Below are 57,671 nucleotides of genomic sequence, written 5' to 3'. Positions count from 1 at the left end.
AACATCGCCGAGAAGATGATCGCGGTCGCCCGCCGATGGTTCTTCCACTCCGAGTAGTCCGCGACGTCGGCGATCATCGCCCACAGCAACGGGATGGTGATGCCATAGCAGAAGCCATGCAGCATGAAGGCAGCGAAGGCCACCGCCACGCCCGTGGGTGGAAACAGGTAGAAGGCAAGCAGGAACAGGGTCGAGACAAACAGGGCGCCACCGAAGACGTCGCGCTTGCCGAAGCGATCCGCCAGCCGTCGTGATGCGCCGATGCCCAGGATCATGCAGAGGATGCCGCACGCGTTGAACAGGCTGAACGCCGAGGTGGCCGCGTCCTTCGGCCAGGTGAACGCCGCGAAGCCGGCGCTGGCCAGGGCAGCATTCAAGGCGCTGATCAGGCCGTTGAAGCCTGAGCCGTCCAGGAAGCCGGCCAGCGCGGCTTCACTCATGTAGTACTGGAAGTAATAGATGTAGGTGCCGCCCTTCAGGGCCAGGTTGATGAATACCAGCACGGTCAGGGCCAGCATCACCTGCCACGGGCGGTTGTGCAGCAGGTCCGACAGGTCCTGCAGTACGCCCCCGGTCTGCTCGCGCGTCGGCACGATGCGTTCGCGAGTGGTGGCGAACGTGATCAGGAAGAACACCGTCCCGATGATGGCGAATGCGGTCATGACCTGCTCGAAGCCGCGCACCTGGTCGCCATCGCCCAGGATCAGCACCAGCGGCATCAGCAGCACCTGGATGATGAACTGCGCGACCATCACAGCCACGAAGCGGTAGGCCGAGAGGCTGTTGCGCTGGGCCATGCTGCCGGTCAGCACGCCGCTCAGCGCCGAGTACGGCAGGTTGTTCGCGGCGTAGACGCAGACCAGCAGCGCGTAGGTGGCCAGTGCATAGATCACTTTTCCGCGCTCGCCCAGGTCCGGGGTGCTGAACGCCAGCAGCGACAGCACGCCGAACGGAATGGCTGTCCACAGGATCCATGGGCGGAAGCGGCCCCAGCGTGTGGATGTGCGGTCCGCCGCGATGCCGATCAACGGCGTGAACACGAACGCACCCAGCAGGCCCACCACGAAGATGATCGTGGCCGCGGTGGCAGCCGGCAGGCGGTAGACGTCGGTGTAGAAGAACGCCAGGTAGGTGATCAGGGTCTGGAAGATCAGGTTGGCGGCGAGATCGCCCAGGCTGTAGCCGAGCTTCTCGCGTACCGATAGCGCGTGTTCAGTGCTTGCCATGCAGCGGACGTCCTTGAAAAGGAATCTGGTCGAAGCGGAATCGATGCCGGCGGGGATGATCAGTCAAGCGCGGGCACCACGGTGAACCTGCCCTGCGCACGTATATCGGCACTGGACGCCCCCACCCTGACCTCATAGGCACCGGGCTGCACCGCGTACGCCGCGCGCGCTTCGTCATAGTGGCGCAGGGCCTGCGCCGCCTCCAGGGTGAACGTCACCGTGCGGCGTTCGCCCGGGGCCAGCTGGACGCGCTGGAAGCCACGCAGTTCCTGCACGGCGTCGCCGCTGCCAGCGTGCTCGCGCCGCACGTACAGCTGCACCACTTCGTCACCGCTGCGGGTGCCCGCGTTGGTCACATCCAGCGCCACGCCCAGGCGGCCGTCGGCGCGGAGGCTGTCTGCATCGAGGCGAAGCGTTCCATAGTCGAATCGGGTATACGACAGACCGTGACCGAACGGATACAGCGGCGTGCCGCGGAAGTAGCGATAGGTGCGGCCCTCCATGGCGTAGTCGTCGAATGCCGGCATCGCTTCGCCGGCCTTGTAGAACATGACCGGCAAACGGCCGGCGGGATTGACGTCGCCAAACAGCGCCTGACCGACTGCGGTGCCGCCGCGTTGCCCGGGGTACCAGCTCATCAGGATCGCTGGCAGATGCGCCTGCGCCCAGTCCACGGCGATGGCCGAGCCACCGGTAAGCACCATCACCACCGGCTTGCCGGTGCCGTGCAGGGCCTCCAGCAGGGTGCGCTGCGGCGCGGGCAGCCGCAGGTCGGTACGGTCGCCACCGGCAAAGCCCGGGTAGTTGACCGTCATCTCTTCGCCTTCGACATCGCCGGTGAGTCCACCAACGAACACCACCACATCGGCATCGCGTGCGGCATCGAGCGCTTCATCGAACGGTGCCTTGGCGCCGGGCATGCGCCAGCCCAGGCGCACGCCGGCATCGCGCTGGTCGTCGTAGTACTCCAGCTTCAGCTCATAAGCACGCCCGGCCTGCAGGTCGAGTTCGACACCCTCGGCATGCAGGCGATCCGTGTTCACCCAGTGATCGATCACGCGCTTGCCGTCCAGATACAGGCGGTAGCCATCATCGCCGGCCACCTCCAGCCGGTAGCGACCGGACACGGGGGGCAGCAGCTGGCCGCTCCAGCGGATGCTGAAGCGGTCGTTGGGAATCCCCTGCCCCGGTGCCGCTTCGCCGCGTGCCAGCAGGTTGTCGGTCGGCGAGCCGCGGTCCCAGCGGAAGCCGATCTGCGCGTCGGTACGCACCAGGGCCGGAGTGCCGGACAGGTCGGGCGTGCGGAAGTACTCACCGCGCAGGCCGCGCTCGGGCGACTCCGCCGAGGGCCGCAGGTAGGTCGGCTCGATCAGCGGTGTGGCGCCGGGATCGTCGCGGCCCTCCACCAGGTCGACGCCGCGGGCATAACGCACTTCAACGCCCTTGGCCGCCTCGCGTACGCCCTGCAGGATCGTCACCGGCGCCGCCGGTGTGCCGAAGTAGTTGCCGAGCAGTGCCATGGTGTCGTCGGCAGTGGGTCCGACCACGGCAATGCGCTTGATGTCGCGCGACAGTGGAAGGATGCCGTCGTTCTTCAGCAGCACCAGCGATGCCTGCGCGGCCTTGAGGGCCAGCGCATCATGGGCCGGCGCCTGGTTCACCGAGGCCGGAATGCGCGCCCAGCGCACCCGCTCCGGCGGATCGAACATGCCCAGGCGCATCCGTGCGGTGAACAGGCGGGTCACCGCATCGTCGATCTCCGCCTCGCTGATCAGCCCTTGGCGCACTGCGGCAGGCAACGTTGCGTACTCCTGGCCGCATTCCAGCTCGGTGCCGTTCCTCACCGCCAGCGCCGCAGCGGCTTCGCGCGTGGTGACGATACGGTGGTGCTTCCAGATATCGACGATGGCCCAGCAGTCCGAGACCACGTAGCCCTTGAAACCCCAGTCGCGTCGAAGCACATCGTGCAGCAGGAAACGGCTGGCACTGGCGGACTCGCCGTACACGCGGTTGTAGGCGCCCATGACCGCATCCACTTCGCCCTCCTTCACCAGCGCCTCGAACGCCGGCAGGTAGGTGTCATACAGGTCGCGCCGGCTGGGCCGTGCATCGAAGTGATGGCGGTCGGCCTCCGGTCCGCTGTGCACGGCCAGATGCTTGGCGGTGGCGTCCAGCTTGCGGTAGACGGGGTCGTCGCCCTGCAGGCCGCGTACGAAGGCCACGCCCATGCGCGCGGTGAGGTAGGGATCCTCGCCGTAGGTCTCCTGTCCGCGCCCCCAGCGCGGGTCGCGGAAGATGTTGACGTTCGGCGACCAGAAGGTCAGGCCCTGGTAACGGCCATGCGCGCCTTCGCGGAGGAACTGGTGGTGCTTTGCGCGGGCCTCGTCGCTGATGGTCGTGGCCACCTGCCCCATCAACGGTACATCGAAGGTCGCGGCCAGGCCGATTGCCTGCGGAAACACCGTGGCCTGCCCTGCCCGTGCGACGCCGTGCAGTCCCTCGTTCCACCAGTCGTAGGCGGGTACCCCCAGCCGTTCGATCGCCGGCGCGGCGTTCTGCATCTGCGCGGCCTTCTCTTCCAGCGTCATCTGCGCGACGAGTGCCGCGGCCCGTTGCTCGAAGCTGGCCGAAACGTCCAGCCAGGGCCGCGGCGCAGCCGCGGACGCGGCGGCCGCCACACAGGTCAGTACGAACAGGGCGATCCCACCGCGCCAGGTATGGCGGCGGGCCTTGGACGAAATCGACAGCCTCATTTGCTTCTCCCGTTGCGCTCGTCGCGCGCGAAAGGACCCAGCAGTGCGCCCACGAAGCCGCCTGCCCGGTCCGTACTCAGGACGGTGCCGTCCACCTCGCCTGCGAGCAGTTGCCAGCCCTGCCCATCGCCAGTGTCGAACGAGAACGCATAGTTGCCCTCGTTGCCGGCAATCTTCAGGCGCAGTGCTGCAGGCACCGGTACTTCACGGCTGGCCAGCGTCCGCGTGCTGCGGCCACCGTCGCGCGCTTCGAGGAAGAGCGAGAGGCGCCCCCCGCCAAGGTCCCGAACGCCAAGGAAGTACCAGTACGCCTCGCTCTGGAACGCCGCCAGACCGGCGGCAACTCCGGAAGCTGGCGGGGTCATCGCGGTGCTCGCCTCGAAGCGCAGATGCTGCTGGCGCCGGCCGAGAAACGCCGGATTGCGCAGCGTGTCCAGATCCTCGGCGAGCGGGTGCACGGCCAGCATGCCGGGGCGCTTGTGCAGGTCTGCCCAGGCATGCCTGGGCACGCGCACGCGCAGCCACTGGCGATCGAGCGCTGGGCCATCAAAATTGTCGCGCGCTACGAAATTGCCGGTCGACGGGGCCTGGGATGCCTCGCCCTGCATCCATGACGGCGCCTTGGCCACGTAGGGAATGGCCTGGTCGGTCGGCAGGATCTGCGGCCAGCCATCCTGCCAGCGCACCGGCAACAGGTAGGTCTCGCGCCCGGTGTTGTAGTGGCGCTTCTGATAGTTGCGGCTGGCCAGGAACACCGCCCACCACGAGCCATCCGGGCCTTCGACCAGGTCGGCGTGGCCGGCATTGGTGATCGGAAGCGGACGGTCGTCCGGGAGTTCGCGCTGGGTCAGGATCGGATTGCCCGCATAGGGAACGTAGGGCCCCCACACCGCGCGGCTGCGCAGCACCACCTGCGAGTGCTGCGGCCCGGTGCCTCCTTCAGCGTCAGACAGGTAATACCATCCCTCCCGCTTGTAGATGTGCGGTCCCTCGATCCAGATCGGATTCTTCGCCGGCTCCACGCCTCCATCAACCAGTACCCGGCGGGGCCCGACCGGCTTGAACGCCGCCAGATCGATCTGCTGCATCCAGATGGCGCGGTGCCCGTCATAGCGCGGCGGACCGGGCGGTGCATCGTTGTTGATCAGGTACACCTTGCCGTCGTCATCAAAAAACAGTGATGGATCGATGCCATCGATGCCGGGCAGCCAGTGCGGATCGGACCACGGCCCGGCCGGGTCGCGCGCGGTGGCGATGAAGTTGCCACCGCTGTCGGTCGCGGTGGTGACGACGTAGAAGGTGCCGTCATGGTATTCGATGGTGGGCGCGAAGATGCCGCGCGAGACGCTCAGTCCGTCGAAATCCAGCTGCGTGGGGCGGTCAATCACATTGCCGATCTGCTTCCAGTGCACCAGGTCGCCACTTTCGAACACCGGAATGCCCGGGAAGTAGGTGAAGCTGGAATTGACCAGATAGAACCGGCCGTTCGCGCGCACGATGCTGGGATCGGCATGGAAGCCGGCCAGGACGGGATTGCGGTAGTGGCCGGCCGGCAGCGGCACTTCAAACGCCTGGTCATCGCCGCGGTACTCGAACCAGTCGAAGTACACCGGCGGCGCGTCCGGCGGCGCGCTGGACCGGGCGGCTGCGGCCGACAGCAGGAACAACGCCCCCAGCAGGCGGCGCGCCATCGACCTCAGGCCGGCCCTGTCGGGGGCCAGAGGGAACTTCGTGGACAGCGTCATCATCGTCGGGCCTCGGCTTCGGCAATGGGAAGTTCGAACGGGCCGGCCGGTGCCCCGCTGCGATCGCGCAGCGTGCACACCGGGCCATCGGCCCAGCAGTAGCGGACGTGCGTTGCGTGCGTCGATCGTGGGCCGCGCAGCAGGATCCGGCGCCCATCCAGTTCGGCGTCGCCGTAGTCGCAGTGGCCGGTATCACCCCTGGTCTCGCACAGTTCAAAGCCAATCGGTCGCAGCGCACCGGTTGCGGTGAGCGCGCCTTCGACATCCTCGAACGCGATTGACACGCCCGCGGGCGTCCGCACGGCCGTGACCGCCCGCGGACCTGACGGTGCCAGATCCTGCTCGCCGTACACCACGTGGCGGGCCACGCGCGCCAGGCGGCGCCCGAGCTCCTGCTTGTTCGGCGGGTGGATGTCGTAGGCATCGCCGATGTCGATGGCAATGGCGAGTCCGCTCCGCTCATCCTCGGCGGCGACGCGTCGCTGCGCCTCGCGCACCTGCGCCCAACCGCTGTCGGCAGGCGCAACCGGCGGCTGGCCATGGTTGGCCAGCTGCACGAGCAGCAGTGGCGTGCGTGCACCGAACTGACGCCGCCAATCGTCGCGCAGCGCACGCAACCGCGCCGCGTATGCCGCGCCATCACCGGTGTTCGATTCACCCTGGTACCACAGCATGCCGCGCAGCCCGAAACCGCCGAGCGGTGCGATCATTCCGTTGTACAGCGTCGACAGCCCGGTGGCCGCCTGCCAAGGGGCAAATGGCGGCGCCTGTTGGCCCGGCGCAACCCGATACATCCACGGTCCCTGCAGTGGCACCCGCTCGCCGGTATCGAACTGCAGGCCGTGTGCCGTTGAAGGACCGGCCAGGCCGCCTTCGCCGTAGGTGTCCAGCACGTTGACCGCAATGCTGTTGGATCCTGCCTTCAGCAGGCCATGTGGCAACGGGTAGCGCCTCTCGCCGGCGCCGTACTGGCTGCCGACGGCGACCCCGTTCACCCAGGTCACGTCCACCTCGTCGGCCGATGCCAGCTCCAGGGTCGCGCCGCGTGCGGCCTGTTCAGCGCTCAGCATCACCTGCGTGCGATACCAGACCATGCCGTTGTAGTCGGCAAGTGCGGGCTCGTTCCACCGCTCCCATGCGCCCAGTGTGGCCGGTGCGCGGGACCATCCGCGGTCATCGGCATCCGCGCGCCATGGTGCGTCACCTGACAGTGCGCCCTCGCGTGAGGCCCACCAGTGCTGCCAGTAGCGACCCCAGCGTGCATGTGCCTCCTGCGGGTCGTGGGCAGACTGAGCAAGGATGTCCAGGGGCTCGTCCATGCCGCCCTGCCCGCGCAGCGCGCCCGCGCTGGTCCAGGCCTCGATCCGGGACCCACCCCACGCCGCCTGGATCAAGCCCATCGGCACGGCAGCCGTGCGCTGCAGCTCGCGCGCGAAATAGAAACAGGCTGCGGAGAAGTCGCGCACCCTGTCGGGGGTTGCCGTTGTCCATGCAGGGTCGCCCTTGAAGCTCTCCTGTGCCTGCGCGGCCCCCTCCTGCGGCACGGTGAACAGCCGGATCCGTGGCATCGTGGCTGCGGCAATCTCGCTGGCTGCGTTGAGCGAGCGCCACACCGGCAGTTCCATGTTCGACTGGCCCGAGCACAGCCACACGTCGCCGACCAGCACGTCGCGCGCCGTTTGCCGGCGCGTTCCGTCGTTTACCTCCAGCGTGTAGGGACCGCCAGCGGCGACCGGGTACAGCATCGCCTGCCAGCGGCCTGCGGCGTCCGCCCGGCTGCTCACCGCCTGCCCCGCAAACGTCACGGAAACCGGCTGCCCAGGGCTTGCGTGTCCCCAGACGGCAATGGGCCGGTCACGCTGCAGGACGGCGTGATCCCTGAACAGCGGATGCAGCAGTCCCGTCGTCTCCCGCGCCGCGGCCGGCATCGCCACTACTGCCGCAGCCATCATCAACAGCACACACCCGACCGCTCCGAACCTGCTCATCGGCCATCCCCCGGTGCGAACGGAAACTGCAATGCCTGGTAGTACGACAATGGCTGCGGCGGTGGCCGTTCGCCGGCGGGCAATGGCCGTCCGCTGAGCGACTGGAAGTACGCCACGCTGGCGTCACGCCACCATTGCGCTTCGTCGTGCTGGATCTGCAGGAACGCAGCAACGTGCCGATGCCGCTGCGGATCGATCCGGTCGCTCAGGCCGGCCCAGGTGTCCTGCATCGACCGCACCTGGCGCACACCCCGCGAATAGCGCCCGACCAGCTCATCCCAGAGCGTCCTGCCCGAGCGCATGCGGTGATCCCACGGCACATGATGGAACCACAGCAGCAGCGACTCGGGCACCCGCTCGGGGTCGCCATAGACCTCGGCGACCTGCGGGGCGTACTGGCCCACGGCGTTGCTTCCGCCGGCGCTGCGGTCAAAACCGATGCCCTGGCTGTCTGCGCGGTGGTAGTACACCGACGTCCAGTCCGCACGCGGGCCTCCGTCCACCCAAGGGCCGGGGCCGTAGTGATGGCCGCGTGCCATCAGGTGGTGCAGGCCCAGCGGCGTCATGTAGTCCACTGCCGCCTCGCGCGAGTCCATCATCATCCGCACGATCGGGCCGGTCACCTGCGGGTCGGGCGAGAACGTCAACGCTGCCCAGTCTTCGGCAATCGCGCGCGCGGATTCCTGCGGGTTCCAGGCCAGTCGGCCGAAGGCGTACCAGTTGGCCTGATCGAAGTGCGAGCCACTCCAGGTGCGGTCCACGCCGATGTTGGCGACGCCGGCGATACCGGTCAGCGCATGACCCTCCAGCGAGCCATCGACGACGCGGGAGACCGTGGAGCCTTCGCCGCGTGCATGGGTGTCGGCCTGCAGCACTTCCTCGTAGAGCGTTCCCAGGTAGACCAGGTGCGTCGCAAAACCCAGGTATTCCTTGGTGATCTGCAGTTCCATCATCAGCGGCGTGCGCGGCATCGCGCCGAACAAGGGGTGGAACGGCTCGCGCGGCTGGAAGTCGATGGCGCCGTTCTTCACCTGCACGATCACGTTGGGGCGGAAGGCGCCGTCCAGCCCGACAAACTCGCTGTATGCCTGCTTGGCGCGATCTTCGGGAACCTCGTGCGAGTACACGAAGGCCCGCCACATCACCACACCGTTGTAGGGCGCCAGCGCGTCGGCCAGCAGGTTGGCGCCCTCGGCATGGGAACGACCGTAATCCTGCGGGCCGGGTTGCCCTTCGGAGTTCGCCTTGACCAGGAAGCCGCCGAAATCCGGAATGCGCGCATGGATCTCATCGACCTTGTCGCGCCACCAGCGCCGCACGCCGGGATCCAACGGGTCAGCCGTCGCCAGGCCGCCGAGCTCGATGGGCGCACTGAAGCGTGCGCTCAGGTAGACCCGGATGCCATAGGGGCGGAACAGGTCGGCCAGCGCGGCGGCTTTGGCCAGATAGGCCGGCGACAGGCTCAGCGCACTGGCGTTGACGTTGTTGAGGACGGTGCCGTTGATGCCGAGCGAGGCGTTGGCACGGGCGTAGTCGGTGTAGCGCGGGTCACGCCACTGCGGCAACGTCTGCCAGTCCCAGAGGGAGCTGCCTGCATAGCCACGCTCGACGTAACGATCCAGGTTGTCCCAATGGTCGAGCACACGCAGTGCGACCCGCGGCGACTCCCGCACGTCCAGCCCCTGCAGCGGCATGCCACGCTGCAACAGGCGCAGCAGATGGAACGTGCCATACAGCACGCCGACATCCCGGCGTGCCGCCACCAGCAGTACATCGCGCCCCTCGATCCGGACCCGCCGGATCAGGAAGCCCTCGTCGCCCAGCGAGGCAACCTCGTTGCCGAACGCGGCGACCAGCGCCGAAGACTGCGGCGTACCCAGCACCAGGGCATGGTCAGTACTGATTGCCGTTCGCATTGGCGGCGCCGTTCCCAGCAATCCAGGGAGGCTGCGCGCAAGCTCGTCGCGGGTAGCGCGCTGCATCGGCGTGCAATCCGGGGCCACCACTTCGGCCAATTGCCGCCGGTAATCGGCAGCGACCGTTGCGGCAACCGGCTGGTAGCGCATCCACAGCCCGTAGCCATCCTCCGCCCGCGCCACGCCAGCACAGGCCAGCAGCACGACCACGGCCCACAGGCGCGTGCCGACAGCACGCAACAAGGGCGTTAACATGCGCCTTTGTAGACTACGTCCGGGCCCGGGGCAGCGCATCATCGTCCTTCGCACCCCCGCGGCAGCGCCACCAAGAACAAAGGGATCGTGCATTGGACAAGCCGAAGAAATCGGTTCGCCGCAGAACCGCAGGCGTGACGATCGACGAGGTTGCGGCCCTTGCCGGCGTTTCGCCGATGACCGTGTCGCGGGTGATCAACCAGGGCAAGGTGCGCGACGTCACCCGCGAGCGCGTGCTGCGCGCCGTGCGTGAGCTGGGCTATACGCCCAATCTTGCCGCCAGTTCGCTGGCCGCCGCACAGCACACGCGCATTGCGCTGATCTACACCAACCCCAGCGGCGCCTACCTGCGCGAACTGCTGGTGGGCCTGCTGCGCGTCGCCTCCAGTTCCGCCATCCAGCTGGTCATCGACTACTGGGACAACCTGGATGCCGAATCCGAACGTAGGGCGGCGCGCGCGCTCGCCGGACGCGTCGACGGGGTGATCCTGCCGCCGCCGCTGTGCGAATCGCAGGCCGCCGTAAGCGAACTGGTCAAGGCTGGCATTCCGGTGGTGGCCATCGCATCGGGGCGCCTGAGCGAGGCCCTGTCCTGCGTCCGCATCGACGATTTCAGTGCGGGCAGGGAAATGACCGAGCACCTGCTCCGGCAGGGACACACCCGCATCGGCTTCATCCGTGGGCGCGATGACCTGAGCGCCAGTGCGCTCCGCTACGACGGCTTCGTCACCGCCCTGCGCGAGGCCGGGCTTGCGGTGGAGCCTGGCCTGGTCCAACACGGTGACTACACCTACCGGTCCGGCCTGGCTGCCGCCGAAAAGCTGTTGTCCCAACGCCGCCCACCGACCGCGATTTTCGCCAGCAACGACGACATGGGCGCCGCCGCCATCTCCGTCGCGCACCGACGCGGGCTGGAAGTGCCGCGCGACCTGTCGGTCGTGGGTTTCGATGACACCTCGGCCGCCACCACCGTGTGGCCGGAACTGACCACGATCCACCAGCCCATCGCCTCGATGGCCAACGCGGCCGTCGACATCCTGCTGCGCACCATCCGCCGTCCGGCGGCGGACGCAACGGTGCTGCGCGATCATGTGATGCCGCATCGGCTGATCGCACGCGATTCGGTCGCCGCGCCGCCCCGGCGGCGGTAGCGCAGGCATCATGCTCCGCATCCGAGGGTGACCTCGGCTTCGTTCAGCGCACCCAGCGCGACGCGTGACACGGAGATCGTCATCGCATCGCCCGTCACCACCGACCACGGTCGGTCGATCGCGTCCAGCTTGGCGCCCGCCTTGGCCAGGCACTTCAGCGGCACGCCAACACGCTTCCACTGGCCTTGTGGAAGCGCCGCCAACGCCGGCCCGATGGCGACGCGCGCCGAGCAGCCCGCACTGCAGCCCACCGACAGCCACGCCTCACCCTTCGGGGCTGCGTCCACCCGCAGCGTGGTCAGCAGCATCAGGTCGCCGTTCGATTCACGCCGCAGGTCCAACGCCGTGTGCGACTGCAGTGCCGCGGCGGCTTCGCCATTGCCCGACCAGGCCAGGCGTCGCCCATCCTCCTGCGCCAGATGATCCACGCCGGTGATCTTCAGCCGATCATCGGGCAATGCGTCCGGCACGCGGGTCACGGTCAGGCCCTGGCCAGCAGCATCCTCGATCCGCAGCGCCATGCCAGGACCCGCGTCACCGCGCGCGAAGAACACGCCCGTCGCGCCCTCGTTGCCGGTCACGCCCGATGCCTCCGGCAGCGCGGCCAGGTCGCCGTTGTCGGCGTAGGTCAGGCCGAAGCCGAACGCAAACAATGGATCGTAGTCCTTCTGGCCCACGTTGTTGGCGTACTGGGTGGCAGTGCGCGGCCAGCTGAAACTGAGCTTGCCCTTGAAATCGTACTGCACGCGGCCATCGCTTCCGCGCAGCAGCACATCGGCAATCCCGGCGCCTTCCGAACCCGGCAGCCACGCAGCCACGAAAGCATCGGCGGCATTGATTTCCCGGTTCACCCAGAGCGGCCGCCCGCTCAGGAAAACCGCAACAACCGGTATGCCGTCGGCCTTGAGCCGCTTGAGCAGCGCCAGGTCCGTTTCGTTGCCGGGCTTGTAGGCCAGCGTCGGCCGGTCTCCCTGGAACTCGGCATAGGGGTCTTCGCCAAACACCACCACCGCCACATCGGGCTTCACTGCATAGCGACCGTCAACGGCAAGCACGGCTTCACCACCGGCCGCGCTGGCCTGGCGCGCGATGCCCTCGTAGATCGTGTCCGCATTGGGGAAGTCCCTGCGGCTGGTGCCGGTGCCCTGCCAGTTGAGCGTCCAGCCGCCCGCCTGCTTGCCGACATCGTTGGCACCGTCGCCGGCCACGAGGATCCGCTGCTTCGGAGACAGCGGCAGGAGGTGGTCCTGGTTTTTCAACAGGACCAGCGATTCGCGCACGGCCTGCCGGGCGACCGCGCGATGTTCCGGCGCGCCGATCAGTGCGAACTGCCCGCCGACGGCCCGCGTGGATGGCCTGCCGGCCTCGAACAGCCCAAGGCGGAACTTGACCCGCAGGATCCGGCGCACCGCATCGTCCAGGCGTTGCGGCGTGATCCGCCCATCCTTCACCGCAGCCAGCGTCGTGTCGTAGAAACCCTTCCAGCTGTCCGAGGCCATCGCCATGTCCAGGCCCGCGATGATGGTGGCCGGGCAGTCTGTGGTGGTGCAGCCCTTGACCTGTCCATGACCATTCCAGTCACCCACCACGAAGCCACCGAAGTTCATGCGGCCCTTGAGTACATCGGTAAGGTAGTGCCGGTGCCCATGCATCTTTTCACCGTTGACGCTGTTGAACGACGCCATCGCGGTCTGCGCGCCGGCGGCGATTGCCGGCGGATATCCGGCGGCGTGGATGCGCACCAGATCTGACTCGCTGATGCGGGTGTCGCCTTGGTCCTTGCCGTCAGTGGTGCCACCGTCGCCGAGGAAATGCTTCACCGAGGCGATCACATGGCGGCCATCGAGGAACTCCGGGGTTCCCACCCTGCCCTGCAGCCCCTCCACCATGGCGGCGGCATAGCTGGCCACCACGTCCGGCGATTCGGAGTAGCCTTCGTAGGTGCGTCCCCAGCGATCATCCTGGGGTACGGCAACGGTCGGCGCGAACGTCCATTCCATGCCGGTGACACGGGTCTCCAGCGCGGTGATGCCACCGATCTGCCGCAGCAGCGCCGGATTGCGCGTGGCGCCCAGCCCGATGTTGTGCGGGAACAACGTGGCGCCAATGATGTTGCTCTGCCCGTGCACGGCATCGATGCCGAACAGCAGCGGAATGGCCTTGCCGCCTTTCGAGGTGTCCATCGAGGCGTCGTAGAAGGCGTCGGCCAGCGCCAGCCATTCGGCCGGCGACGCGTCATAGCGGCCACCGGGATCGGAGTTGCCCCCGGCCAGGATCGAGCCGAGCCGGTAGCGGCGCACGTCGTCGGGGGTGACGCTGGCGATGTCGCCCTGCACCAGCTGGCCGACCTTTTCCTCCACCGTCATGCCGGCCATCAGGTCGGTGATGCGCTTCTCCAGTGCCGGATCCGCGGCCAGCGGCCAGGCGACCTTCGGCCAGGGATCATTGTCGGTAGCTGCGGCGGCGGCAGCCCGGTCCTGGCCGCGGCAGCCGAGCAATCCCAGCATCAGTGCGGCGACCAACGCGCCGCTGCGGATTACCAAGGCCTGCGATGTCATGGCGCTCATCCTTCCATCTGCTCCAGTTCCTTGCCCTTGGTCTCGTGCACATGCCGGACCACGAAAATCACCGAGATCACGGCAGCCACCAGGTAGATGCCGTAGGTGGCTGCCAGCCCTGCCGCGGCCAGCAGCATCGGGAACGTCACCGTGACCACGAAGTTGGAGGTCCATTGCGCTGCGCCAGCGACCGCAAGTGCGGAACCGCGGATCTGGTTCGGGAACATCTCGCCCAGCATCACCCACATCACCGGCCCCCAGGACAGATTGAAGAACACCACGTAGGCATTGGCCGCCACCAGCGCCAGCGTGCCCATGCGACCGGGCAGCTGCAGGTGCCCGTCCGCCAGCGAACCGCTGGCAAAGGCCACCACCACCAGTGCAAGCGACAGCGACATCCCTGCCGAGCCGAACCACAGCAGGGGCTTGCGGCCGATCCGGTCAATCAGCAGTACCGTGACAACGCAGGCACCGATGCTCAGCGCGCCGGACAGCACGTTGATCAGCAGCGCGTCGTTTTCGGAAAAGCCGACCGCCTGCCACAGCACGGCGCCGTAATAGAACACCACGTTGATGCCGACCAACTGCTGGAAGCAGGCCAGCCCGACGCCGACCCAGACAATCGGGCGGATCCGCCCTGTCGCCCGGCTCTTCAGGTCGGACAGTCGAGGGCGATGATGGTCGTTGGACAACGAGGCATCGATCTCCTCGAGCGTGGCGCGGGCCTTGTCGCTGCCCAGCAGCCGGGTCAGCACCCGCAGTGCATCGTCCTTGCGCCGCTTCACCACCAGGTAGCGCGGGCTCTCAGGAATGGTCAGCAACAGCAGCAGGAACAGCAGCGATGGCGCGGCCTGCATCCAGAACATCCAGCGCCAGGCGGCCTGCCCGCCCCACAGCGGTTCGGTCGACGCGCCCGCTGCGGCCGCCAGCAGGTAGTTGGACAGGAAGGCAGCGGTGAGGCCGGTGATGATCGCGATCTGCTGCACGGTAGCCAGGCGGCCGCGATAGCGGGCCGGAGCGACCTCGGCAATGTAGGCCGGCGAGATCACGCTGGCCGCGCCGACCGCGAATCCACCCACCACCCGCGCGACAATGAACCAGCCCGACGACACCGCCGCCCCGGCACCGAGTGCCGACAGCAGGAACATCACTGCCGACAGGATCAGCACGTTGCGACGGCCCAAGCGGTCGGCCAGCCGGCCTGCACTGAACGCGCCCACCGCACAGCCCAGCAGCATCGACGCGATCTCGAACCCCTGCATCCACTCACCGGACCGGAACGCCTGGTGCAGGCCATCCTGGGTACCGTTGATCACGCCGCTGTCGAAGCCGAACAGAAAACCGCCAATCGTCGCCACCACACTGATCAGTACGATCAGCCGCGTGTTCTCACCACTGCCCGCTGCCTGGTTCATCCCCATCCCCTTGAGTGCACCGTTGCGCCCTTCGCCTGCCGCGCTCAGCGCAGCAGGTATTGGTTGAGCAGGTTTTCGTAACGCTCCTGCTTGCCGCTGGCCTGGCGCGGTTCGCCGAGCCGGGAGGCCAGTGCCGCCAGGTCCGGCAGGCTGAGCGTGCCGCGCTCGAACTCCTGGCCGGCGCCACTGTCGAAACTTGCGTAGCGCTCCTTGCGCCATTGCTCCCAAGGAGACTCGGTCAGCAGTGCATGGGCAACCTCCAGGCCGCGTGCGAACGCGTCCATGCCACCAATGTGGGCAATGAACAGATCCTCCAGGTCGGTCGACTCACGGCGCACCTTCGCATCGAAGTTCAACCCGCCCTCCAGCCCGCCCTGGCGCAGCACGACCAGCATCGCGCCCACGGTGTCGTACAGATCGCTGGGGAACTGGTCGGTGTCCCAGCCGTTCTGCGCGTTGCCGCGGTTGGCATCGATGCTGCCGAGCAGGCCATGATCGGACGCGACCTGCAGGTCGTGCTCGAAGGTATGGCCGGACAATGTGGCGTGGTTGGCCTCGATGTTGAGCTTGAAGTCCTTGTCCAGCCCATGCTCCTTCAGGAAACCCACCACCGTGGCACTGTCGAAGTCGTACTGGTGCTTCATCGGCTCCATCGGCTTGGGCTCGATCAGGAAGTTGCCCTTCAGGCCGATGCTGCGGCCATAGTCGCGGGCCATGGTCAGGAAGCGTGCGAAGTGCTCGATCTCGCGCTTCATCTGCGTATTGGCCAGCGACGCATAGCCCTCGCGCCCGCCCCAGAACACGTAGTGCTCGCCACCGAGTTCGACCGTGGCCTCCAGGGCGGCCTTGACCTGCACCGCGGCGCGGGCCACCACGGCGAAATCGGGATTGGTCGATGCACCGTTCATGTAGCGCGGGTGCGAGAACAGGTTCGCCGTGCCCCACAGCAGCTTGACGCCGGTGGCCTCCTGGCGCGCCTTGGCCAGGCCCACCATGTGCGTGAGGTTCTTCTGGTACTGGCCGATATCATCGGCATCCGGCGCCAGGTCGATATCGTGGAAGCACCAGTACGGCACGCCCAGCTTGATGAAGAACTCGAACGCCGCGTCCACCTTTGCTTCGGCCGTGGCCAGCGGCGAGCCCGCCTCCCACGGGAACTGCCGGGTACCCGGGCCGAACGGATCGTGCCCGGCATTGCAGAAGGTATGCCAGTAGCACACGGCAAAGCGCAGATGCTCCTGCATGGTCTTGCCACCGATGACCCGGTTTGCATCGTAGACCTTGAAGGCAAGCGGATTGTCCGAGCCCTTGCCCTCGAACGGAATGCGGCCGATGCCGGGGAAGTATTCCTTGGCGCCGATGAAGGGCTGCGTGCTCATGGTGCGTGCTCCTGTCGTTGTACGGGGTGGCGTGGAGGAGCCATCAGCCGCGCTGCAGCGGCGTGATGGCATCAAGATGACTGAGGAAGCGTGCGTAGGCCCGTGCATAGGCATCGCTGCGGTCCGGATCCGGGCGCGCGGAGAGCGTGGGATCGACGGTGACGTGCCGTGCGGTGATGTCGCTGATCGAAGTGGCGTTGCCCTGCGCCCTGGCGAGCGACCACAGCGCCTGTAGCGCCGCTCCAAACGCCGCGCCTTCGGCCTGCACCGGGACCTCCACGGGCAGGCCGAACACATCGGCCACCAGTTGACGCCAGGCAGCGCTGTTGCTGCCACCGCCGGTGAGCACGATGCGATCAAACTGCATGCCCGCGCGGACGAAGGCGTCGTAGCCGTACCTCAGGCTGTAGGTCGCGCCCTCCATGGCGGCGCGGTAGAGGTGCGCCGGAGTGAAGTTGGCGGTGTCCAGGCCGGCCAGCACACCCTTGCCGAGCGGCAGGTCCGGCGTACGCTCGCCATTGAGGAAGGGCAGCATCACCAGCCCGCCTGCTCCCGGTGGCGTCGCGCGCAGGTGCGCATCGCCGTCGCGAGTGCTGAAGCCGAAGGCACGGGCCACCTGTTCGGTCGCCACGGTGCAGTTCATGGTGCAGATCAGCGGCAGCCATCCTCCCGTGGACGAGCAGAACGCGGCCCAGGCGCCGTTCGCGTCGATCACCGGCGCGCTGGAATAGGCAAACAGCGTTCCAGACGTTCCCAGGCTCATCGCCAGGCGGCCTTCGGTGACGCAGCCAGTGCCGATCGCGGCCATCATGTTGTCGCCGCCGCCAACGGCCACCTTCACCGCCGCTGCAAGCCCGAGCGCGGCCGCGGCCTTCGGCGCGATATCAAACAGGGCGTCGGGTGCGGCGATCGGCGGCAGGCAGGCGGCAAGATCACGATCAGGATCGGTGGCGCGCAGCAGTTCCTGCGACCAGGTGCGTGTGCGCACGTCCAGCCAGCCGGTTCCGGACGCATCGCCAAGCTCGCAGAACCGCTGCCCGGTCAACACGAAATTCAGGTAGTCGTGTGGCAGCAGGATGGTCGCCAGCCGCGCATAGGCGTCGGCACGGTGGATCCGGGTCCAGGGCAGCTTGGACGCTGTGTAGCCGGCCAGGATCGGGTTGCCCGCCAGCGCGATGGTCCGTTGGAATCCGCCCACGGCGTCCATGATCTGGATGCATTCGGCCGAGGTGCTGGTGTCGCACCACAGCTTGGCCGGCGCCAGTACCTCGCCAGCATCATCAACCGGCACGAACCCATGCTGCTGCCCCGATACCGCCAGTGCGACGATGCGAGCGCGCAGCGAGGGGTCGATCCTGGCAAAGCAGTCGCGCAGGGCCGACACCCAGTCGGGAGGCGCCTGTTCACGGCTGCCGTCGGCACCGCTGTCCAGCGTGAGCGGCGCGCTGGTGACGGCGGCCACCGCTTGCGCCTGCGGGTCGTAGACCAGCACCTTCAGGCTCTGCGTCCCTGCATCGATCCCTGCAACCAGACCCATCGAAACCGCCTCCGATCAACAAAAAGGTAGCGCTAACATTCCGTGGACTCAAAAAGGGGGCGTGCTGTCCGGCCCCCTCGTTGCCACCGCATGCGTCATCGCCTGCGGTGTTCCCGCACTGTAACCAGCTGCAGCAGAAAAAGCGTGCTGCAACGCAAAACCCTGCTATGCGTTTGCTGCCGTCGAACGCCACACGTCAACGCCGGACCTGCAGTACTGCGCGATGAACTCCGCCTGGGTCGGCATCCGCGCCGCGGCGTGATGCACGGGCTGTTGGATGCCCTTCAACAGGGTGCGCAGATCGGCGTCACTCACCGCCCGCGCCAGCGGATGCGGCGGGCCTGGCGGAATGCCCTGCCCGAGCAGCACGCTGGTCCAGGACTCGATGCGGAACAGCTCGCCGGGGTCCTGCCAGGCGTGCGCACGCTCGCGCCACGCCTGCAACCGCTGCTGCAGCGATCCGGGCACGCTCATCTCGCGACACGCCTTCCACATCGGTTCGGTGCGCTGCGTTGCGTGATAGTGCAGGATGATGAAGTCGCGCACGTGCTCCATTTCCTGGTGGCTGACATCGTTGTACAACTGCACCAGCGACGCACGGATGCCGTCGAACGGGAACAACTGGATCAGGCGCACCACCGCGCTGATCGTCAGATGGATGCTGGTCGACTCCAGCGGTTCGATGAAACCGCTGGCCAGCCCGAGCGACACCACGTTGCTGTTCCAGGCCTTCAGCCGGCGCCCGCTGCGGAACGGCACGTTCCATGGGTCGCGCAAAGGTGGAGCCCCTGCATCGCGCAGCAGTTTCGCGGCGGCCTCGTCATCAGACAGATGGCGGCTGTCATACACCAGCCCACAGCCAACGCGGTGCTGCAGCGCGATGTGCCAGCGCCACCCCGCCTCGTGGGCGATCGCCCGGGTATAGGGCACCGGCGGCGCCACCGCTTCGGTCTGCACCGCCACGGCCCGGTCGCACGGAAGCCATTCGTGCCAGTCCTCGTAGCCGGTGCCCAGCGCCTGCTCGATCAGCAGGCCACGGAACCCCGTGCAGTCGATGAACAGATCGCCCTCGATCACCTGGCCGTCGTCCAGTACCAGCGCCTGAACCGAGCCGTCGTGCGCGTGCTGCCTGACCTGGGCGATCCTGCCTTCGATCCGGCGCAGGCCGTTGGCCTCGGCCCTGCGGCGCAGGAACCGCGCATACAGGCTGGCATCGAAGTGATACGCATAGCTGGCCTGCGGCTGGGTGTGCAGCGAGAAGCGGTCGCCGCGCGACGCGATGCTCTCCAGGCAGAAGTCGCCCAGGTCCGAGGGCATGCCGCGGCGCAGGCTGTCCAGCCAGAAGTGATGGAAGGGAGCCGCCCAGGTGCCATGGCCGATGGTGCCGAACGGATGGAAGAAGCGATCCCCCGGCAGCCGCCAGTTCTCGAACGAGATCGACAGCTTGAAGGTGCCGGCCACCGCGCGCAGGAACTCCTGCTCGTCAATCTGCAGGAAGCGATGAAAGGTGCGGATCGGCGGCACGGTGGACTCACCGACGCCGACCGTGCCGATCTGCTCGGACTCGACCAGCGTGATCTGCAGCTGGTCACGGAACTGATGCGCCAGCGCGCAGCCGGCCAGCCATCCCGCTGTACCGCCACCGGCAATGACCACCTTGCGGATGCGCCCTGCAGGCGTGCTCTCGGTATCCAACGCGGTGCCCTCTCTCAACGGTTGAGCCTGCCCAGCAGCATCGCGCGCATGCGGCGGGCGCGCTGCTCGTCGAACGGTGCCAGATCTCCGCGCGCGGGGTCAGGCAGGTGCTGCCCCGCGCGCTCGCCGGGGCCGAATACGTAGTAACGGAAGAGCCCTTCCCAGGCCTGCTTCTCACGCGCTGGCAGGTCGCGCACGGACCACATCGCGTGCTGCAGCGCCGCCAGCGGCGACCCCAGCCAGGCCGGCGAGCTTCGCCACCAGTAGTTCACCAGCACGTTGAACGGCTCCAGGCTGCGTACATGGTGCCACCACATGCTGGGAATGAAGATCGCATCGCCGGGTCCAAGTACCGCGCTGCGTGCATGTGCCAGTGCCTCGCGGAAACGTGGATGCCGATCGAAGTCGGGGCGCTCGAAGTCCACCACGCTGACCACCTGTCCGCCCGGCGTGGGATCGAGCGGGCCCGGATAGAGGTTGTCGATCTGGGCGGGCGGGAACAGCGTGAACTCGCGCTGCCCCACCGCGCAGCAGGCGAGGTTGTCGGGTGTGTCGAAATGGCACGAGGCCGTCACCCGGTTGCCGATCCAGATGCTGGCGGTGGCGTCGATGCCCTGCTTCGCCAGCCCGGCGTCGTTGGCCTGCGCGAATGCCGGCAGCAGTGCACGCTCGATCGGCAGCGAGGCCACGTAATAGGTTGGCGGCCGAGGCGCATGCAGCGTCGTGGCGATCTCTTCCAGCACCTGGGCCAGACCGCCACGCCGCACTTCGAAGTTCAGCCGGGTGAAGTCCGCGCTGTAGAACGGGCGGCCCGCGATCTCGGGACCGCCGAACGAGTACTGGATGGGCGCACCCGCATCGACGCTGCACAGGTACACCATCGCGTCGTGCACGCCGCCCAGTCCGGCCTGGACCAGTGGCCAACCGCTGGCGATGCCGCGCAGTACGACCGGCTCACCGGCGTCCACCAGGTCAGCCAATGGCAACGCGGCAGGATCGATGCCTTCCAGGATCCGCATCGGCAGGCTGGCGTGCACCGGTCAGTTCCTGACCGCCTGCGCGGTGCCGTCCTGGACGCGGAGGCGGCGCTGCTTCTCGGCGATCAGGCGGCGCATGTTATGCAGCGAGGCTAGCATCAGGTACGCACCTTCCAGGTAACCTGCGCGGTTCAACGCAGCCAGGCGCGAACTGTCCAGCGCCGCCAGGCGCTCGCGGTCGACGCCGTGCAATCCGCTCACGCTCACCCGGTGATGCGACGCGAGCTGCACATCAAGCGTGACCGGCTGGATGAGCCCGCAGTCGTCGAGCATCGCGAACATTGCGGCCGCGTACGCGCTGCCCTCGTGGATGCCGCGCAGCACGCCGGCGATGTGGTCCAGGTAGGGCGTGTTGCCGCCCTGCGGCAGGAACACCGGCTCACCGGCGCCGGCGGTGACGCGCGGATGGTCCAGGTCCACGTGCATCACCGCATCCTGGGTGAGCAGGCCATCCACGTAGTGCTCCTGGAACCCGATCAGGAACGGCCCTTTGGCGGCCGCACCAGGCAGGTAGGAGGCATTCCAGCGCCCGTCCTGCAGGAACAGGTTCTCGTGTTGTTCGAAACCCAGCAGGGCCACGGACTGCCACGCTTCTGACCCGGTTTCCCTGCGCAGGAAGATCGGATACTCACGCTGCAGTTCAGCGAACTCGCTGGGATAGGCCGGCACCATGCCCACCGCATCGCCGAACTGCGGCCCGAATCCGGTGGCGACCGTCAGGTCCCGATGCGCGATGTTGTTGAGCATTTCGTAGCGGGCCATCAGGGTATCCAGTCCAATGCGGGTTGCTGGCCGGCAGGGTAGCGCAGGCGCGACAGGTGCGGCGACACCGTCCCGGCACGGCACCGCTGGCGGGCAGCGGTGCCGTGCCGGACGCATCGGCAACCAGGTTCAGAACTTGTAGCGGACGCCCAGCATGTAGCGCGGGCTCTGGTCTGCCAGCTTGACGATCATCTGCGACGTGCGCGAGCGCCACCGCACATCCTCACCGGTCAGGTTGATCGCCTCCAGGCTGAAGGACCAGTGGTCATCGAGCGCGTAGTTGACGCTGAGATCCCACTGCTCGTACGGCTCCACATAGTACGGATTGCGGCTGGAGCCCTGGTTGGCCAGGATCAGGTACTGATCGCGCCAGTTCCATGCCAGTCGCACCGACCATCCGTACTTCTCGTACATCAGCATGGCGTTGGCGGTGTCGCTCAGGCCGGTGAGCGAGAATTGGTCGATACCCGGATCGCCGCCGTTGTTGTAGCCGACATCACCTTTCACCACCGTGTAGTTGGCCAGTACGCCGAACCCGGTGTCACCGAAGAAGTACTGCCCGCCCAGCTCCCAGCCGTGCAACTTGGACTTGTTCTGGTTGATCGGGCGATTGACGTTGAACTGGTACAGCGGATCGTTGGCCTGCCCATACAGATCGTAGGCCGCTTCGGTAGCCAGAACCTGCGCATCGGTTCCGTTGTAGGCGCCCAGGCCAGCAGGATTGTTGCGCAGCAACGCCAGTGCGGTGAACAGCGAGGTGTCGTTGGCCGAGCAGGCGGCCGCATTGGCCGGCCCGACCTGGGCGACGCAGGCGCCGCTGGTCAGGAAGTCCAACGCCGCCCGTGCATCCGGCCCGGAGGTGGGGTCGGTGAGGCCGTACAGGCTTTCCTGGACGACGGTGTTGCCGATGAAGTTGCTGACCGACTTGTTCCAGTAGGTCAATGACACATAGCTGGCATCGGCGAAGTACCACTCCAGCCCCAGGTCGAGGTTGTCCGATTCCAGCGGCTTCAGGCTCGGGTTCTGGGAATTGCCGCTGGCGCGCGAGGAGGGATCGATCAGCACCGAGCCGAACGGCTGCTGGGCCCCGGGTCCCGCATAGAGATTGCCGTACGGCGCGCGGGCGATGCTCTTGCCGAACGAAACGCGTCCCTTCAGCTCCTCGGTGAGGTCGATGCTGAAATCAAGGTTGGGCAGGATGTAGCTGTACCGCGCCTTCTCCGTGAAGGGCTGCTGCTCATCGGACAGCACGATGCGGAAATCGTTGTTGGCCTGCCACTCGATGGATTCGGGAACGGCAATGACCGAGGTCGACACCACGTCGGTGGTTTCATAGCGCACGCCCAGGCGGGTGTTGGTGCGCATGCCGCCCAGCTCCCCGTCCAGTTCCACCTGGAAGTACGCCGCCTTGGTCTTCTCTTCCACGAAGTTGTCGGCCGCGCGTTGCGGGTTCACGCCCAGGCCGACGCCGTACTCGCCCGATGCCCATTGCGCGAGCTGTCCGGCATTGCCGCGCCAGGCCGGCCAGCTGTTGGCACTGTAGTCGTCGAACAGGCCCACGATGCTGACCGGCTGCAGCAGGTCCATCAGGCCCGCGGCGGTATCCCGGTCCACGTTGGCCACGCCCCAGTCACCCAGGGTGGAGTAGGCCTCGGCGGCCTGGATGCGGTGGGTGGTGGACTTGTTGGTGTCCACGCCGAACTGGAAGCGGCCGTGGTCGAAGTTCCATTCGCCATCGACGCGCGCCTGCTTGATCTCGCTGATCTGGGTCTGCGCGTTGACGCGCAGCACCTGCGTGCCAACCTCGCCTTCCTGGAAGCCCGGGTTGACCACGCCATTGGTCCCGGCGACCGCATCGGCGGTGCTGGGATACCAGACCTGGGTGCCAACCGGCAGGCCATTGTTGAAGTTCAATTCCTGCACCCAGGAGCCGCCACAATGCGGGCCACGGGTGCAGTTGTTGGTGCCGGCGATGCTCATGAAGATCGAACCACCGCCGGTCAGCGGATCATTCGGGCGGCTCTCGTTCTTCGAGTTGTGCGCATCGAAGCTGAGCTTGAAGCGGTCGCTGACATTCCAGACGGCGTTGAAGCCCAGCGAGCCCAGCTTGTACTCCTGCATGCTGCGCTGCTGTTCCAGGCCGAAATCCTTGGTGCCGGCGATTTCACGGATGTAGACCGGCGTCGCGACGGCGCCACTGGTGTCGAACTCGACGTTGGTGTAGTTGCTGTTCTGCAGCCACATGCCCTGCTCACCACGATTCTCGGTGATTTCGTTGGTCGAGTAGGTGTAATCCACGGTCAGGGTCAGGCTGTCCGTCGGTGCGAACTGCAGCACGGCCTGGCCGTTGACGCGTTCGCGTTCGAATTCGGAGAACGCGTAGCGCAGGTCGTTGGGCCGCGCGTAAAGCTGGCCGACGGCCGGGGCATTGACCACGGTCGGGTTGCCCGGCATCGACCCTGTCCACGGCTGCACGTTCCAGTAGTTCTCCGTGGCCTGCACCGAGCCACCCTTGCGCTTCTGCTGGCTCGCGCTGAGGCTGACGCCAAAGGTCTTTTCCGGATTGCTGTAGCTGAAGATGCCCGACAGCTCCGGTGTCAGGTCATTATCGAACGGCTGGCTCTGGTCGGAGACCAGCTTCGCCCCGGCGTTGGCCACGATGCCGGCGTGATCGAGCGGGCGCGAGGTCAGGATATTGATCGTCGCGCCGATGCCACCGCTGGGCACCTGTGCCTGGCTGGTCTTGTAGACCTCGATGCCATTGATGGCCTCGGCGGCCAGCTGCGCGAAATTGAAGGCGCGGGTGCCGCCGTCGACACCGCCGATGGCGACCTGTCCAGAGGCACCGAATGCATCGGCACCCGGCATCTGCCGACCGTTGAGCGTGACCATGTTGAACTGGGGGCCGAAGCCACGCGCGGTCACCTGCGCACCCTCGCCGTCACGGCGCTCGATGGAGATGCCGGTGATGCGCTGCAACGATTCGGCAAGATTGGTATCGGGGAACTTGCCGATGTCCTCGGCGCTGATGGCGTCGACCACGCCCGCCGAGTCGCGCTTGATGTCCATGGCCTGGCTCAGGCTGTTGCGTATGCCCGTGACCTGCACTGCATCGAGCTGGGTGGGCTGCGACTGGCTCTGCGGCTGCTGCCCGGTCGCCGGTGCTGCGTCCTGCGCAAAGGCAGGATTGATGACCAGGGCGCCACCCACGAAGGTGAACATGGCCCGGGACCGGAACTTCGCCAATGCGCGGCTCATGAGCCGGACCTCGGGGCCAGGGTGCCGCGGAAACTGCAAGTGCTCATGAAAGTCCCCTCTGACATACGATCGAATGGATGTACCGCCCCCTCCCAGGGGCACGCACGGGCGTGGCCCGCATTCCAAACCGAACAGCACGGGTGCTCGGGCACACCGCGACTTACACTTGCTTTTCAAGCCTGCCAGGACAAACACGCGGCAAAGAAGGCAGCCCCTGGACCTTGGATCCCCGTCCGACTGGTAGCGCTACCATCGCGTTGCAGCGGAGAGTAATCACCCCGGTTCGCGCTTGTCACCATGCAGCGCAGCAAACCAGCAGCGCGCGGCACAGCTCATGACCCGGCTGCTGCTGCATCCGGTCAGGCGCACCCGACGTAGGAAGGATGCCCGCACTTGCGGGTCATCCAGAAAGGAACGCACCGTGAACGCTCTTCAGCGCATCGCCGCCGCAGTCGGCTTCGCCCTACTCGTTTCGTCCGGCTCCTCAGTTTTCGCCGCCAACGCCGTCATCGTGGGCGGGGCAGAGATGTACCCCACCAGGACCATCGTCGAGAACGCCGTCAATTCCAAGGATCACACCACCCTCGTTGCAGCGGTCAAAGCAGCCGGCCTGGTCGACACCCTCAACGGCGCCGGGCCCTTCACTGTTTTCGCGCCCACCAATGCGGCCTTCGACAAATTGCCTGCAGGCACTGTCGATACGCTGGTGAAGCCGGAAAACAAGGCACAGCTGACCCGGATCCTGACCTACCACGTCGTCCCGGGCAGCTACAGTTCGGCGCAGCTTCTGGCCGATGCCCGCAAGCACGGCGGCAAGGCCACCCTCAAGACCGTGCAGGGTGAGCCTCTCACCGTGGCGCTCCACGATGGCAAGCTCTGGATCATCGACGCAAAGGGTGGCAAGGCAGGCATCAGCACTGCAGATGTCAGCCAGTCCAACGGCGTCATCCACGTGGTCGACACCGTGCTGATGCCCAAGTAGGCGTCCTCATGCAACGGGCATCCGGCGCGATGCCCGTTGCCCGGGCCGGTCATGCCGCCGTCAACATGCGGATGCGCGGCCGGCATGGCGTAGTGGCTACCACACCGGTCCCAGCAGCTTCGTCACTTCGGCCTCCAGTTTCTGCGCGGCCTCGTCCTGGGAGGCGACCTTGATGCACAACCCCGACTGTGCCGGTCCCGGCACCAGCTGGTAGCGGTTGATGGTGCCGCCACCTTCACCGTCCAGCGCTACCCGCGCCACTACCGTTCGGCCATTGGCGTGGAAGGTCCAGTCCTGATAATCAAACATGCTTCAGTAGGTGTGCGGCCAAGATGTCATCCCACTTTAGGCAGCACGACAGTGAAGAACGCTCCAGGAAGATGTTCAGCGCGTGTGGACATGATGACGACAGGGCCTATTGCAGTGTCCGCGCCAACTGCAGGACATCGGCGAAGAAGGAGGGATAGTCGTCCTGTGGAGCGTTGTGGCTCTCGCGCCGGTGGATCAGGCGCACTGCGACGACACGCTGTTCCGGAACGATCATCAGGTATTGGCCCAGGTAGCCGTTGGCGGCAAAGCCGACGACCGGCCCCCGTGTGATGTCGTAGAGATCGGCAAGCTTCAGCCCTCGCGCGGAGATCTGGCTGCCGTAGCGCTGGGACCAGTCCGCGCCCAGTTGATCGGCGAGGAAGGCGACCAGCGTGCTGCGGCTTTCGAATACTCGCCCTGCGCTGGCCTGCAGTGCGCGCTGTACGTCGTCGTCCACGCCCCTTTTCACCAGCAGATCCCGTAGCCGGGGCTTGAGCTGGTAGCGTTCCCAGGCCGGTATCCGCCACCACAGCAGCCCAACATCTGGCGCACGGGCGCTTTCGGTCGTCATCAACGCGACCGACTGCTCACTCAGGAGACGTTTGCCATCCGGCGCCACGCCTCCGTCCAGCAACAGTTGCCCGATGGCGGCAAGATCGGCCGCGCGCAGGGACAGCCCGGCCATGCCCAGCGGGGTGCCTGCCTCATCCTTCATCCAGGTGTAGTGGGCAATGCCCAGGGGCTTGAACAGGCGCGCGTCCAGATAGGCATCCAGCGGCTCGCCTGCCAGGCGCTCGACAATACCGGGCAGCAGGTTGGTGGCCTTGTTGTTGTAGGAGAACACGGCACCCGGGGCATCGCTCAGCTCGGCGGCCAGTGCCAGCCTGACCAGGTCCGGGGCCCCTTCCAGCTCTTCGCCCGCGTTCGCCACGTTCTGCAGGCCCGAGGTATGGTCCAGCAGCATGCGCACGGTAATGGCGCGCTTCCTGCCCTGCTTCCATTCGGGATAGATCTGGCTGACCGGCGTATCGATCGAAGCCAGCTTTCCTTCGTCCAGCAGCAACGCAATGGCCAGCGCGACGACCGACTTGGTGGCCGACATCAGGTGAACGGATTCCTGCCCGGCGGCGGGCTTCAGCTCAAGCAGCGTCTCCCGGTCGTGCATCACCAGGACCGCATCGGAATGCGCGCCGCGCGCGTTGCGCTCGATCGCGGCAAGGGCTTCGGCACGCGTCGCCGCTTGGGTGGGCCCGGCGATGCCGAACACCAGGGCCAGGGCGCAGGACAACCAGCAGGATCTTGGCATCGCAATCTCGTCCAATGAGTGTGTGTGCAGCTTGCCTACATGTGTAGTCACACTGCAGTGCCTGAAGTCATGCCGTGCTTGAGTGCTGAAGGTGGGCTGGCGCCGCCCCGGCCCACCTGCAGCGCGGTCGACTGCAGCGGTCGCCATGCCGCGCCGCACGGTATGATGCGGCGACCCCGGAACCTGCGATGATTGCAGCGGCCGCCCATCCGCTGATCGCGCGCGCCAGGCCCCCCTGCGCCGGGGTCGCTGAAGGTGCCGCTGAAGCCCCACTCCATGCTCGCCCCCCAAGCCCCCCTCGTGATCTGGGCAGCGGTCGCCGTTGCCACCATCGGCCTGCTCTTCCGTCCTTTCCGCATCCCCGAATATGTGTGGGCGTTGGGCGCTGCCGCCCTGTTGCCGTTGCTGGGCGCGGTGTCGCTGCACACCGCATGGGGCGCGGTGACCGAAGGCCGCGACGTCTACCTCTTCCTGGTCGGCATGATGATGCTGGCCGAACTGGCGCGGCGCGAAGGCCTGTTCGATTGGGTGGCGTTGTACGCGGTCCGGCATGCGGGCGGATCGGGGCGACGCCTGTTCGACCTGGTATTCCTGGTCGGCACGCTGGTGACGGTGTTCCTGTCCAACGATGCAACGGCCGTGGTGTTGACCCCGGCGGTCTACGCCGCCTGCAAGGCGGCGCGCGCCAATCCCCTGCCCTACCTGTTCGTCTGTGCATTCATTGCCAATGCGGCCAGCTTCGTGCTGCCCATTTCCAATCCGGCCAACCTGGTGGTGTACGGCCAGCACATGCCGCCGCTGCTGCAGTGGCTGGCGCAGTTCGCGCTGCCGTCGGCAGCGGCGATCGGTGCCACCTACCTGGTCCTGCGCTGGGTGCACCGGCGCGAGATCGCCCAGCCGCTGGTTGCCGCGCCGGCACATCGCCCGTTGACCGACGGCGGCCGGCTGAGCGCACTGGGCGTGCTGTTCACCGGCACCGTGTTGCTGGTCACGTCCGCCTTGAACGGGCCATTGGGCCTGACCACGTTCTGCGCGGGCACGCTGAGTGTGGCGGTGGTGGCGATCCGCCAGCGGCGCAGCCCGCTGCCACTGCTGCGCCACGTGTCCTGGGGCGTGCTGCCGCTGGTGGCGGGACTGTTCGTGCTGGTGGAAGCGGTGGCACAGACCGGTGTCATCCAGAGCGCGGCCAGCGCACTGCAGGCCGTGGCGCAGGCATCTCCCCGCCAGGCCAGCTGGCTGGCCGGTGGCGCGGCCGCGCTGCTGAGCAACGTAGCCAACAATCTGCCGGTCGGCCTGGCCGCCGGTTCGCTGGGCCAGATGGCCGACCTGCCCGCGCAGACCCGTGCCGCATTGCTGGTCGGCGTGGATCTGGGACCCAACCTGTCGGTCACCGGTTCGCTGGCGACGATGCTGTGGCTGGTGGCGCTGCGCCGCGAGGGCGAGCATGTCAGCGCGCTCGACTTCCTGCGCGTCGGCGCGCTGGTGATGCCGCCTGCACTCATCGCTGCGTTGTTGCTGCTGTGACCAGAATGCAGGCGGCGGCCCGGCCCTAGAAGGCCAACTGCAGACGGGTATTGAAGGTGGTGCCTTCATCCCTGCCCGCAGCACTGCCGCTGCGGTGGCGGGTCTGCCAGCGCACGGCTTCGAACATCACCCGGCTGAAATCGTTGAGGTACCAGTTCGCGCCCAGTGTCCACGCGTGGCCGGTACCACCACTGGGCAGTTCGGCATAGTCCACGTCCTCATAGCGGCCCTTCAGCTCCCACGCGCCACTGCCGCCGCGCGTCACCGGATCGGCCACCTTTACCTTGCCCCACGTGCCGGCCTTGCCCGAGTAGGACGGCAGCGCGCCCGCCAGGAACCAGCCAGCGGAGATCGCCCACGCCTCGTGGTCGCGATCATAGCGCCCGCCGGCATCGGCCCCGCGCAGGCTTCGCGTACCCCACTCGCCGGTTGCCCACGCTGGGCCGAGAAAGCCGGCCAGTTCCGCACCGTAGGCGGTGCTGCGCTCGGCGCCCACCAGCGTGCCCGGTGTGATCCTGACCAGATCGTTGAAATGCCCCGCGATGGCCGAACTGCGCACCACGCCGGTGGCCCCGGTGGGAATCTTCTCGTGGAAGGCCCATGCGCCCAGATGCACCGTGGCGTCGGCAGTGTCCAGCGGATTCCAGTGGACGCGGGTGGCCCAGGTCTGGCTGTCGTTGTCGGTGCCGGCGTTGTTGAGGTCGTTGCCGGCTACCGACAGGCTGGCATGCCAGCCCTTTCCATACACCCGCTCGGTGAGCCCGACACCGAACAGGCCGCGCTGCGGCAGCATCAGCGTGCCGACCACGTTGCGGTCCTGGAACGGCGTGTTGGACGTGCTGCTGGAGCCGTCGATACCCCGGTCGTTGAGGCGGTTGCCCACGGTCAGGTCGGCCGGCAGCCCGAACAGGCGGTGGTCCACGGTGGCGTAGACCGACTTCCACGCCACCGCGTTGTCGGCGAAGTCACCTTCCACCGCCCAGCCGAGGATACCGTAGCGGCCTTCGGCGCCCAGCCGCACCGAGCGGATCTCGGTACCGGAGATATTGCGGTCACTCACTGAGGATCCGTCGGTGCTGGATGCGTCGACGAACAGGCGTCCGCGCGGACGGAACGCCACGGCGCCATCGGCACTGCTGAACTCCGGCGCACCCTTGGCCCAGGAGACCTTCGGCAGTCTGGACTGGCTGGTTTCCAGTGCGGCCACCCGCGTTTCCAGCGCAGGCGGGGGCGGCGTTGACGGTGCGCCCGCACTGCCCTGCCCGCCCTCCACGGCACGCAGGCGCGCCTCCAACTGCTGGATCTGCAGTGCCTGCTGCTGCACCAGGCGTGACAGCTCAGCCTGGCTCAGCGGCGCGGGCAGCGAGGACGGGGACTGTGCGTCGGCATGGCCACTGGCCAACAGCAGGCCGAGCGCGACCGGCAGCGCTGCCAGCGGCAGCACGGTGGAAGGGTTCATGGGCTCTCTCTCCGGCCAGCCGGCCCCCTGGCCCGGCGCTGGCCTGTTGCGGTGGTGCGGGGGAAGATCGGGGGAGGAAGCGCACGCCGCCGGATCGGTCCGGCGGCGCGGCGGGCCGGCTCAGCGCGGCCGGTTCAGCTGGTGGCCTGTGCCTGCGCGTTGGGACGCCAGGTGATCAGCTTGTTCTCGACCACGTCCAGCAGCGCGTCGATGACCAGCACGAAGGCGGCCAGGATGATGATGCCGGCGAACACACCCACGGCATTGAAGTTGCCCTCGGCCTGCGCGATCAGGTAACCCAGGCCCGCCGAGGCCCCGAGGTACTCACCGATGATCGCGCCGACCACCGCGAAACCCACCGAGGTGCGCAGCGAGGACAGGATCCAGCTCGCCGCTGCGGGGAAGTAGACATGGCGCAGCAGGTCGCTGCGGCTTGCGCCCAGGATGCGGGCATTGGCCAGCACCACCGGATTCACCTCGCGCACGCCCTGCATGGCATTGAAGAACGTGGTGAAGAACACCAGGGTGACCGCCAGCGCCACCTTCGACCACAGGCCCAGCCCCAGCCACAACACGAAAATCGGCGCCAGCACTACGCGCGGAATTGCGTTGAAGCCCTTGATGAAGGGATCGAGGATGCGCGCCGAGCGGCGGCTCAGGCCGAGCCAGACACCGCCGGCCACACCCAGGCCGGTGCCGATGATGTAGCCCAGCGCGGTTTCGGTCAGCGTGATGTAGACATGCTGATAGAACGACGTATCGGACAGCCAGGTCCAGGCCTGCTGCACGATGGCGGTTGGCGATGGGAAGAAGAACGGATCGATCACGCCCAGCGCGATGCCGCCTTCCCAGCCACCGAACACGGCAACCACCAGCGCGAGCTGGATGAATTTGTCAGTCTTGGCGTGCATAGCTCTTCTCCACTTCGCCGCGCAGGCAGGCCCAGATGTCGCGGTACAGGTCGGTGAAACGGTCATCCAGCTTGATCTCGGCCACGTTCCTCGGCCGTTCCAGATCCACATCGAAACTGCGCACCACGCGGCTGGCCGGGCCGGAGGACAGCACCACCACGCGGTCGCCCAGGGCGATCGCTTCTTCCAGGTCGTGGGTGATCAGGATCACCGAGCGCCGGTCTTCCTGCCACAACCGCAGCAGCTCGTTCTGCATGAGGTGGCGGGTATGGATGTCCAGCGCCGAGAACGGCTCATCCATCAGGATCACCTTCGGCTCGACGATCAACGCCTGGGCCATCTGCACGCGCTTGCGCTGGCCACCGGACAGCTGGTGCGGGTAGCGATGCTCGAAGCCGGCCAGGCCGACCTTGGCCAGCCAAGCGTTGGCCTTGGCCTTGCGTTGGGCCTCGGGCACACCACGGAAGCGCAGGCCGAGTTCAACATTCTGGTACGCGGTCTTCCACGGCAGCAGCGCGTCCTGCTGGAACAGGTAGCCGACCGACTCCTGCACGCCGCTGACGGCACGGCCATCGATGCTGACCTGGCCCGACGACGGCTTCAGCAGGCCCGCCACGGAATTGAGGATGGTGCTCTTGCCGCAGCCGGTCGGCCCGACGATGGCAAGGAACTCGCCGTCACCCACCTGGATGTCGACATCGCGTACGGCGGTGAATTCGCCGAAGGACATGGTCACCTTGTTGATGGCGACCATGGTCTGTGCAGGCTCCAGCTGCGGCGCGCCATTGAACTGGCGCACGGTGGCATTGAGGGCCATGGGTTACCTCCGCTTACGGTTGGGCAGCCGGCGCCGCAGCGTTGGCACGCTCGACGAAGGCATTGGTGTAGGTCCGGGACAGATCGATATCGGCCTTGGCGACATCCGTGTTGAACTCACGCAGCACCTTCAGCGGTGTTTCCAGATCGGCAGGCGTGAAGTGACCGTCCCGGGTGAAGATCGCGCGCGCGTTCTCCACTGCGCGGGCATAGGTGGCGCGGTCACCGGAGACGTAGCTGTCCGGCAGCGCAGCGACGATGTCTTCAGCACTGTTGTCGGCGATGAACTTCAAGGCCATCTGCTCGGCGCGGGCGATCTTCTCGGCCGCTTCGGGGCGCTTGTCCAGGAAGCTCTGGTTGGCGTACATCACCGAGGTCGGGTACAGGCCGCCATAGACCTGGCGGGCGCCGTCATCGCTGCGCGCGTCGAGGAGGATCCTGCCGACCTTGCGCTCGGTGATCAGGGTGGCGGCGGGATCATAGTTGACCAGCAGGTCGATCTTGCCCTGCTCCAGCGCGGCCACTGCTGCGGCGCCCGAGCCGACCCCGATCAATGAGATGCTGTCGGCCGGAATATCGTGCTGGGCGAGGAAGTGACGGACGAAGAAGTCGGACGAGGAGCCCGGTGCGGTGATCCCGACCTTCTGGCCCTTGATGGTCTCCGGGCGCGCCGGATCGAAGGTGGCATCCTCGCGGCCGGCCATCACCAGGCCGGAGTTGCGCGAGAGCAGTACGAAGGCCACCACGTCCTTGCCCTTGGCCTGCATCTGGATGGTGTGGTCGTAGAAGCCGACGGCTACGTCGGTGGAATTGGCCACCAGCGCCTGCAGCACCTTGGAGCCGCCCTGGGCGAAGTTCTCGGTCTTCACCTGCAGGCCGACGTCCTTGAAGTAGCCCTTGGCGTCGGCAATGAAGAACGGCAGGTTGTTGAGGTTGTAGGAGCCGACGCTGATGCGCACCGGTGCGTTGTCGCTGCTGCCGGCGGCCGCGCCTTCCACGCGCCCGCTGTTGCTGCATCCGGCCGCGGCCAGCCCGGCCACGCACAGCGCGGCCATCAAGAACTGCTTGTACATCATCCCTCCCAGGAGTGAAGCATCTACGTTGTAATGGCGGGCATGCGCGTCTACGCAGGCCCGTCCGGGTTCAGATCATGCCGCTGACGTCCATTGGCGGGCTTGGGTGGCACTGGCCGTGGCGGGCGCGGGCGAAGTCGCGTACACGCGCCCCTCGAACAAGCGGCGTGCGGTGCGGACCACGCTGGCAATCACCGGCGAATCGCCCGAGCTGCGACTGAGGCCCACCTCCAGGGCCCCACTCGGATGTTCGAGGGTAATGCTGCCGGGAACGGACCGGCATCCGACCAAAGTGTGGGCCAGCGTGCCCGGCGTGACGGCGGCGGTGGCCAGGCCGACCGCGCCGGTAATGGCCAGTGCGGTGTGGCATTGGTGCGGCATGAAATAGCGCACCTGCAGATCGCCGCCCTGTTGCGGCGCCGACAGCAGCACCGGCTTGGGAATGACCTTGTTGCCGGCGTCGGCGATGCCCATGCGGGCGCCCGCCTCGATGCGCAGCGCTTCCAGCCGGCGCATGAACGCCGCGTCCGCGTTCAGTTCGGCGGGCGAGGCATCACCGCGCACGCCCAGGTCTTCGGCACGCACCAGCATCATCGGCATGGCGCAGTCCACCAGGCTGGCCGGCACGCCATTGATGGTTTCCTGCGCATGCCCGCTGGGCAGCAGCTTGCCGGTGCGGGCGCCTGCCGCATCAAGGAAGGACAGCCTGACCGGCGCGGCTGAGCCCGGCGCGCCGGCAATGCGCGTATCACCGCGGTAGGCCACATTGCCGCCCGGCGTTTCCACCGTGGCGATGATCAACTTGCCGGTGTTGACGTTGTGGATGCGCACTTCGGTCTGCGGATCCTGCGCCTGCACCAGCCCGCGCTCGATGGCATACGGGCCTACGGCCGCCAGCATGTTGCCGCAGTTGGGCGAGGTATCCACCACTTGCTGCTCGACCCGTACCTGGGCGAACAGGTAGTCGACATCGGCGTCCGGGCGGCTGGAGCGGTCGATGATCGCCACCTTGCTGGTCAGCGCGTTGCCACCGCCGATGCCGTCGATCTGCAGCGGATGTCCCGAGCCCATCACTTCCAGCAGCAGGCGATCGCGTTCGGCGGTGTCCGCCGGCAGGTCGCTGGCCAGGAAGAACGGGCCCTTGGAGGTGCCGCCGCGCATGAGCACGCAGGGAATGCTGAGCAGATCGTTGGACATACGTGTGCTAGATTGATGCGTATAGGGGATGAATGAGCCCTCTGTGATTCGATACTGGCATGACCCCAATTGATCTGTGAATTGCTGATTTTTGGATGATTGATACCTGATGAGCATCAATTGCGAAATCCTCGATCTGCGTGCGTTCCTGCTGGTGTCGGAGACACGCAGCTTTCATCGGGCCGCGGAAATCCTTCACGTCTCCCAGCCGGCACTCAGCCGCCGGATCCAGAAACTGGAGCAGGCGGTGGGTTCGCCGCTGCTGGAGCGCACCACGCGCAGCGTCAGTACCACCGCTGTCGGCGAGAACCTGCTGCCGCTGGTGCGCCGCATGCTGGAGGAATTCGATGGATCACTGTTCTCGCTGCGCAGCCGCGAAGACACCCGCGGCGCGACAGTGACCATCGCCTGCCTGCCGACGGCGGCGTTCTACTTCCTGCCCAGCGTGATGGCGCGTTTCCATGAAGCGCACCCGAACGTGCGCTTCCGCATCCTGGATATCCCGGCCACGGAGGGTCTGCAGGCAGTGGAACGTGGCGAAGTCGAGTTCGGCATCAACTTCATGGGCGCCAACGATCCGAATCTCGATTTCGACGTACTGGCAGAGGACCCGTTCGTGCTGGCGTGCCGTCGCGATCATCCGCTGGCGCGCAAGCGCAAGGTGGAATGGGCCGACTTGGCCGAGCACCAGTTGATCACCGTGCATCGCACCAGCGGCAACCGCACGCTGCTGGACGGCGCGCTGGCGCGAGAGAACCTCAAGTTGAGCTGGCACTACGAAGTGACCCACCTGTCGACGTCACTGGGCATGGTCGAGGCGGGCATCGGGGTGTCGGTGCTACCGAAGATGGCCACGCCAGATGGGGATCACCCCACCCTGGTGACGCGCGCGATCGGCAACCCGGTGGTGTCGCGCACGATCGGCATCGTCCGCCGCCGCGGCGCCCTGCTCTCGCCCACGGCGGAGCGATTCCTGCAGATGCTGATGAGCCAGTGGCGTGGGGAGGCGTGAGCAATCCCGCAGTTCACGCACCCATCCGTTCCGGCACACGGGGCGCTGACAGGGTCGCCCTTCATGACGAGGCCGCGAAGATCGACGCAATACCTGCAAGCGATCCCACGGCCACCCATGAGAGCGTGGCGAATGCAGTCAGCAGTACCTTCCGGTGGACGGCCTGCGCTTCGTTCTGGGCCTCCGACCGTCGCGCATAGGGCCTGGAGAAACCCAGCAGTTCGCCGGTGACAGTCAACACCCCCATCAGGATCAGTGCGGTCACGCAGAAGCCGAACATGGAGCCTATGAAGGCCAGATGGCGGGTGTCGCCGATAGCCGGCTGAGTCCCGGCCAGGGCTTCCACAAGTTGCCCCGTCCACCGTGCGGGCAGCCAAGCCAGGGCTGCGACAATGCCGAAGTGACTGGCCACGTTGATCCAGAACCAGGATGTGGTCTTCATGACGTCAGCGTTTCCGGTGTTGGCCAGTGGCGGGCATCGTGACGCCTGCGCCAGCCCCGCGCAACGCTGCATGGGGAAGCCGGCCAGCGGCCGGCACTACCCGGGCGATCAGCCTGCGGTTTCCAGCCCCTTGCCTGCCGCATCCACCCGCAGCGAGGCCAGGTACCGGGCGTACTTGCCGACGAAGATGCCAGTGAACCCGCCCGTCAGCAGCAGGTAGGCCGCACGGAAACCGGCATGGGCGGTCAGCGACGGCGACACCGCAAATGCGACTTCGAAGCCGTACTTCACCAGGAAGGTGACCAGCAGCAGCGGCAGCAGGCTGAAGTCCGCGCTGCGCCAGAGCTTGCCGGTGCTGCGATCCAGCGTCAGCTTCAATCGACTCAGCAGCAGCCAGGCAAGCGTCGCGCCCGTGGCGATGCCGGCCAGCCATTCGCCGAAGGCGCTCAGCGACGCGCCGAAGCGATGGCTGACCGACCACGCACCCCAGACGGCGAACAGCGCGGGCACGACCGCCAGTTTGTGCAGCGAGGTTTCTGCAGGCTTCATGGCGGCGATGCCACGGGTGACCAGGAAGGCCAGGAGCAGCCAGACCCAGACCGGCGTCTGCGAGGCGAGTTGCTGGAGCATGTTCATGAGCGGTCCCCTTGATGAGTGGTGGCTGAGTGGTGGCGAGGTGCCCTCGCATTGGCGCTCACTATTCGCTTCCGCCCGGGTTGCAGCCAGTGACAGCTGTCAGCCATCGCGGATGACCCGCCGGCATGCTGCGCGTCCCCGGCAGCTGTCGGGGTGGATTCACCCGGTGCACCCTGCGCGGGCCGGCCCTCAGTCCGCGCTACCATCACCACGACGCCGCTGCGAGCCACGTGCATGTACCACGACCCTGTTCGACGTCGCCTGTGTGCGGCGCTGCTGGCCACTGGCTTCGGCCTGTCAGCACCGTCGGCGCTGGCGAGCCGGGCGACGTTGGCGGGATGCGGTTCGCTGACCGCATTGCTGCAGGCCGAACGGCAGCCTGGCATGGCGGCCGTTCTGGTCGATCACGGGCGCATTGCCGCGCTGTGCACGACCGGGCGGCTCAATGACACCCGGCCTGCACCGATTGATCGCCATACCGTGTTCGAACTGGGGTCGATCACCAAGCTGTTCACGGCCCTGCTGATTTTCCGGCTCCAGCAGCGGCATCTGCTCGACGTCACCGCGCCCATCGGCCAGTACGTGGAAGGGTTGCCTTCCGCATGGGCATCCACTTCGCTGCTGCAGCTGCTGAGCCATACCTCAGGCATTCCCAACTATCTGAATGAAGAAAATTTCCTGCGGTTGATGCCGACGAATCCAGCCCCCCGTGGATTGCTCGCAGAGGTGGCCGAGCGGCCGCTGGCGTTTGCGCCCGGTGCGCGGCACGCCTATTCCAATACGAACTACATCCTGCTCGGCCTGGCCATAGAGCATGCAACCGGCATGGACTACTGGCGGGTTCTGCAGGAGGAGATACTGTCGCCGCTGGGCATGCGCGATGCGGGACCGCGTCGTGCAGACGATCGGCGCCGGATTGCCCAGGGGCATCTGTTCCAGGATGGCCACTGGCGCGCACCACCGCCCACTGCTCCGGGCTCGGCATGGGCCGCCGGCGGCCTGCTCGCCAGCATCGACGACATGGCGCGCTTTGCTGTGGCGCTGGACCAGCATCGACTGTTGCCCGAGGCGGCCCTGAAGCGGATGTGGTGCGACACACTCCTCGCCAATGGCAGCAAGGCGGGCTGGGGGGCCGGCTGGGAAGTTTCCGATGGCGGAAAGGTAGTCGGCCATGGCGGCGGGACCGCAGGCTTTACCGGGTATCTCCGGCACCGTCCCACCGATCGAAGAACGCTCGTCGTACTGATCAATCGCGCCGGAGACATCAACCCGCAGGGCATTGCAGAGCGCCTCGACCTGGGCATGCGTCGCTGCAATGGGAGGCTTTCCAGGCCGGCGACTTCGCTGGATCAAGCCGGCACCCGGACAACGCGATCCATGCCATGACGCAGATCATCGGCGCTGGCTGATGGAAATGCGCCGCCGGTACTGCGCCACCCACTCCAGCGACGGCGCAACACCGCCGAACGGGAAGAAATGCGGGCTGACCTGGCCATGGGCGCGGGTCAGCCCCTTCACCAGGCGATCGACGAACACCTCCGGCCCTGCCGTGCCGAGCAGCCGGCCGATCGAGATGCCATACCGGGCCAGCATCGATGCACTGGCGCCTACGCCGCACATCGCGGCGTAGCGCAGCAGGCGAGAGACGCTGGCCGGGCCCGGCACGCCGACCAGCACCGGAACGCTGATGCCGCGCGCGCGCAGTGCATCCAGCCAGGCCAGCACGGCATCGGCATCGAAGGCGAACTGGGTGACGATCACAGGCGCCATGCGGCGCGCTTCGATGGCCTGGCACTTGCGTTCGAGTACCTGCCAGCGAGCGTCGCCGCTCATCGCCGGATGGCCTTCCGGATGCCCGCCGATACCTACGACCTTGATGCCGAAACGCTCAAGACGCCCGGTCTCGATGATCGAAGCACTGTCGGCAAACGGCCCGGCAGGCGTCGCGAGGTCACCGGCGATCAGCAGGCAGCGCTCCACCCCGGCTTCGCTGGTGGCGCGCTCCAGGAAGCGTTCAAGCGCTGTGCGTGACCCGATGCGCCGCGCGGAGAGATGCGGCATCGGCTCGAATCCGAGCGCGCGCACGGTGCGCACGGCGGCCAGGCGGGCGTCGTCATCCTCGCTGGCCAGCCAGGGAATGGAGATGACCGTACCGCGCGGGATCCGATCCGCCTCGGCGCGCAGCGCGGGCATGGCCTTCGCGCTGACTTCCAGTGAAAAGGCGTTGATGAAGGCTTCCGCGTGCGCTGAGGTACCGGCCGGCATCAGCGCGCCTCGCGTGCATTGCCGGCAAGCGGCGAGCTGTTGCGGGCCAGTTCGATGAAGGCCTGCAGGTAGTCGATACCGGTATCGGCCTCGCGCGCGCCCAGGTAGATCTGCTTGGGGATGCCCTTGGCGCCCAGGCGCACGGGCACCACGTCCATGCGCGTGGCGTACTCCTCCACCAGCCAGCGCGGCATGGCAGCCACGCCGCGGCCGCTGGCCACCATCTGCATCATGATGTCGGTGGTTTCGATGGCCTTGTGGCGCCGCGGCGTGATGCCGGCCGGCAGCAGGAACTGGTTGTAGATGTCCAGGCGCTCGAACGGCACCGGATAACTGATCAGCACTTCCTGGCCGAGCTGGCGCGGTTTTACGTGGTCCACCTTGGCCAGGGCATGGTTCCCGGCCACCACCAGCACCTGTTCGTAGTCGAACACGGGAATGAACTTCAGGCCCGGCTTCAGCAGCGGGTCGGGGGTAACCAGCAGGTCGATCTCGTAGCCGAACAATGCGCCGATACCGCCGAACTGGAACTTCTGCTTGACGTCCACATCCACGTCCGGCCATGCCGCCAGGTAGGGCGAGACAATCTTCAGCAGCCACTGGTAGCAGGGATGGCACTCCATGCCGATGCGCAGCGCGCCACGCTCGCCCTGCGCGAACTGGCGCAGGCGCTCCTCGGCCAGGTCCAGCTGCGGCAGCACCCGGTTGGCCACTGCCAGCAGGTACTGTCCGGCCTGGGTCAGCCGCAGGCTGCGACCCTCACGCAGCCAGACCTCGGTACCCAGCTGCTGCTCCAGCTTCTTCATGCTGTGGCTGAGCGCCGACTGGGTCAGGTTGAGCACGCCGGCGGCGGCGGTGAGCGAGCCCTGCTGCTCGACCTGCTGCACGATGCTGAGGTGGATGCGCTCCAGCATGACGATGAATCTCACTCATGGATAGGTGAAGTAATACCATTTTACGTCATGGAAAGGCATGACTAGGATCGGGTCATGCCTTCATCCCACCGCCCTCTCCGTATCGTCGCCGTGTCCGGCGGACTGCAGCGCCCCTCGCGGGCCACCCTCCTGGCCGAGCATCTGCTGGGCGTGATCGGCAACGACGTCCATTGCGAACACCATCTGATCGAGCTCGGCGAGCTCGCCCCGCAGCTGGCCGGCGCCCTGTGGCGCTCACAATTGCCCGAGGCTGTCGAGCGCCAGCTGCTTGCCGTCGAGCAGGCCGATGTCCTCGTGGTGAGCACGCCGGTCTATCGCGGCTCGTACACCGGGCTGTTCAAGCATTTCTTCGACTTCATCCACCAGGATGCGCTGGTCGACACCCCCATCCTGCTGGCCGCGACCGGCGGCAGCGAGCGCCATGCGCTGGTGATCGATCACCAGCTGCGGCCGCTCTTCAGCTTCTTCCAGGCCCGCACCCTGCCGCTGGGCGTCTATGCCACCGACCGCGATTTCGCCGACGGCCGCGTGCGCAACGAACCGCTGATCGAGCGCGCTCGACTGGCGGTCCACCGAGCCATGCCACTGCTGGCCCTGGCCCGCCATCCCGTCGCCGCCCTCGAGGCTGCCGCAGCACCCTGAATGCCGGATGCCCTCGCCCGCATCCGGATGTCACCCCGCATCACGGAACGCCGCCCATGACGAACGACACCTTCACCTTCAGCATCACGCGCATCCCCTTCAACGAGGACTACCAGCCCGCCGAGGGCACGCGCATCACCACCAATTTCGCCAATCTGGCGCGCGGCGCTTCCCGGCGGGAAAACCTGCGCAACACCCTCAGCATGATCAACAACCGCTTCAACGACCTGGCGCACTGGGACAACCCGAGCGCCGATCGTTATGCCGTCGAGCTGGACATCATCTCGGTGGAGATGCACATCGACGGCGCCGACGGCAACGATCCGTTTCCGTTGATCGAGGTGCTGCAACCGACCATCGTCGACACGCGGACCGGCGCGCGTACCGAAGGCATCGTCGGCAACAATTTCTCGTCCTACGTGCGTGACTATGATTTCAGCGTGGTGCTGCCGGCCAGCAACGAGGGCAAGGCCACCTTCGGTCTTCCGGAAGGCTTTGGCGACCTGCATGGCAAGCTGTTCAAGCACTTCCTGGGATCGGGCGCCTACCGCGCCAGCTTCCGCAAGGGGCCGGTGATCTGCATCAGCGTCTCCAGCAGCAGGACCTACCACCGCACCGAGAATCATCACCCCATCCTGGGCGTGGAGTACCGGCAGGGCGAGTTCTCCGCCACCGACCACTACTTCGACAAGATGGGCCTGCAGGTACGTTACTTCATGCCGCCGGGCAGCGTCGCGCCGCTGGCGTTCTACTTCCAGGGCGACCTGCTGGGCGACTACTCGAACCTGGAGCTGATCGGCACCATCAGCACGATGGAAGCGTTCCAGAAGATCTACCGCCCGGAGATCTACAACGCCAATTCCGTGGCCGGCAAGGTCTACCAGCCCAGCCTGAAGCACCAGGATTACTCGTCCACCCGCATCGTCTACGACCGCGAAGAGCGCAGCCAGCTGGCGGTCAAGCAGGGCCGGTTCACCGAAGAGCACTTCATCAAGCCGTACCGCGCCGTGCTTGAGCAGTGGGCTGCGCGCTGATCCATCGATTTCCCCTTCGCATTCCAGGACAACCCGACACCGATGAAGAAACTGCTCCCCACCTCCACCGCCGGCAGCCTGCCAAAGCCGTCCTGGCTGGCAGAACCCGAAAAGCTCTGGTCGCCCTGGAAGCTGCAGGACGAAGGCCTGGCTGAAGGCAAGCAGGATGCGCTGCGCCTGTCGCTGCAGGAACAGCAACACGCGGGCATCGACATCGTCAGCGACGGTGAGCAGACCCGGCAGCACTTCGTCACTACCTTCATCGAGCATCTCAGCGGCGTTGACTTCGAAAAGCGCGAAACCGTGCGCATCCGTAACCGCTACGATGCCAGCGTGCCCACCGTGGTCGGCGCCGTGAGCCGTCCGAAGCCGGTGTTCGTGGAGGATGCGAAGTTCCTGCGCCGCCAGACTGCGCAGCCGATCAAGTGGGCGCTGCCCGGCCCGATGACGATGATCGACACGCTGTACGACGCCCACTACAGGAACCGGGAAAAGCTGGCCTGGGAGTTCGCGAAGATCCTCAACGAGGAAGCGAAGGAGCTGGAAGCGGCCGGCGTGGACATCATCCAGTTCGATGAGCCGGCCTTCAATGTGTTCTTCGACGAAGTGAACGACTGGGGCGTGGCCGCCCTGGAGCGCGCGATCGAAGGGCTGACGTGCGAGACAGCCGTGCACATCTGCTACGGTTACGGGATCAAGGCCAACACCGACTGGAAGCAGACGCTGGGATCGGAATGGCGCCAGTACGAGGAATCGTTCCCGAAACTGCGGGCCTCCAGCCTCGACATCATTTCGCTGGAATGCCATAACTCGCACGTGCCGATCGACCTGATCGAGCTGGTCCGTGGCAAGAAGGTGATGGTAGGCGCGATCGACGTGGCCTCGAGCGCGGTGGAAACACCGGAAGAAGTGGCCGACACCCTGCGCAGGGCGCTGCAGTTCGTGGATGCCGACAAGCTTTACCCCAGCACCAACTGCGGCATGGCGCCGCTGGCCCGCACCGTGGCCAGGGGCAAGCTGCGCGCGCTCAGCGAAGGGGCCAGGATCGTGCGTGAGGAGCTTTCGGCGTAGCGCTTGCCAGGGCTGTGGCCGTCCTGCCGGGTACCGACCACGCCTGACACGTTAACTGCCCCAAGGGCCTGGCAGGCTGCCGCAGTGCGAGCGCCTGCTTGATGCGTGCCACCTCCCCTGTCCCGGCCTCGGCCAGGCGGCGCGCCTGCTGGCGCTGCTCCCGTGTGAGCGGCGGCGGCCGCGCCGCGCCTGCCGAAGGCGCGGCGCCCACAAGACAGGCGACCGCGTCGCGCAGCCGCAACCGGGGGCAAAGCCGAGCCGCGCACCAGCGCTCGGCATAGCGCCGGGCTTGCCGCGCATTCACCGCGTGCACCACCTTGGCCGGGGACATCCTGCGTGCATCCAGGTACACCTGGAAGCCGAGCACTGCGTGCGGGACGATGCTGGCCACGATGCGGCCGCTCCACCATAGATCCCAGCGCTCACCGCGTTGCACCCAGCCGGAGGACGCGGGGACTGCCGGGAGACCGCGAAGATCGGAGAAGGAATGCATGCAGGAAGGATACGGGCTGCCGTCGCAAGGGATGAGATTCGAATGGGCACGTAGCCGCGGCTGTGAATCGTTCAATGGAAACGCAACGGTGCAGTATGGTCGCTGCCCTCTCGGCACCGGCATGCATCATTGGCATGACACATCACCGGCGATCACCCGCCGGCATGCTCAACGATGCAACAGCCATTACCCCCGGCGCTGGCCAGGTCGCGGCACGCAGACGCTCGGCCGGTGTCCGCTCCGTCGTTCAGATCCGCGTCGTGGCCAGGAACCGTTCACGATCCTGCTGCGTGCGCCGGCGGATCTCCTCCAGCGCCTGGCTTTCGGTCGCCTGCAGCATGGCCTCGAACAGGCGCTGGAAGTGATGGCGCATCGCATTGCGCGCGGCCACCGGATCACGTGCGCGCAATGCTTCGAAGATGGCCATGTGCTCGTCGGCACGGCTGGCGCCATCATCATGGCAGACCCGCGCATAGACTTCGGTTACCCGCGGCAACTCGCTGCGCATGCGCCAGATCTGCTGCACGAAGAACTCCACCACCGGGTTGCCGGAAAGGCGCGCGATGGTCAGGTGGAAGCGGCGGTCGTACTCGCCGGCTTCCGCGTCGCTCAGGTCGCGACGGCACAGCGCTTCGGCCAACGCCTGAAGCTCGGCAATGCCGGCATCATCCAGATTGCTTGCCGCCAGAGCGGCGGCCTCGGCCTCGAATACCGCGCGGGCAGCGGTGAGGTCGAAGGCGCTGACATCCGGCAGCCCGCCGGACGCCTGCGTCGGGCGCGGCTTCACGTGCACGCCCGAACCGATACGGATTGCAATCCAGCCCTGTGCCTCCAGTGCAATCTCCGCTTCGCGGATGGTGACCCGGCTGACGCCAAACCGTTCGGCCAGCTCGCGCTCGCCCGGCAGCCGCGAGCCCGGCGGGAATTCGCCGTCCTCGATCAGCTTGCGGAGCTTGGCAGCGATGGTCTGGTAAAGGCGGTTGGCGGACATGCGGCTGACCCTTGGCAATTCAATTCCTTCCGGGTCCCTGCCCTGCCACCGCGGCCGGCGAGGGTCCGGTTGGAGCGACGGCGCGGCCACTGGCCGCGCCGCCCTGTTCAGAACTTGTATCGTACACCGAAATACGCACGCCGCCCGTAGGTCACTACTTCGCGGAAGTTCCCATAAAGCGGCTGGTAGGCCACGCGCGGCTCGTTGGTCAGGTTCATCAACTCCAGCGACAGCGACAACTGCTTGTTCACCCGGTAGCGCAGGCGCAGGTCCACGCTGGTGTTGTCATCGTAGTAGCGGTTCTGCTGCGCGGCGTTGCCGGTGAAGTCCTGGTAGTAGTGCGAGCGGAACTTGCCGATGGCCTGGATGTTGAAGCGCCCGACGTCCCAGTAGATCGAGCCGGACAGGACGTGCCGCGAGAAGCCGCTGAGACCGGCCGGCGGCACGATCGCCGGAATGATCGTGCCATCACCGGCCAACTGCTCACCCAGCCGTGAATCCTGGGTCTGGTAGTCGGCATCGGCATAGTTGTAGCTGACCTTGAAGCCCAGCCCGTCGAACGGCTTGGGCAGGTAAGACAGTCGATGGGTGGCGGTCAGCTCGAAGCCGGTCAGCGTACTGTCCTCGTCGGTGGTTACCTGCTGCCGCACCGGCACGGTCACGCTCCGGCCGTCGATGGTGTAGGTCTCAGGCACCAGCGCGGTGGCGGTGCCGCCGTTGAACTGCTTCCAGTACACCGCGCCGGCCAGCATCGTGTCCGGGTTCGGGTACCACTCCAGGGAGAGGTCACCGTTCCAGGACATCAGCGGCTGCGCAGCGGGGTTGCCGCTGGCACTGATGTCATCCAGCGCGTCGGCCAGATTGCCGTAGGTGGCATCACTACTGACGTTGATGGTGCGCCCGGCGCCCAGCGCGGCGATGTCCGGCCGTGACATAGCGCGGTATGCACCGACCCGCAGCAGTACGTCCGGGCGCAGTTCGAAGGCCGCGTTGAGGCTGGGCAGCAGCTTGTCGTTGCCCGCCTTGAACACCTGCGTGCTGTACGCACCGGTGGGTTGCAGGCGGATCGTGCCGTCACCGTTGTCCTCGATACGCAGCCCCGTACGCACGCCTTCAGAGCGAACGTCGGTCTTGACCCAGCGCAGGCCCAGGTTGCCGGTCACCGGCAAGCCGAACAGGCTGCTGCTGAACTCACCCATCAGATAGAGCGCGCGTGTCTTCTCGGTGATATCGACATTGTTCGGATCCTGGAAACCCGGATCCAACCCACTGTCGAGGCTGCCACGGAACGACTGGTACAGGCAGTCCGGAACGAAGTACGCCCACGAGGAGATCGTGTTGCCGCTGGCGGCATCCATGAAGTCATCCTGCGGGAACGGCGCACGGCAGGCCTGGTTGGCGGCGATGATCTTCGCCTTGTCGGCCGCCACGCGCTGGTCGTAGTCGGTTACCAGGGTGTTGTCGCGCAGGCGGTAGTCGGCCTGGCTGGCACGCACGCCGCCCTTGATGCGGGTGAAGAAACCGGACTCGGGCATGAAGCTGGCATCGAAGCGGCCGGCCCTGATCCTGTGGTCGTTCTCCGTTGCGCTGGACGTGACGCGCGCCGCGCCGGTGTAGGCGTCCCAGTTGTTGGGGTCGAAGCTCGGCGCCAGCGCAACACTGGGCACTTCGCCGCGCCAGTCCCAGTCATAGTCCACGTAGCCGGTGGCACCACTGCTGATGCCCGGCACGATAGCATTGTTGACGTCGCGCTGGTTGGCGCGCAGGCGGGTCATGCGCTCGCTGTCGAGGCGATTGGTGTGCGAGTACGAAAGATCGGTGGACAGTTCCCAGGCCGGGGTCGGTCGCAGGATCAGGTTCAGGCCACCCCCGGTGTATTCCTCGCCACGCCAGTAGCGGTTTGAGGTGGAATCAATCGAGGTGCTGCCATGCAGGTGGCGCACGATGCCGTCCTCGTCCACCTCGCGCCGGGTGATGCCACGGCGGGCGTTGGACAGGCTCAGGTCGCTGCGGTTCTCGTACCAGTTGCGCTCGGTGTGTTCGAAGTCGAGGTTCACTTCAACCACGTCATTGGGCCGCCACTGCAATGCGGCGAACTCGCTCTGCCGGTCGTTGCGCTCCTGCTTGAGCCGGTAGATGCGGCTGCTGGGCACCAGGTAATAAGGTGCGCCGTTGGCGATGGCCTGCGCGGACACTTCATTGCAGTTGGCATTGCTCACGTTCTGCGTGCCATCGCAGGCATACCAGGTGGAACCGCTGGTGATGCTCTCTTCCGGGTCGGTGCCATCCAGGCGCTGGAAGCCCAGCGAGATGCCCAGCTTCTGCCCGTTGCCGAACTCGAACTGGTCGATGTAGCTGGCGGTACCGCGATAGCCGATGCCGTCGTCGTCGCGGTACTTCTTGTCATACTCGGCCCAGCTGCCGCGCAGGTCCAGCTGCGCCGCACGCTTGCCGTACTCCAGTGGGCGCACTGTTTCCAGGCCGATGGTGCCAGCCACGCCGCCTTCGATGATGTCGGCACGCTGGGTCTTGTAGATGGCCACCGTGTTGATCAGCTCGGCCGGGAACATGTTGAAGTTCACCGAGCGGTCGCCGCTGCCATTGGTGATTTCGCGGCCGTTGAAGTTGGCGCTGCTTAGGAAGGCGCCCAGGCCACGGATCGAGATCTCCGACGCACCGGTCTTGTCGCGGGTCGAGGCGGCACCGGTCAGGGTCTCGATCGCGTCGGCCAGCGACGGCGCCGGCAGGTCGCCGATGTCATCTGCGGAAAGCACGTCTGCGATGACCGTGTCGTCGCGCTTCTTGTTGATCGAACTCTGCATCGATTCGCGGATGCCGGTGACCTGCACCTGGTCCAGCGTGGTGGGATCCTGCCCTGCCGCGTCCTTGCCGGATTGCGCGTGGGCAGCGGGCAGGCCAGCCAATGCGGCAAGCAGCGCCACGATCAGGGGTGTAGGGGACAACGAGATGCTGTGCACTGCTCCGGCGGGTCGCCGCATGGTTTCCTCCTCCCAAAGGATCGCCTGCATGCCAGGCGTGGGACGCAGCTTCGGCACGGCGACATGAAAATGTCAACCAATTGGTATGCGATTGTTCAAATGCCTTTTATCCATACCAGTTGATCGCAATTTAATGTGCTCATGCAGCATGACTTTGCGCGAAAGCTGGCTTACAACAGACCTGAAAGTGGTATGCAGGCCCACCCTGAAACGACGGCCCGGCCGTCCCTGGAAGGATTTCATGCGCATTCACTCGCTGGCGCGTCACCGATCCAATGGTTCATGGCTATTTTGCCTGACCACTGGTCTGGCAATGTGCCTGACCACTCCAGCAGCAAGTGCAGCCAGCTGGCTCGTCCACGATGTCGCGGAGTTCGCTACCGCCGCCTCGGCGCTGCAGCCCGGCGATGAGATCGTGCTGGCTGACGGCACCTGGACCGACGCCCGGCTGCTGCTGAAGGGCCAAGGCACGGCGGATGCCCCGATCGTGCTGCGCGCGCAGACCGCCGGCAAGGTCATCTTCAGCGGGCGCTCGGACCTGCGCCTGGCGGGGAGCTACCTGCAGGTGTCCAACCTGGTGTTCCGCAGCGGCTATGCGCCGGGTGATGCGGTGGTGGCATTCCGCGAGTCGAGCAAGGCCGTCGCCAGCAACAGCCGCGTCACCGGCCTGGTGATCGACGACTACACCAACCCCGATGCCAGCGACCAGGACTACTGGGTGTCGCTGTATGGCAGCCACAATCGGTTGGACCACAGCCAGCTGCGCGGCAAGACCAATGCGGGACCCACAGTCGTGGTGGTGCGCGATGCAACCCAGGGCCTGGACAACCAGCACCGCATCGACCACAACTGGTTCGGGCCGCGCCCGGCGCTGGGCGTCAATGGCGGCGAAACCCTCCGCGTCGGCACCAGCGATAGCTCACTGAGCGATTCCAACAGCACGGTGGAGAACAACTGGTTCGAAGGCTGCGACGGCGAGACCGAGATCATCAGCAACAAGTCCGGCGGCAACACCTACCGCGGCAACGTGTTCTATCGTTCCGCCGGAGCACTCACCCTGCGCCACGGCAATGGCAACCGGGTGATCGACAATGTCTTCCTCGGCGATGACAAGGCCGGCACCGGCGGCGTACGCATCATCAACGCCGACCAGACCGTCAGCAACAATTACTTCGAGCGGCTGGCCGGGTCCAGCAACCGTTCGGCACTGGCGGTGATGGATGCGCAGGCCAATCCGCCGCTGTCAGGCTATGCGCCGGTGGTGAATGCCACGATCAGCCGCAACACCTTCGTGGACGTGGCGAAGATCAGTTTCGGTGTCGGCCATGATGAGGCGAAGGGCATCGTGGTGGCCGCCAGCAACAGCCGCTTCACCGGCAACCTGATCGTCAACCGCGACAACCGGAATCCGCCCACTGCCGCCAGTTCGCTGGCCGGCATCGACTTCAGCGGCAACGTGCAGTCGCCGGCAGCCAGCACCGTGTTCCCGGGAGGCGTAGAGAGCCGTGGTGTCAGCCTGCAGCAGGCTGATAGCGGATTGTGGGTTGCCACGCCTGCCCTGCCCGCCGTGGGCGCCGATCCTGCCTTGACGATGACCGCACGCGAGGCGACCGGCGTCGACTGGTATCCCAAGGTGGGCGAAGCCACCCTCTCACGCACCCGCACTGGAGTTGATCGATGAGGTTGCAGCCGCTGTTCGTTTCCTTGGCTTTGGCGCCCCCTTCGCCCTGCTGCCGAGCGCATCGCTGTTCGCATCCCCCACTGCTGCCGTGCGACAGGCCGATGCCGCGCCGGTGCTGGTCACCGCCGCACAATGGCAGCAGATGGCCAGCGAAGGCCGCCGCTACCCGTGGTTTGCCAAAGAGCAGGCACGCACCGAAGCAACGCTGAAGAAGATGATGAAGGCCGGCATCGACGTGCCGGTACCGAAGGACAAGGGCGGCGGCCGCACCCACGAACAGCACAAGCGCAACTACCAGGCGCTGCTGGCGGCAGGCACGCTGTACCGGCTGACCGGCGACAGGGCCTACGTGGACTATGCGCGCGACATGCTGCTGCAGTATGCCCAGCTCTACCCGACGCTGGGCCCGCACCCGGAAGGCCGTGGGCAGATCCCCGGGCGCGTGTTCTGGCAGGTGCTCAACGATTCGGTATGGCTGGTCAACGCCATCCAGGGCTACGACGCGATCCGCGACGCGCTGTCCGCCAACGACCGCAACACCATCGAATCGAAGGTGTTCCGGCCAATGGCCGAGTTCCTCGTCAGCGAGCCGAAGAACTACGACCAGATCCACAACCACGCCACCTGGGCGGTGGCCGCCACCGGCATGACCGGCTACGTGCTGCGCGACCCTGAGCTGGTGGAGAAATCCCTGCGCGGCAGCCGGAAGGACGATCAATTCGGCTTTCTTCGGCAGATCGACCTGCTGTTCTCGCCCGATGGTTACTACGAGGAAGGCCCCTACTACCAGCGCTATGCACTGGCGCCGTTCCTGCTGTTCGCCAATGCCATCGAACGCAACGAACCGCAGCGGAAGATCTTCGCGCGCCGCGACGGCGTGCTGTTGAAGGCCGTGGATGTGCTGGTGCAGTCCAGCTACAACGGCTTGTTCTTCCCGATCAACGACGCCATCCTGGACAAGGGCATCGACACCGAAGAGCTGGTGGCCGGCATCGGCATCGCCTATGCGCGTACCGGTGACGACCGCCTGCTGTCCGTGGCCCAGCAGCAGAAGCGCCTGCTCTTGTCGCCCGAGGGCCTGCAGGTGGCGCAGGCGCTGGCGGCGAACAAGACCAGGCCCTTCGACTATCGGCCGATGCTGCTGCGCGATGGCCCCGACGGCGATCGCGGCGGCCTGGCGATCCTGCGCATGAACGGCGAACGCGGCCAGGCGCTGGTGCAGAAGGACACGATGCAGGGCATGGGCCATGGCCACTTCGACAAGCTCAACTGGCTGTTCTACGACAACGGCAATCCAGTGGTGACCGACTACGGCGCGGCCCGCTTCCTCAACGTGGAAGCCAAGCGCGGCGGCATCTACCTGGCCGAGAACCGCAGCTGGGCCAAGCAGACCGTGGCGCACAACACCCTGGTGGTGGACGAGCAGAGCCACTTCAAGGGCGACTGGAAACGCGGCGAGGAACACGCGCCGCAGGTGCGCTTCTTCCAGGCCGATGCCGATACCCAGATTGCCTCGGCAACGATGCGCGACGCCTACCCCGGCGTGGTGTTCACCCGCACCCAGGCGCTGCTGCGCCATCCCGACCTGGGCCTGCCGGTCGCGCTGGACCTGCTGCAGGTGCACGGCGGCAAGGCCGCGCGCTACGACCTGCCGCTGCACTTCAACGGCCACATCGTCACCACCGGCTTCGAAGCCGAACACTTCCCCGCCCAGCGCCCGGTGCTGGGCAAGGACAACGGCTACCAGCACCTGTGGCTGGATGCACGCAGCAAACCCGGCAGCGAGCCGCGGTCGCTGACATGGCTGCTGGACGGGCGCTTCTACACCTACCGCTTCGGCAGCAGTGCGCCGGCACAGGCGCTGCTGGTGGAAAGCGGCGCGAACGATCCGGAATTCAACCTGCGCCGCGAACCGGCCCTGCTGCAGCGCGTGGACGGACAGAAGGACGTGACCTTCTTCAGCGTGCTGGAGCCGCACGGCGAGTACAACGGCACCGCCGAATACGTGCACGGCGCGGACAGCCGCATCAAGGACATCGTGCGCAGCCGGGGCAACGATGCCGAGGTGATCGAGCTGCGCCTGGCCAGCGGTGCACGCATCGCCCTCGGCGTGGCCGACGACAGCAGCGCCAAGGGCGAGCACAGCGTGAGCGTGGACGGCCATGCCTACCGCTGGAGCGGCAGCCATGCACGCATGGACCGCAGCAAGGTTGACGGCAAATGAACGGCCCTGCGGTGGTGGCCAACCTGCGCAAGGTGCCGCTACGGTCGGCCGTGCGCTGGCTGATCGTGGGCCTGATCGCCGTGGCCACGGTGATCAACTACATCGACCGCAACGCACTGGCGGTAATGTGGCCGGAAATCGCCAGGGAAGTGGGCGCCACCAAGGATGACTACGCCCTGCTGGTGACGGTGTTCATGCTGTTCTACGCCGCTGGCCAGTTCCTGTTCGGGCGCCTGTTCGACATGATCGGCACGCGCCTGGGTTTCGCCCTGTCGATCAGCGTGTGGTCGATCTCCATCGCCCTGCACGCGATCACCCATTCGATGCTCTCCTTCAGCCTGGTGCGGGCGATGCTCGGCATCAGCGAAGCCGGGGCGTGGCCGGGCGCGGTCAAGGCCAATGCCGAGTGGTTCCCGGCGCGCGAGCGCGCATTGGCGCAAGGCGTGTTCAACGCCGGCGCGTCGATCGGCGCGATCGTTTCCGCGCCGGCCATCGCCGGCCTCTACCTGTGGCTGGGCTGGCGCGGCACCTTCGTGCTGGTCGGTGCGATCGGCTTCCTGTGGCTGCTGCCATGGCTGTTTGTCTACCGCGCCGGGCCGGACAAGCATCCGTGGGTGAGCGATGCCGAGCGCCGGTTGATCCAGGAAGACCAGGCCGGGCAGCAGGCAGAGGTGGCACCGAAGGCCAGCGTTCGTGAGCTGCTGGCCCACCGGCAGAGCTGGGGCATGCTCGCCTGCCGCTTCCTCCTGGACCCGATCTGGTGGTTGTTCGTGTCCTGGCTGCCGATCTACCTGGCCGAAACCTTCGGCTTCGACATCAAGCAGATCGGCCTGTTCGCCTGGGTGCCGTTCGTTGGCGCGATGCTGGGCAGCCTCAGCGGCGGTTGGCTGTCCGGGCGGATGATCCGCGCCGGGCACAGCGTGGACCGCGCCCGCAAGCTGGCCATCACGCTGGGCTGCGTGATCATGGCCCCTGCCCTGCTGGCTGCCGTGCTGGCCAACCAGCCGCTACTGGCGGTGCTGGCAATCGCTGCGGTGCTGTTCGGCTTCCAGGTGGCCATCGGCAACATCCAGACCCTGCCGGGCGACCTGTTCGACGGCCGCTCGGTGGGCACGCTGGCAGGCCTGGGTGGCCTGGCCGCCGTGGCCGGCACCTTGATCACCACCTGGCTGGTGCCGGTGCTGACCCGCCACTCCTATGCGCCGATCTTCATCCTCGTCGCCGCCCTGGTGCCGCTGTCGCTGGCCGCGCTGTGGTGGTGGACCGGCCCGATCCACAAGCTCGACCGCCGCGCCGGCTGAGCCTGCATCTCTCTTCAATTCCCCCGCAAACCAAGGAGTTTTCCGCATGTCGTTCCAGGACAAGGTGGCCATTGTCACCGGCGGTGGCCGCGATATCGGTCGCGCCGTTTCGATCAAGCTGGCTGCCGCCGGTGCACGCGTCTGCATCAACTACGCCAATGATGAAGCCAGTGCCCAGGAAACGCTGGCACAGATCCGTGCGGCCGGTGGCCAGGCCATCGTGCACCGTGCCGACGTCACCGACGCCACGGCCGTCGCCGGCCTGGTCGCTGCGGCACAGGCCGCGTTCGGCGAGCGCATCGACCTGCTGGTGAACGTGGCCGGTGGCATGGTGCAGCGCCGGCCGCTGGCCGACATCGACCCGGCGTTCTTCCACACCGTGATGGACCTGAACCTCACCTCGACCTACCTGACCACGCACGCGGTGGTGCCGCACATGCGCGAAGGCGCGGCCATCGTCAACTTCGCCTCGCAGGCCGGTCGTGATGGTGGCGGCCCGGGCGCATCGATCTACGCCACCGCCAAGGCGGCGGTGATGACCTTCACCCGCGCCATGGCCAAGGAGCTGGGGCCGAAGGGTATCCGGGTGAACGCACTGTGCTGCGGCATGATCGCCACCCGCTTCCACGATGAATTCACCAAGCCGGAAGTACGCACGGCCGTTGCCGGCGCCACCCCGTTGCGCCGGCAGGGTGCGCCGGACGAAGCCGCTGACGCCGCTGTATTCCTGGCCTCGGATGCGGCGGCGTTCATTACCGGTGCGAATCTGGACGTCAACGGCGGCACCTACTTCTCCTGACTGGAATCCTGCCCATGCAGCGCTGGACACTTCTGTTTTCATTGACGCTCTGCTCCGCCATGACGGCGCCCGCTGCGTGGGCCGCACCCGTGTGGGTCACTGCCTGGACGGCCGCGCCCGCGCCCGACCGCAAGGACGGAACGTCCGATGCGCCGGTTCAGTTCGCCGCGCAGACCGTGCGCCAGGACATGCGTGTCGGCAGCCGTGGCGATGCGCTGCGGCTGCGCATCAGCAACGAGCTCGGCACGGCGCCGCTGCGGGTCGAGGACCTGCGCGTGGGAGTGAAGAACGGCAAGGCCGCACCGCTGCCGGTAACGGTGGATGGCCGCGCGGTCATCGAGGTGCCGGTCGGAGCCGCGCTGCTGAGCGACCCGGTGCGGATGCCGGTGGCGGCGCTGCAGGAGATCAGCGTGAGTGCCTATTTCCCGCAGCCCACCCGCCCCGCCGTGCGCCGCACCGAGCTGCGGGTCGCAGATGGCAGGCAGACAGCCGTCGCCGACAGCGTGCGGCTGAGCTACCAGCAGAACGTGTTCTCGGCAGTGATGGTGCAGCGTGAAGATCGTCCCCAGGTAATCGTGGCGCTGGGCGATTCCATCACGGAAGGCGCCACCGCACGCCGCGGCACCTTCAACCAGTGGCCGGAGCGATTGGCGCAGCGCCTGCAGCAGGCCTGCCCGAACCGGTTCGTGGTACTCAACCAGGGCATCAGCGGCAACAAACTGCTTGACCATGGCCGCAGCCACAGCGCCCTGTCACGATTGGATCGCGATGTGATCGCGGTGGCCGACGCCGATCAGGTGATCCTGTTCGAAGGCATCAATGACATCCGCCACGGCGGTGGCGCGCAGCCGCTGCCTGGACGCAGTGCGGCGGACATGCTGCTGGGCTATCAACAGGTTGCGGCGCGGCTGCATGCGCACGGCATCCGCGCTTGGCTGGGTACGTTGACCCCGTTCGGCGGTTCCGAGCGCTACGAGCCCGTGTCCGCCGCCACCCGCACCACGATCAACCAGTGGGCACGCGGCGGCAACAGCGGCTTCGATGGCATCATCGATTTCGACGCCGCGCTGCGTGACCCGAAGGCAGCCGAATCGCTGCCCAACGAGATCACCCGCGACCATCTGCACCCCAACGACGAGGGCTACCGGCGCATGGCCGATGCCATCGATCTGCGCATGCTGGGCTGCACTACCCCCGAGTGAGAGAGAACCGATGAGCCACGTCGTTTGTTTCGGTGAGTTGCTGCTGCGCCTGGGCGCGCCCGGTCGTGAACTGCTGCTGCAGACGCCGCAGCTGCAGGTTCATGTGGGAGGTGCCGAGGCCAATGTGGCGGTCTCGCTGGCCAGCCTGGGCCACGATGTGCAGATGGCCAGCACTGTGCCCGGCAACGCGCTGGGCCGGCATGCCGTGGCCGAGCTGCGGCGGCATGGCGTGGGCGTGGCCGCCGTGCGTGAAGTGGCGGGTGACCGCATGGGCCTGTACTTCCTGGCGACCGGTGCGGTGCAGCGCGCCAGTGAAGTGGTGTATGACCGCGCCGGTTCTGCATTCGCAAACAGCAATGCCAGTGACCATGCGTGGCCCGCCCTGCTGTCCGGCGCGCACCTGTTGCATGTCTCGGGCGTGAGTCCGGCGCTGGGCGCCAACGTGGCCGAGTCGGTGCTGGGTGCGGTGCGTGCGGCTCGCGCGGCCGGTGTGCAGGTGTCCTTCGACGGCAATTATCGTCCGTCACTGTGGCGACGCTGGGATGGCGACGCAGCGGCGATCCTGCGCGAGGTCTTCGCCGAGGCCGACATTGTCTTTGCCGATCATCGGGACATCGAACTGGTGCTGGGGCTGCACTTCGCGCAGGACGATGCGGTCGCCCGAACCGAGGCCGCTGCGGCCGCTGCCTTTGCCGCGTTCCCGCACCTGCGGTGGCTGGCCTGCACCCAGCGCGAGGTGATCAGCGCCGACCATCACGTGCTCGGCGCGCTGCTGCTGGGGCGCGATGGAACCCGCGCGCAGGCTCCTCCGAGGCCGCTGCCCGGCACCGTTGATCGCATCGGCGGTGGCGATGCCTTTGCCGCCGGCATCCTGCACGGATTGCTGTCCGGGCTGGACGCAGAAAGCACCGTGCGCTTCGGACTGGCCGCAGGCGCGTTGAAGCACGCCATTCCCGGCGACTTCAGCCCTGCCCGCGAAGCTGAAGTCCGGGCACTGATGGAGAGCCACCCGTTCGACGTCCGTCGCTGATCTCCCCCCGGGAGAATCCCGCTAGAATCCAACGGGCGCTGGAATCGCGCAGGGATCGCCCATGGATTACACCGGATACACGCGCAAGTTTCCCAACAACCGCCCGCTGAATGCGTTTGAACGCGAGCACCGCCTGCTGCAGAAGAAGCGGCTGGATGTCGTGCCGTTGGCGCAGCTGTGCGTGGTGAAGATGAATTCGAACGGCCTGGTTTCGGTGGATCGCTGGTTCGCCGCGCGTGGCTTTGCAGCCCTGCTGGGCGCGATCGGCATTGCCTTTGGGCTGGGCGGCATGCTGATGCTGCTCTGGTCGCTGGTCGTGAACAGGCTACCCAACGAAAACGGCCTGTGGGAGGCGATATTCATCGGCATGGCGATGCTGGCCGCCTTCACTGCAGCGAGCATCTGGGTGGCTTGCCTCGAGCTGTTCCGCTGGACCTACTATCCGATCGCGCTCGATCGCAAGCACCGGCAGATACACGTGTTCCGGCTGGATGGCACCACCCTCAGCGTGCCCTGGGACCGGGTCCATTTCACGCTGGGCCGCGGAACCGGAACCTTCGGATGGTACAACTGGGATGTCCGCGGACTGATCCTGGACGCGGATGGCGTGACAGTACGGGAGACGTTCGCGTTCTGCATCGCGACCTCCCGCATCGAGAACGCGCATGCCCACTGGGAGTTCCTGCGGCGCTACATGGAAGAAGGACCGGCAGCCGTCGTGGACGCGGTGCACTGCTGCATGCCGCTGGACGGCAAGCGCGAGAGCTTCGCGTCCGGCAAGGAGCGCATCTTCGCCGAAGACGCGCGCCTCCCGGGTTTCATGTGGCTCACGATGCTGCCACTCAACTACCTGCACACGATCATGCGCTGGGTGGTGATGCAGACCAGCAGGATTCCGCGGTTTCCACCGGACATCGAGGCGCGCCTGACACCGGACGCCGGTGATCCCTGTGTCCGCGACGCTTCGATGAATCCACCGGACCTGCGATGACCCATCAGTGCAAAGGCAGCTTCAGTACCGACGGCGCGTTCGCCGGTGAACTGAAGGTTACCGTGCCACCCAACTGGCTGATGCCCGCATAACGCAGGTCCACCGTGTCCACCACCAGGGTCAGGCGACTGCCGGCCGGCACCTCCCAGCTGCTGGCCTCCAGCCGCAGGTCGATGGTCTTCGCCTGCCCCGGCGTGGCACCCCGCAGCGTATAGGGCTTGTGACTGATCAGCTGGCCATTGCCCAGCACGTCCTCGGCATAGAGATAGGCATACAACGTGGTGTCGGCGCGGCTTGGCGTGACCGTCATCCGCACTTCCGGCGCGCCATCCAGACGGCGCGCACTCCAGTAGATCGGCCCTTGCCAGACTCCCGCGGCGTTGCGTCCGACGAACGGCACATACGCGCCCGGTGGCAGGTTGATCATCTGCAGCGCGCCGGACGCCATCACCACGCCGGAGTTGGCGGCCGTCAGCAGGCCGCTGCCGATGCGGTAGCTCCAGCCGGTGCCGCCACCGTTCGCCACCAGTCCACCGGTGGGTTGTAACAACCCGCTCGGCGCGGTCAGCCCGTAGCTTACGGCGCCGGTAGAGGTGGCCTGCCAGTCCGGATAACGGCTCCAGCTGCCCTTCTGCGACTTCAACTGCACCGCCGGCTGGCGGTCGATGCCATTGGCCACGCCCTTGAGGTAGTGGTCGAACCAGTCGCCCACCGCGGCATAGACTTCATTGGGAATGCCGAGCGCACCGAAGGCCTCGTTGAGGGCGTGGTCGCCATGGCGCAGCTGCAGCTGCTTGGGGCCCTTCAAACGGTTGAAGAAGTCCACCAGCTGGCCCGGCGGGAACAGGCTGTCGTTGAAGGCGTTGGCGAGGAATACCGCGGGTTGGTTGGCATTGATCTCATCAAGGCTGCTGGCCGGGCTGCGCTGTGCCGCTACCGGCAGCAGCGAGTCCACCGCCCCCTGGTAGTTGCCGACCAGCACATTGCCGTTGATGGTGGCCAGCTCCGCCCCGGGGCGGCCAGTGGCCAGGCCGGCTGCCACCAGCAGGGCGATGCCCTGTGCGCTGGGCGTGTCATGGCTGTAGAGCGACGCCTGCAGGTCGGCCCAGCCGCTCAGCGCGGCAACGGCCTTGATGCGGGGGTCGCGTGCCGCCGCCAGCAGGCTGGTGCCGGCCCCGTAGGAGATGCCCGAGACACCGATCCTGGCCGGATCGGCCCGGGTGTTGGCCAGCGCCCAGTCGATCAGCGCACTGACGTCTTCGACCGTTGCGGGCCCGGCGATGTCGATGCTGCCGCCGGACTCCCAGAAGCCGCGCGAGCTGTAGCTGATGACCACATAGCCGCGCTGCGCCAGCGACTGTGCCACGCCCACGTACTCCACGCTGGGCACTGCCCAGCTGCTGGGCATCACCAGCAGCGGATAGCGGCCACTGCCGGCATCCTGGGGTTCGATGACGAAGGCCCCGAGGGGCGTGCCATCCCAGCTGGGGATGGTGCGATGGGTGGTCTTGACCGTGGCCGCCAGGACCGTGGGCGCCAGCCCGGTCAGCAGGATCAACAGCAGCAGAACCTTGCGCATCGTTGTCTCTCCCCGTCGGTGGTGGTGCAACGGATCGGACCGTACCAGTGCGAATGGTGGGCGGCACCTTGCGACGCAGCATGGCGCTTTCG

The 57,671-nt window shown here is 66.7% G+C and carries 41 protein-coding genes and 1 pseudogene (1 of these 42 running past the window's edge); 15 read left to right on the top strand and 27 right to left on the bottom strand.

From position 1 onward, the window contains the following. The 5 genes in view from ACTXG9_RS01245 to ACTXG9_RS01225 are tightly spaced (at most 59 nt apart) and all read right to left on the bottom strand, a layout consistent with a single transcriptional unit that may run on beyond the window. Positions 1-1,226, bottom strand: the 5' portion of a protein-coding gene (locus tag ACTXG9_RS01245) for an MFS transporter (protein WP_456115489.1). The gene continues 259 nt to the left of window position 1, outside the view; the window shows 1,226 of its 1,485 coding nt (coding positions 1-1,226); it begins with the start codon at positions 1,224-1,226; its stop codon lies beyond the left edge, outside the window. 59 nt (positions 1,227-1,285) lie between these two features. Next, a complete protein-coding gene (locus tag ACTXG9_RS01240; protein WP_456115488.1) occupies positions 1,286-3,979 on the bottom strand; it encodes a glycoside hydrolase family 3 C-terminal domain-containing protein in 2,694 nt (897 codons plus the stop codon). After that, complete coding sequence (locus ACTXG9_RS01235) at positions 3,976-5,670, bottom strand: glycoside hydrolase family 43 protein (RefSeq protein ID WP_456115487.1); 1,695 nt, start codon at positions 5,668-5,670, stop codon at positions 3,976-3,978. Before ACTXG9_RS01235 ends, ACTXG9_RS01240 begins: the two co-directional genes overlap by 4 nt. A gap of 53 nt (positions 5,671-5,723) precedes the next feature. After that, complete coding sequence (locus ACTXG9_RS01230) at positions 5,724-7,676, bottom strand: sialate O-acetylesterase (RefSeq protein ID WP_456115493.1); 1,953 nt, start codon at positions 7,674-7,676, stop codon at positions 5,724-5,726. Positions 7,677-7,708: 32 nt separating this feature from the next. Then, a complete protein-coding gene (locus ACTXG9_RS01225) occupies positions 7,709-9,883 on the bottom strand; it encodes an alpha-glucuronidase family glycosyl hydrolase (RefSeq protein WP_277817662.1) in 2,175 nt (724 codons plus the stop codon). Positions 9,884-9,975: 92 nt separating this feature from the next. Between ACTXG9_RS01225 and ACTXG9_RS01220 the strand changes: the two genes are divergently transcribed. Further along, a complete protein-coding gene (locus ACTXG9_RS01220) occupies positions 9,976-11,034 on the top strand; it encodes a substrate-binding domain-containing protein (protein WP_206621460.1) in 1,059 nt (352 codons plus the stop codon). A gap of 8 nt (positions 11,035-11,042) precedes the next feature. Here ACTXG9_RS01220 and ACTXG9_RS01215 read toward each other — a convergent pair whose 3' ends face one another. The 8 genes from ACTXG9_RS01215 to ACTXG9_RS01180 form a co-directional block, all read right to left on the bottom strand. Continuing rightward, positions 11,043-13,601 carry a glycoside hydrolase family 3 protein gene (locus tag ACTXG9_RS01215; protein WP_456115486.1) on the bottom strand — a complete coding sequence of 853 codons (2,559 nt, stop codon included), beginning with the start codon at positions 13,599-13,601 and terminating at the stop codon, positions 11,043-11,045. Continuing rightward, complete coding sequence (locus ACTXG9_RS01210) at positions 13,598-15,007, bottom strand: sugar porter family MFS transporter (protein ID WP_134734831.1); 1,410 nt, start codon at positions 15,005-15,007, stop codon at positions 13,598-13,600. The genes ACTXG9_RS01215 and ACTXG9_RS01210 overlap by 4 nt, the downstream gene beginning before the upstream one ends. A gap of 44 nt (positions 15,008-15,051) precedes the next feature. Further along, the gene (gene xylA, locus ACTXG9_RS01205) at positions 15,052-16,386 is read right to left on the bottom strand and encodes a xylose isomerase (protein ID WP_456115485.1); all 1,335 of its coding nucleotides are present in this window, start codon (positions 16,384-16,386) and stop codon (positions 15,052-15,054) included. A 43-nt stretch (positions 16,387-16,429) separates the two neighbouring features. Continuing rightward, on the bottom strand, positions 16,430-17,923 hold the full coding sequence (gene xylB, locus ACTXG9_RS01200) for a xylulokinase (protein WP_111098457.1): 1,494 nt from the start codon (positions 17,921-17,923) through the stop codon (positions 16,430-16,432). Positions 17,924-18,088: 165 nt separating this feature from the next. Beyond that, positions 18,089-19,618 carry a tryptophan halogenase family protein gene (locus ACTXG9_RS01195; RefSeq protein WP_456115492.1) on the bottom strand — a complete coding sequence of 510 codons (1,530 nt, stop codon included), beginning with the start codon at positions 19,616-19,618 and terminating at the stop codon, positions 18,089-18,091. Between the two features lie 14 nt (positions 19,619-19,632). Further along, positions 19,633-20,655, bottom strand: a complete 1,023-nt coding sequence (locus ACTXG9_RS01190) for a cupin-like domain-containing protein (protein ID WP_111101946.1) — start codon at positions 20,653-20,655, stop codon at positions 19,633-19,635. Positions 20,656-20,658: 3 nt separating this feature from the next. After that, positions 20,659-21,417 (bottom strand): SapC family protein, encoded by a 759-nt coding sequence (locus ACTXG9_RS01185; RefSeq protein ID WP_188249891.1) that lies wholly within the window; start codon positions 21,415-21,417, stop codon positions 20,659-20,661. A gap of 129 nt (positions 21,418-21,546) precedes the next feature. Continuing rightward, on the bottom strand, positions 21,547-24,675 hold the full coding sequence (locus tag ACTXG9_RS01180; RefSeq protein ID WP_031269491.1) for a TonB-dependent receptor: 3,129 nt from the start codon (positions 24,673-24,675) through the stop codon (positions 21,547-21,549). A gap of 421 nt (positions 24,676-25,096) precedes the next feature. Between ACTXG9_RS01180 and ACTXG9_RS01175 the strand changes: the two genes are divergently transcribed. Beyond that, positions 25,097-25,657 (top strand): fasciclin domain-containing protein, encoded by a 561-nt coding sequence (locus tag ACTXG9_RS01175; RefSeq protein WP_111101944.1) that lies wholly within the window; start codon positions 25,097-25,099, stop codon positions 25,655-25,657. Positions 25,658-25,753: 96 nt separating this feature from the next. Here ACTXG9_RS01175 and ACTXG9_RS01170 read toward each other — a convergent pair whose 3' ends face one another. Together ACTXG9_RS01170 and ACTXG9_RS01165 are read right to left on the bottom strand one after the other, a co-directional pair. Next, positions 25,754-25,966: a hypothetical protein gene (locus ACTXG9_RS01170; protein WP_010485683.1), complete on the bottom strand. Its 213-nt coding sequence runs from the start codon at positions 25,964-25,966 to the stop codon at positions 25,754-25,756. Positions 25,967-26,072: 106 nt separating this feature from the next. Then, positions 26,073-27,254 carry a serine hydrolase domain-containing protein gene (locus ACTXG9_RS01165; protein WP_456115491.1) on the bottom strand — a complete coding sequence of 394 codons (1,182 nt, stop codon included), beginning with the start codon at positions 27,252-27,254 and terminating at the stop codon, positions 26,073-26,075. Between the two features lie 294 nt (positions 27,255-27,548). On the opposite strand from ACTXG9_RS01165, the gene ACTXG9_RS01160 reads away from it, so the two are divergent. Beyond that, positions 27,549-28,796 (top strand): arsenic transporter, encoded by a 1,248-nt coding sequence (locus tag ACTXG9_RS01160; protein ID WP_188249889.1) that lies wholly within the window; start codon positions 27,549-27,551, stop codon positions 28,794-28,796. Between the two features lie 25 nt (positions 28,797-28,821). On the opposite strand, the gene ACTXG9_RS01155 is transcribed toward ACTXG9_RS01160, so the two are convergent. The 5 genes from ACTXG9_RS01155 to ACTXG9_RS01135 all read right to left on the bottom strand — a co-directional run bounded on the left by ACTXG9_RS01155 (position 28,822) and on the right by ACTXG9_RS01135 (position 34,252). Then, on the bottom strand, positions 28,822-30,255 hold the full coding sequence (locus tag ACTXG9_RS01155; RefSeq protein ID WP_197575026.1) for a porin: 1,434 nt from the start codon (positions 30,253-30,255) through the stop codon (positions 28,822-28,824). Between the two features lie 134 nt (positions 30,256-30,389). After that, a complete protein-coding gene (locus ACTXG9_RS01150; RefSeq protein WP_005409726.1) occupies positions 30,390-31,166 on the bottom strand; it encodes an ABC transporter permease in 777 nt (258 codons plus the stop codon). Next, a complete protein-coding gene (locus tag ACTXG9_RS01145) occupies positions 31,150-31,983 on the bottom strand; it encodes an ABC transporter ATP-binding protein (protein ID WP_134729225.1) in 834 nt (277 codons plus the stop codon). The genes ACTXG9_RS01150 and ACTXG9_RS01145 overlap by 17 nt, the downstream gene beginning before the upstream one ends. A gap of 13 nt (positions 31,984-31,996) precedes the next feature. Continuing rightward, a complete protein-coding gene (locus tag ACTXG9_RS01140; protein ID WP_111098466.1) occupies positions 31,997-33,055 on the bottom strand; it encodes an ABC transporter substrate-binding protein in 1,059 nt (352 codons plus the stop codon). A gap of 75 nt (positions 33,056-33,130) precedes the next feature. Then, on the bottom strand, positions 33,131-34,252 hold the full coding sequence (locus tag ACTXG9_RS01135; RefSeq protein ID WP_019659747.1) for a 4-oxalomesaconate tautomerase: 1,122 nt from the start codon (positions 34,250-34,252) through the stop codon (positions 33,131-33,133). Positions 34,253-34,361: 109 nt separating this feature from the next. On the opposite strand from ACTXG9_RS01135, the gene ACTXG9_RS01130 reads away from it, so the two are divergent. Then, on the top strand, positions 34,362-35,264 hold the full coding sequence (locus tag ACTXG9_RS01130; protein ID WP_456115484.1) for a LysR substrate-binding domain-containing protein: 903 nt from the start codon (positions 34,362-34,364) through the stop codon (positions 35,262-35,264). A 61-nt stretch (positions 35,265-35,325) separates the two neighbouring features. Here the strand turns inward: ACTXG9_RS01130 and ACTXG9_RS01125 are convergent, their stop codons facing one another. Continuing rightward, on the bottom strand, positions 35,326-35,706 hold the full coding sequence (locus tag ACTXG9_RS01125; RefSeq protein WP_019337724.1) for a hypothetical protein: 381 nt from the start codon (positions 35,704-35,706) through the stop codon (positions 35,326-35,328). 108 nt (positions 35,707-35,814) lie between these two features. Next, the gene (locus tag ACTXG9_RS01120; RefSeq protein ID WP_197575022.1) at positions 35,815-36,342 is read right to left on the bottom strand and encodes a DUF6622 family protein; all 528 of its coding nucleotides are present in this window, start codon (positions 36,340-36,342) and stop codon (positions 35,815-35,817) included. 234 nt (positions 36,343-36,576) lie between these two features. On the opposite strand from ACTXG9_RS01120, the gene ACTXG9_RS01115 reads away from it, so the two are divergent. Beyond that, the gene (locus ACTXG9_RS01115) at positions 36,577-37,728 is read left to right on the top strand and encodes a serine hydrolase domain-containing protein (protein ID WP_134734819.1); all 1,152 of its coding nucleotides are present in this window, start codon (positions 36,577-36,579) and stop codon (positions 37,726-37,728) included. Between the two features lie 6 nt (positions 37,729-37,734). Here ACTXG9_RS01115 and ACTXG9_RS01110 read toward each other — a convergent pair whose 3' ends face one another. Both ACTXG9_RS01110 and ACTXG9_RS01105 read right to left on the bottom strand, forming a co-directional pair. Then, on the bottom strand, positions 37,735-38,607 hold the full coding sequence (locus tag ACTXG9_RS01110; protein ID WP_329858959.1) for a methylenetetrahydrofolate reductase: 873 nt from the start codon (positions 38,605-38,607) through the stop codon (positions 37,735-37,737). Then, a complete protein-coding gene (locus ACTXG9_RS01105) occupies positions 38,607-39,521 on the bottom strand; it encodes a LysR family transcriptional regulator (RefSeq protein WP_021202382.1) in 915 nt (304 codons plus the stop codon). Before ACTXG9_RS01105 ends, ACTXG9_RS01110 begins: the two co-directional genes overlap by 1 nt. A gap of 75 nt (positions 39,522-39,596) precedes the next feature. Here ACTXG9_RS01105 and msuE point away from each other — a divergent pair, with 75 nt between their 5' ends. Genes msuE through ACTXG9_RS01090 form a run of 3 tightly spaced genes read left to right on the top strand, consistent with a single transcriptional unit; the run spans position 39,597 to position 42,289 of the window. Beyond that, entirely contained in the window at positions 39,597-40,184 is a 588-nt protein-coding gene (gene msuE, locus ACTXG9_RS01100; RefSeq protein ID WP_021202381.1) for an FMN reductase, read from the top strand. A gap of 56 nt (positions 40,185-40,240) precedes the next feature. Then, positions 40,241-41,218: a DUF1852 domain-containing protein gene (locus ACTXG9_RS01095; protein WP_021202380.1), complete on the top strand. Its 978-nt coding sequence runs from the start codon at positions 40,241-40,243 to the stop codon at positions 41,216-41,218. Between the two features lie 42 nt (positions 41,219-41,260). Further along, positions 41,261-42,289: a methionine synthase gene (locus ACTXG9_RS01090; protein WP_188249885.1), complete on the top strand. Its 1,029-nt coding sequence runs from the start codon at positions 41,261-41,263 to the stop codon at positions 42,287-42,289. Positions 42,290-43,029: 740 nt separating this feature from the next. Here the strand turns inward: ACTXG9_RS01090 and ACTXG9_RS01085 are convergent. Together ACTXG9_RS01085 and ACTXG9_RS01080 are read right to left on the bottom strand one after the other, a co-directional pair. Next, a complete protein-coding gene (locus ACTXG9_RS01085) occupies positions 43,030-43,773 on the bottom strand; it encodes a FadR/GntR family transcriptional regulator (RefSeq protein WP_021202377.1) in 744 nt (247 codons plus the stop codon). 107 nt (positions 43,774-43,880) lie between these two features. Further along, the gene (locus ACTXG9_RS01080; RefSeq protein WP_456115483.1) at positions 43,881-46,772 is read right to left on the bottom strand and encodes a TonB-dependent receptor; all 2,892 of its coding nucleotides are present in this window, start codon (positions 46,770-46,772) and stop codon (positions 43,881-43,883) included. A 241-nt stretch (positions 46,773-47,013) separates the two neighbouring features. Here ACTXG9_RS01080 and ACTXG9_RS01075 point away from each other — a divergent pair, with 241 nt between their 5' ends. From ACTXG9_RS01075 to ACTXG9_RS01045, 7 genes and pseudogenes are all read left to right on the top strand, one after another. Beyond that, the gene (locus tag ACTXG9_RS01075; RefSeq protein ID WP_134729217.1) at positions 47,014-48,453 is read left to right on the top strand and encodes a polysaccharide lyase 6 family protein; all 1,440 of its coding nucleotides are present in this window, start codon (positions 47,014-47,016) and stop codon (positions 48,451-48,453) included. Then, positions 48,450-50,677, top strand: a pseudogene (locus ACTXG9_RS01070) (oligoalginate lyase). The gene ACTXG9_RS01075 and the pseudogene ACTXG9_RS01070 overlap by 4 nt, the downstream one beginning before the upstream one ends. Further along, complete coding sequence (locus ACTXG9_RS01065; RefSeq protein WP_021202373.1) at positions 50,674-51,978, top strand: MFS transporter; 1,305 nt, start codon at positions 50,674-50,676, stop codon at positions 51,976-51,978. The pseudogene ACTXG9_RS01070 and the gene ACTXG9_RS01065 overlap by 4 nt, the downstream one beginning before the upstream one ends. Positions 51,979-52,024: 46 nt before the next feature. Further along, complete coding sequence (locus tag ACTXG9_RS01060; RefSeq protein WP_021202372.1) at positions 52,025-52,777, top strand: SDR family NAD(P)-dependent oxidoreductase; 753 nt, start codon at positions 52,025-52,027, stop codon at positions 52,775-52,777. Positions 52,778-52,791: 14 nt separating this feature from the next. Continuing rightward, the gene (locus ACTXG9_RS01055) at positions 52,792-53,979 is read left to right on the top strand and encodes a GDSL-type esterase/lipase family protein (protein WP_031269477.1); all 1,188 of its coding nucleotides are present in this window, start codon (positions 52,792-52,794) and stop codon (positions 53,977-53,979) included. 10 nt (positions 53,980-53,989) lie between these two features. After that, complete coding sequence (locus ACTXG9_RS01050; RefSeq protein WP_021202370.1) at positions 53,990-55,009, top strand: sugar kinase; 1,020 nt, start codon at positions 53,990-53,992, stop codon at positions 55,007-55,009. A gap of 160 nt (positions 55,010-55,169) precedes the next feature. Next, positions 55,170-56,000, top strand: a complete 831-nt coding sequence (locus ACTXG9_RS01045; protein WP_245151402.1) for a DUF6708 domain-containing protein — start codon at positions 55,170-55,172, stop codon at positions 55,998-56,000. Positions 56,001-56,004: 4 nt separating this feature from the next. On the opposite strand, the gene ACTXG9_RS01040 is transcribed toward ACTXG9_RS01045, so the two are convergent. Next, positions 56,005-57,579, bottom strand: a complete 1,575-nt coding sequence (locus tag ACTXG9_RS01040; protein WP_111098479.1) for a S15 peptidase family protein — start codon at positions 57,577-57,579, stop codon at positions 56,005-56,007. Between the last annotated feature and the right edge of the window lie 92 nt (positions 57,580-57,671).

It is taken from the genome of Stenotrophomonas maltophilia group sp. LNF247 (assembly GCF_054083135.1).
Note: the sequence above shows the minus strand (reverse complement) of the source record. Positions and strands in the feature narration are given on the sequence as shown.

Bases quoted from the DNA above. Each gene is read 5' to 3' on its own strand.
- ACTXG9_RS01150 (WP_005409726.1), bottom strand. From the start codon at position 31,166: ATGCACGCCAAGACTGACAAATTCATCCAGCTCGCGCTGGTGGTTGCC.
- ACTXG9_RS01155 (WP_197575026.1), bottom strand. From the start codon at position 30,255: ATGAACCCTTCCACCGTGCTGCCGCTGGCAGCGCTGCCGGTCGCGCTC.
- ACTXG9_RS01125 (WP_019337724.1), bottom strand. From the start codon at position 35,706: ATGAAGACCACATCCTGGTTCTGGATCAACGTGGCCAGTCACTTCGGC.
- ACTXG9_RS01090 (WP_188249885.1), top strand. From the start codon at position 41,261: ATGAAGAAACTGCTCCCCACCTCCACCGCCGGCAGCCTGCCAAAGCCG.
- ACTXG9_RS01160 (WP_188249889.1), top strand. From the start codon at position 27,549: ATGCTCGCCCCCCAAGCCCCCCTCGTGATCTGGGCAGCGGTCGCCGTT.
- ACTXG9_RS01230 (WP_456115493.1), bottom strand. From the start codon at position 7,676: ATGATGGCTGCGGCAGTAGTGGCGATGCCGGCCGCGGCGCGGGAGACG.
- ACTXG9_RS01215 (WP_456115486.1), bottom strand. From the start codon at position 13,601: ATGAGCGCCATGACATCGCAGGCCTTGGTAATCCGCAGCGGCGCGTTG.
- ACTXG9_RS01040 (WP_111098479.1), bottom strand. From the start codon at position 57,579: ATGCGCAAGGTTCTGCTGCTGTTGATCCTGCTGACCGGGCTGGCGCCC.
- ACTXG9_RS01185 (WP_188249891.1), bottom strand. From the start codon at position 21,417: ATGGCCCGCTACGAAATGCTCAACAACATCGCGCATCGGGACCTGACG.
- ACTXG9_RS01240 (WP_456115488.1), bottom strand. From the start codon at position 3,979: ATGAGGCTGTCGATTTCGTCCAAGGCCCGCCGCCATACCTGGCGCGGT.
- ACTXG9_RS01130 (WP_456115484.1), top strand. From the start codon at position 34,362: ATGAGCATCAATTGCGAAATCCTCGATCTGCGTGCGTTCCTGCTGGTG.
- ACTXG9_RS01145 (WP_134729225.1), bottom strand. From the start codon at position 31,983: ATGGCCCTCAATGCCACCGTGCGCCAGTTCAATGGCGCGCCGCAGCTG.
- ACTXG9_RS01105 (WP_021202382.1), bottom strand. From the start codon at position 39,521: ATGCTGGAGCGCATCCACCTCAGCATCGTGCAGCAGGTCGAGCAGCAG.
- ACTXG9_RS01225 (WP_277817662.1), bottom strand. From the start codon at position 9,883: ATGTTAACGCCCTTGTTGCGTGCTGTCGGCACGCGCCTGTGGGCCGTG.
- ACTXG9_RS01115 (WP_134734819.1), top strand. From the start codon at position 36,577: ATGTACCACGACCCTGTTCGACGTCGCCTGTGTGCGGCGCTGCTGGCC.
- ACTXG9_RS01065 (WP_021202373.1), top strand. From the start codon at position 50,674: ATGAACGGCCCTGCGGTGGTGGCCAACCTGCGCAAGGTGCCGCTACGG.
- ACTXG9_RS01110 (WP_329858959.1), bottom strand. From the start codon at position 38,607: ATGCCGGCCGGTACCTCAGCGCACGCGGAAGCCTTCATCAACGCCTTT.
- ACTXG9_RS01210 (WP_134734831.1), bottom strand. From the start codon at position 15,007: ATGAACCAGGCAGCGGGCAGTGGTGAGAACACGCGGCTGATCGTACTG.
- ACTXG9_RS01235 (WP_456115487.1), bottom strand. From the start codon at position 5,670: ATGGCGCGCCGCCTGCTGGGGGCGTTGTTCCTGCTGTCGGCCGCAGCC.
- xylA (WP_456115485.1), bottom strand. From the start codon at position 16,386: ATGAGCACGCAGCCCTTCATCGGCGCCAAGGAATACTTCCCCGGCATC.
- ACTXG9_RS01120 (WP_197575022.1), bottom strand. From the start codon at position 36,342: ATGAACATGCTCCAGCAACTCGCCTCGCAGACGCCGGTCTGGGTCTGG.
- ACTXG9_RS01180 (WP_031269491.1), bottom strand. From the start codon at position 24,675: ATGAGCCGCGCATTGGCGAAGTTCCGGTCCCGGGCCATGTTCACCTTC.
- ACTXG9_RS01050 (WP_021202370.1), top strand. From the start codon at position 53,990: ATGAGCCACGTCGTTTGTTTCGGTGAGTTGCTGCTGCGCCTGGGCGCG.
- ACTXG9_RS01075 (WP_134729217.1), top strand. From the start codon at position 47,014: ATGCGCATTCACTCGCTGGCGCGTCACCGATCCAATGGTTCATGGCTA.
- ACTXG9_RS01135 (WP_019659747.1), bottom strand. From the start codon at position 34,252: ATGTCCAACGATCTGCTCAGCATTCCCTGCGTGCTCATGCGCGGCGGC.
- msuE (WP_021202381.1), top strand. From the start codon at position 39,597: ATGCCTTCATCCCACCGCCCTCTCCGTATCGTCGCCGTGTCCGGCGGA.
- xylB (WP_111098457.1), bottom strand. From the start codon at position 17,923: ATGGGTCTGGTTGCAGGGATCGATGCAGGGACGCAGAGCCTGAAGGTG.
- ACTXG9_RS01060 (WP_021202372.1), top strand. From the start codon at position 52,025: ATGTCGTTCCAGGACAAGGTGGCCATTGTCACCGGCGGTGGCCGCGAT.
- ACTXG9_RS01170 (WP_010485683.1), bottom strand. From the start codon at position 25,966: ATGTTTGATTATCAGGACTGGACCTTCCACGCCAATGGCCGAACGGTA.
- ACTXG9_RS01140 (WP_111098466.1), bottom strand. From the start codon at position 33,055: ATGTACAAGCAGTTCTTGATGGCCGCGCTGTGCGTGGCCGGGCTGGCC.
- ACTXG9_RS01055 (WP_031269477.1), top strand. From the start codon at position 52,792: ATGCAGCGCTGGACACTTCTGTTTTCATTGACGCTCTGCTCCGCCATG.
- ACTXG9_RS01085 (WP_021202377.1), bottom strand. From the start codon at position 43,773: ATGTCCGCCAACCGCCTTTACCAGACCATCGCTGCCAAGCTCCGCAAG.
- ACTXG9_RS01095 (WP_021202380.1), top strand. From the start codon at position 40,241: ATGACGAACGACACCTTCACCTTCAGCATCACGCGCATCCCCTTCAAC.
- ACTXG9_RS01080 (WP_456115483.1), bottom strand. From the start codon at position 46,772: ATGCGGCGACCCGCCGGAGCAGTGCACAGCATCTCGTTGTCCCCTACA.